55 protein-coding genes and 5 pseudogenes (1 of these 60 running past the window's edge) are annotated in these 57,671 nt (G+C 42.2%); 30 read left to right on the top strand and 30 right to left on the bottom strand.

Translation table 11 applies throughout. The annotated features are described in order from the left end of the window. From ACWYVB_RS00300 to rmf, 8 genes are all read left to right on the top strand, one after another. A protein-coding gene (locus ACWYVB_RS00300; RefSeq protein WP_457527500.1) for an NAD-glutamate dehydrogenase crosses the window boundary here: on the top strand, nt 1–4,091 show its 3' portion. 751 nt of this gene lie to the left of the window's left edge; 4,091 of the gene's 4,842 nt are visible here — the last part of the coding sequence; its start codon lies off the left edge, out of view; the stop codon is at nt 4,089–4,091. A gap of 314 nt (nt 4,092–4,405) precedes the next feature. After that, nucleotides 4,406–5,416, top strand: coding sequence for a quinone-dependent dihydroorotate dehydrogenase (gene pyrD / locus ACWYVB_RS00295; protein ID WP_006743218.1), 1,011 nt, complete (start codon nt 4,406–4,408; stop codon nt 5,414–5,416). A gap of 168 nt (nt 5,417–5,584) precedes the next feature. Beyond that, nucleotides 5,585–6,127, top strand: coding sequence for a cell division protein ZapC (locus tag ACWYVB_RS00290; RefSeq protein ID WP_005396505.1), 543 nt, complete (start codon nt 5,585–5,587; stop codon nt 6,125–6,127). Between the two features lie 488 nt (nt 6,128–6,615). Beyond that, on the top strand, nt 6,616–8,736 hold the full coding sequence (gene rlmKL, locus ACWYVB_RS00285; RefSeq protein ID WP_005396504.1) for a bifunctional 23S rRNA (guanine(2069)-N(7))-methyltransferase RlmK/23S rRNA (guanine(2445)-N(2))-methyltransferase RlmL: 2,121 nt from the start codon (nt 6,616–6,618) through the stop codon (nt 8,734–8,736). 21 nt (nt 8,737–8,757) lie between these two features. Beyond that, nucleotides 8,758–9,000, top strand: a complete 243-nt coding sequence (locus tag ACWYVB_RS00280) for a glutaredoxin family protein (protein ID WP_074190119.1) — start codon at nt 8,758–8,760, stop codon at nt 8,998–9,000. Beyond that, nucleotides 8,978–10,897 carry an ABC transporter ATP-binding protein gene (locus ACWYVB_RS00275; protein ID WP_047010355.1) on the top strand — a complete coding sequence of 640 codons (1,920 nt, stop codon included), beginning with the start codon at nt 8,978–8,980 and terminating at the stop codon, nt 10,895–10,897. The genes ACWYVB_RS00280 and ACWYVB_RS00275 overlap by 23 nt, the downstream gene beginning before the upstream one ends. A gap of 7 nt (nt 10,898–10,904) precedes the next feature. Continuing rightward, nucleotides 10,905–12,638: a DUF3466 family protein gene (locus ACWYVB_RS00270; RefSeq protein WP_457527496.1), complete on the top strand. Its 1,734-nt coding sequence runs from the start codon at nt 10,905–10,907 to the stop codon at nt 12,636–12,638. A 181-nt stretch (nt 12,639–12,819) separates the two neighbouring features. Next, complete coding sequence (rmf, locus tag ACWYVB_RS00265; RefSeq protein ID WP_005377453.1) at nt 12,820–12,993, top strand: ribosome modulation factor; 174 nt, start codon at nt 12,820–12,822, stop codon at nt 12,991–12,993. 120 nt (nt 12,994–13,113) lie between these two features. Here rmf and fabA read toward each other — a convergent pair whose 3' ends face one another. Beyond that, nucleotides 13,114–13,632, bottom strand: a complete 519-nt coding sequence (gene fabA, locus ACWYVB_RS00260) for a bifunctional 3-hydroxydecanoyl-ACP dehydratase/trans-2-decenoyl-ACP isomerase (protein WP_005396499.1) — start codon at nt 13,630–13,632, stop codon at nt 13,114–13,116. A 70-nt stretch (nt 13,633–13,702) separates the two neighbouring features. Next, a complete protein-coding gene (locus ACWYVB_RS00255; RefSeq protein ID WP_367000520.1) occupies nt 13,703–15,343 on the bottom strand; it encodes a Lon protease family protein in 1,641 nt (546 codons plus the stop codon). Nucleotides 15,344–15,553: 210 nt separating this feature from the next. Between ACWYVB_RS00255 and matP the strand changes: the two genes are divergently transcribed. From matP to ACWYVB_RS00230, 5 genes and pseudogenes are all read left to right on the top strand, one after another. Further along, on the top strand, nt 15,554–16,003 hold the full coding sequence (gene matP, locus ACWYVB_RS00250) for a macrodomain Ter protein MatP (protein WP_005396497.1): 450 nt from the start codon (nt 15,554–15,556) through the stop codon (nt 16,001–16,003). 15 nt (nt 16,004–16,018) lie between these two features. Next, nucleotides 16,019–16,330, top strand: coding sequence for a DUF3634 family protein (locus ACWYVB_RS00245; protein WP_005396496.1), 312 nt, complete (start codon nt 16,019–16,021; stop codon nt 16,328–16,330). Between the two features lie 114 nt (nt 16,331–16,444). Further along, complete coding sequence (locus ACWYVB_RS00240) at nt 16,445–16,768, top strand: hypothetical protein (RefSeq protein ID WP_031780560.1); 324 nt, start codon at nt 16,445–16,447, stop codon at nt 16,766–16,768. A 130-nt stretch (nt 16,769–16,898) separates the two neighbouring features. Then, nucleotides 16,899–17,102: pseudogene (locus tag ACWYVB_RS00235) on the top strand (DUF3693 domain-containing protein); the annotation flags it as partial. Beyond that, nucleotides 17,044–17,328: pseudogene (locus ACWYVB_RS00230) on the top strand (regulator); the annotation flags it as partial. The pseudogenes ACWYVB_RS00235 and ACWYVB_RS00230, both read left to right, overlap by 59 nt. Before the next feature lie 436 nt (nt 17,329–17,764). Here the strand turns inward: ACWYVB_RS00230 and ACWYVB_RS00225 are convergent. The 4 genes from ACWYVB_RS00225 to ACWYVB_RS00210 all read right to left on the bottom strand — a co-directional run bounded on the left by ACWYVB_RS00225 (nt 17,765) and on the right by ACWYVB_RS00210 (nt 20,299). Then, on the bottom strand, nt 17,765–18,340 hold the full coding sequence (locus ACWYVB_RS00225; protein ID WP_268979612.1) for a hypothetical protein: 576 nt from the start codon (nt 18,338–18,340) through the stop codon (nt 17,765–17,767). Between the two features lie 124 nt (nt 18,341–18,464). Further along, nucleotides 18,465–18,923, bottom strand: coding sequence for an AHH domain-containing protein (locus tag ACWYVB_RS00220; protein WP_457527491.1), 459 nt, complete (start codon nt 18,921–18,923; stop codon nt 18,465–18,467). A 744-nt stretch (nt 18,924–19,667) separates the two neighbouring features. Next, on the bottom strand, nt 19,668–20,027 hold the full coding sequence (locus tag ACWYVB_RS00215; RefSeq protein ID WP_457527489.1) for a hypothetical protein: 360 nt from the start codon (nt 20,025–20,027) through the stop codon (nt 19,668–19,670). Further along, a complete protein-coding gene (locus tag ACWYVB_RS00210) occupies nt 20,027–20,299 on the bottom strand; it encodes a hypothetical protein (protein WP_395196597.1) in 273 nt (90 codons plus the stop codon). Before ACWYVB_RS00210 ends, ACWYVB_RS00215 begins: the two co-directional genes overlap by 1 nt. 200 nt (nt 20,300–20,499) lie before the next feature. Between ACWYVB_RS00210 and ACWYVB_RS00205 the strand changes: the two are divergent. Next, a pseudogene (locus ACWYVB_RS00205) lies at nt 20,500–20,810 on the top strand (DUF3693 domain-containing protein). A 174-nt stretch (nt 20,811–20,984) separates the two neighbouring features. Here ACWYVB_RS00205 and ACWYVB_RS00200 read toward each other — a convergent pair. The 3 genes from ACWYVB_RS00200 to ACWYVB_RS00190 all read right to left on the bottom strand — a co-directional run bounded on the left by ACWYVB_RS00200 (nt 20,985) and on the right by ACWYVB_RS00190 (nt 24,347). Next, nucleotides 20,985–22,706 carry an ATP-binding protein gene (locus tag ACWYVB_RS00200; RefSeq protein WP_457527487.1) on the bottom strand — a complete coding sequence of 574 codons (1,722 nt, stop codon included), beginning with the start codon at nt 22,704–22,706 and terminating at the stop codon, nt 20,985–20,987. Then, a complete protein-coding gene (locus ACWYVB_RS00195; protein ID WP_048626396.1) occupies nt 22,696–23,877 on the bottom strand; it encodes an FIST signal transduction protein in 1,182 nt (393 codons plus the stop codon). Before ACWYVB_RS00195 ends, ACWYVB_RS00200 begins: the two co-directional genes overlap by 11 nt. Before the next feature lie 113 nt (nt 23,878–23,990). After that, a complete protein-coding gene (locus ACWYVB_RS00190; RefSeq protein ID WP_104974100.1) occupies nt 23,991–24,347 on the bottom strand; it encodes a hypothetical protein in 357 nt (118 codons plus the stop codon). Nucleotides 24,348–24,604: 257 nt separating this feature from the next. On the opposite strand from ACWYVB_RS00190, the gene ccoN reads away from it, so the two are divergent. The 10 genes from ccoN to uspE all read left to right on the top strand — a co-directional run bounded on the left by ccoN (nt 24,605) and on the right by uspE (nt 33,606). Further along, nucleotides 24,605–26,032 carry a cytochrome-c oxidase, cbb3-type subunit I gene (gene ccoN / locus ACWYVB_RS00185; RefSeq protein ID WP_005396488.1) on the top strand — a complete coding sequence of 476 codons (1,428 nt, stop codon included), beginning with the start codon at nt 24,605–24,607 and terminating at the stop codon, nt 26,030–26,032. 12 nt (nt 26,033–26,044) lie between these two features. Continuing rightward, complete coding sequence (gene ccoO, locus ACWYVB_RS00180; RefSeq protein WP_005377475.1) at nt 26,045–26,665, top strand: cytochrome-c oxidase, cbb3-type subunit II; 621 nt, start codon at nt 26,045–26,047, stop codon at nt 26,663–26,665. Between the two features lie 9 nt (nt 26,666–26,674). Further along, entirely contained in the window at nt 26,675–26,848 is a 174-nt protein-coding gene (locus tag ACWYVB_RS00175) for a cbb3-type cytochrome oxidase subunit 3 (RefSeq protein WP_005377485.1), read from the top strand. Beyond that, nucleotides 26,848–27,822, top strand: coding sequence for a cytochrome-c oxidase, cbb3-type subunit III (gene ccoP / locus ACWYVB_RS00170; protein WP_005396485.1), 975 nt, complete (start codon nt 26,848–26,850; stop codon nt 27,820–27,822). The genes ACWYVB_RS00175 and ccoP overlap by 1 nt, the downstream gene beginning before the upstream one ends. A gap of 105 nt (nt 27,823–27,927) precedes the next feature. Then, the gene (locus ACWYVB_RS00165; protein WP_046875302.1) at nt 27,928–28,404 is read left to right on the top strand and encodes a FixH family protein; all 477 of its coding nucleotides are present in this window, start codon (nt 27,928–27,930) and stop codon (nt 28,402–28,404) included. A gap of 4 nt (nt 28,405–28,408) precedes the next feature. Then, nucleotides 28,409–30,772, top strand: a complete 2,364-nt coding sequence (locus ACWYVB_RS00160; RefSeq protein ID WP_457527483.1) for a heavy metal translocating P-type ATPase — start codon at nt 28,409–28,411, stop codon at nt 30,770–30,772. A 15-nt stretch (nt 30,773–30,787) separates the two neighbouring features. Beyond that, nucleotides 30,788–30,952: a cbb3-type cytochrome oxidase assembly protein CcoS gene (gene ccoS, locus ACWYVB_RS00155; RefSeq protein WP_012841826.1), complete on the top strand. Its 165-nt coding sequence runs from the start codon at nt 30,788–30,790 to the stop codon at nt 30,950–30,952. An 8-nt stretch (nt 30,953–30,960) separates the two neighbouring features. Then, on the top strand, nt 30,961–31,641 hold the full coding sequence (locus ACWYVB_RS00150; RefSeq protein WP_256952144.1) for a sulfite exporter TauE/SafE family protein: 681 nt from the start codon (nt 30,961–30,963) through the stop codon (nt 31,639–31,641). A 90-nt stretch (nt 31,642–31,731) separates the two neighbouring features. Beyond that, nucleotides 31,732–32,478: an FNR family transcription factor gene (locus tag ACWYVB_RS00145; RefSeq protein WP_005377497.1), complete on the top strand. Its 747-nt coding sequence runs from the start codon at nt 31,732–31,734 to the stop codon at nt 32,476–32,478. Between the two features lie 180 nt (nt 32,479–32,658). Next, nucleotides 32,659–33,606 carry a universal stress protein UspE gene (gene uspE, locus ACWYVB_RS00140; RefSeq protein ID WP_053807422.1) on the top strand — a complete coding sequence of 316 codons (948 nt, stop codon included), beginning with the start codon at nt 32,659–32,661 and terminating at the stop codon, nt 33,604–33,606. A 137-nt stretch (nt 33,607–33,743) separates the two neighbouring features. Here uspE and ttcA read toward each other — a convergent pair whose 3' ends face one another. The 4 genes from ttcA to ACWYVB_RS00120 form a co-directional block, all read right to left on the bottom strand. Then, nucleotides 33,744–34,637, bottom strand: a complete 894-nt coding sequence (gene ttcA, locus ACWYVB_RS00135) for a tRNA 2-thiocytidine(32) synthetase TtcA (RefSeq protein WP_005377502.1) — start codon at nt 34,635–34,637, stop codon at nt 33,744–33,746. Nucleotides 34,638–34,836: 199 nt separating this feature from the next. Beyond that, nucleotides 34,837–35,499: a DUF2987 domain-containing protein gene (locus ACWYVB_RS00130; protein WP_074190133.1), complete on the bottom strand. Its 663-nt coding sequence runs from the start codon at nt 35,497–35,499 to the stop codon at nt 34,837–34,839. 13 nt (nt 35,500–35,512) lie between these two features. Continuing rightward, nucleotides 35,513–36,349, bottom strand: coding sequence for a glucosaminidase domain-containing protein (locus ACWYVB_RS00125; protein ID WP_031780554.1), 837 nt, complete (start codon nt 36,347–36,349; stop codon nt 35,513–35,515). After that, entirely contained in the window at nt 36,342–37,139 is a 798-nt protein-coding gene (locus ACWYVB_RS00120; RefSeq protein ID WP_012841829.1) for a DUF2189 domain-containing protein, read from the bottom strand. Before ACWYVB_RS00120 ends, ACWYVB_RS00125 begins: the two co-directional genes overlap by 8 nt. A 401-nt stretch (nt 37,140–37,540) precedes the next feature. Here ACWYVB_RS00120 and potA point away from each other — a divergent pair, with 401 nt between their 5' ends. The 5 genes from potA to ACWYVB_RS00095 all read left to right on the top strand — a co-directional run bounded on the left by potA (nt 37,541) and on the right by ACWYVB_RS00095 (nt 42,690). Then, entirely contained in the window at nt 37,541–38,656 is a 1,116-nt protein-coding gene (potA, locus tag ACWYVB_RS00115; protein WP_005396475.1) for a spermidine/putrescine ABC transporter ATP-binding protein PotA, read from the top strand. After that, nucleotides 38,637–39,497 (top strand): spermidine/putrescine ABC transporter permease PotB, encoded by an 861-nt coding sequence (gene potB, locus ACWYVB_RS00110; RefSeq protein ID WP_012841831.1) that lies wholly within the window; start codon nt 38,637–38,639, stop codon nt 39,495–39,497. The genes potA and potB overlap by 20 nt, the downstream gene beginning before the upstream one ends. Further along, complete coding sequence (gene potC / locus ACWYVB_RS00105) at nt 39,497–40,267, top strand: spermidine/putrescine ABC transporter permease PotC (protein ID WP_457527477.1); 771 nt, start codon at nt 39,497–39,499, stop codon at nt 40,265–40,267. The genes potB and potC overlap by 1 nt, the downstream gene beginning before the upstream one ends. A 106-nt stretch (nt 40,268–40,373) precedes the next feature. Further along, on the top strand, nt 40,374–41,405 hold the full coding sequence (locus ACWYVB_RS00100) for an extracellular solute-binding protein (RefSeq protein WP_012841832.1): 1,032 nt from the start codon (nt 40,374–40,376) through the stop codon (nt 41,403–41,405). A 247-nt stretch (nt 41,406–41,652) separates the two neighbouring features. After that, nucleotides 41,653–42,690, top strand: coding sequence for an extracellular solute-binding protein (locus ACWYVB_RS00095; protein WP_005396470.1), 1,038 nt, complete (start codon nt 41,653–41,655; stop codon nt 42,688–42,690). Between the two features lie 90 nt (nt 42,691–42,780). On the opposite strand, the gene cobB is transcribed toward ACWYVB_RS00095, so the two are convergent. Further along, nucleotides 42,781–43,512: a Sir2 family NAD+-dependent deacetylase gene (gene cobB / locus ACWYVB_RS00090; RefSeq protein WP_053807417.1), complete on the bottom strand. Its 732-nt coding sequence runs from the start codon at nt 43,510–43,512 to the stop codon at nt 42,781–42,783. Nucleotides 43,513–43,630: 118 nt separating this feature from the next. Here cobB and ACWYVB_RS00085 point away from each other — a divergent pair, with 118 nt between their 5' ends. Continuing rightward, the gene (locus tag ACWYVB_RS00085) at nt 43,631–43,804 is read left to right on the top strand and encodes a hypothetical protein (protein ID WP_012841833.1); all 174 of its coding nucleotides are present in this window, start codon (nt 43,631–43,633) and stop codon (nt 43,802–43,804) included. A gap of 32 nt (nt 43,805–43,836) precedes the next feature. Here the strand turns inward: ACWYVB_RS00085 and ACWYVB_RS00080 are convergent, their stop codons facing one another. The 16 genes and pseudogenes from ACWYVB_RS00080 to ACWYVB_RS00005 all read right to left on the bottom strand — a co-directional run. After that, nucleotides 43,837–45,057, bottom strand: a complete 1,221-nt coding sequence (locus ACWYVB_RS00080) for an ammonium transporter (protein ID WP_457527474.1) — start codon at nt 45,055–45,057, stop codon at nt 43,837–43,839. A 338-nt stretch (nt 45,058–45,395) separates the two neighbouring features. After that, nucleotides 45,396–45,506, bottom strand: a pseudogene (locus ACWYVB_RS00075) (immunity 49 family protein); the annotation flags it as partial. A gap of 9 nt (nt 45,507–45,515) precedes the next feature. Next, a complete protein-coding gene (locus ACWYVB_RS00070) occupies nt 45,516–46,094 on the bottom strand; it encodes an ankyrin repeat domain-containing protein (RefSeq protein WP_256952149.1) in 579 nt (192 codons plus the stop codon). A 626-nt stretch (nt 46,095–46,720) separates the two neighbouring features. Continuing rightward, entirely contained in the window at nt 46,721–47,620 is a 900-nt protein-coding gene (locus ACWYVB_RS00065; protein WP_395196600.1) for an immunity 49 family protein, read from the bottom strand. A 161-nt stretch (nt 47,621–47,781) separates the two neighbouring features. After that, nucleotides 47,782–48,225 (bottom strand): SMI1/KNR4 family protein, encoded by a 444-nt coding sequence (locus ACWYVB_RS00060; protein WP_046875291.1) that lies wholly within the window; start codon nt 48,223–48,225, stop codon nt 47,782–47,784. A gap of 309 nt (nt 48,226–48,534) precedes the next feature. Continuing rightward, entirely contained in the window at nt 48,535–49,089 is a 555-nt protein-coding gene (locus ACWYVB_RS00055) for an imm11 family protein (RefSeq protein ID WP_046875290.1), read from the bottom strand. A gap of 758 nt (nt 49,090–49,847) precedes the next feature. After that, complete coding sequence (locus ACWYVB_RS00050) at nt 49,848–50,750, bottom strand: immunity 49 family protein (protein ID WP_457527471.1); 903 nt, start codon at nt 50,748–50,750, stop codon at nt 49,848–49,850. Between the two features lie 168 nt (nt 50,751–50,918). Continuing rightward, a pseudogene (locus ACWYVB_RS00045) lies at nt 50,919–51,521 on the bottom strand (immunity 49 family protein); the annotation flags it as partial. Nucleotides 51,522–51,663: 142 nt separating this feature from the next. Continuing rightward, a complete protein-coding gene (locus ACWYVB_RS00040) occupies nt 51,664–52,566 on the bottom strand; it encodes an immunity 49 family protein (protein ID WP_182034055.1) in 903 nt (300 codons plus the stop codon). Between the two features lie 168 nt (nt 52,567–52,734). Further along, nucleotides 52,735–53,616 (bottom strand): immunity 49 family protein, encoded by an 882-nt coding sequence (locus ACWYVB_RS00035; protein ID WP_104969450.1) that lies wholly within the window; start codon nt 53,614–53,616, stop codon nt 52,735–52,737. Nucleotides 53,617–53,632: 16 nt separating this feature from the next. Beyond that, a complete protein-coding gene (locus tag ACWYVB_RS00030) occupies nt 53,633–53,950 on the bottom strand; it encodes a hypothetical protein (protein ID WP_373925394.1) in 318 nt (105 codons plus the stop codon). 24 nt (nt 53,951–53,974) lie between these two features. After that, nucleotides 53,975–54,259, bottom strand: coding sequence for a hypothetical protein (locus tag ACWYVB_RS00025; protein ID WP_338328690.1), 285 nt, complete (start codon nt 54,257–54,259; stop codon nt 53,975–53,977). Nucleotides 54,260–54,392: 133 nt separating this feature from the next. Further along, nucleotides 54,393–55,295, bottom strand: coding sequence for an immunity 49 family protein (locus ACWYVB_RS00020; protein ID WP_457527468.1), 903 nt, complete (start codon nt 55,293–55,295; stop codon nt 54,393–54,395). 180 nt (nt 55,296–55,475) lie between these two features. Next, nucleotides 55,476–56,375, bottom strand: a complete 900-nt coding sequence (locus ACWYVB_RS00015) for an immunity 49 family protein (RefSeq protein ID WP_457527467.1) — start codon at nt 56,373–56,375, stop codon at nt 55,476–55,478. Further along, nucleotides 56,376–57,278, bottom strand: a complete 903-nt coding sequence (locus ACWYVB_RS00010) for an immunity 49 family protein (RefSeq protein ID WP_457527465.1) — start codon at nt 57,276–57,278, stop codon at nt 56,376–56,378. Then, nucleotides 57,279–57,671: hypothetical protein (locus tag ACWYVB_RS00005; protein ID WP_457527463.1), on the bottom strand; the 393-nt coding region annotated here is incomplete at its 5' end.

Below are 57,671 nucleotides of genomic sequence, written 5' to 3'. Positions count from 1 at the left end.
CTAAAGAAAAAGGACTTGGTCTATTTGCTGATGACAAGCGTGTGCGTAGCGTCAAGCTATCTGAGCTTTCAGATTCAGCGCGGTTAGAAGCGAAAAAGCCATACGCTCTGATCATCACAAAAGGTAACAAAGCATCTCGTATTCACCGTCCAGCTTATACTGATTACATCGGTATTAAGAAGTTTGATGAAAACGGTAAAGTAATAGGTGAGCATCGCTTTACTGGTCTATATACCTCTGCCGTGTATAACCAAGCGGTACAAAGCATCCCTCTGATCCGTGAAAAAGTGGACCGTATCCTTGAAGCGAGCGGATATCGTCACGGATCGTATTCATACAAAGCATTGCACAATATCTTAGAAAACTACCCACGCGATGAACTACTTCAAGCAAATGAAGAAGAGCTGCTTGAGGTGGGTATGGGTGTTGTACAAATGCAAGATCGTGACCTACTGCGTTTATTTGTTCGTAAGGACCCATTTGGTCGTTTCTTTAGCTGCATGGTTTATGTCACTAAAGATCGTTACAACACAGAGTTACGTCGTCAAACTCAACGCATTCTTAAGCAGTACTTTGGTTGCGAGCAAGAGGTGGAATTTACAACGTTCTTCTCAGAAAGCCCACTAGCGAGAACACATTACATTGTTCGTGTAGACAATAACAACATTGACGTAGACGTGAAAAAGATCGAGCAAAACCTAATGGAAGTTTCTACCTCTTGGGATGACAGACTAAAAGAATCCATCATTGCTAACTTTGGTGAAAGCAAAGGCCTTCCTCTTTCAAAAGAATACATGAGTGCGTTCCCTCGCTCATATAAAGAGGACATGATGCCAGGTTCTGCGGTTGCGGATATTGAACGCTTAGAAGCGTTAAGTGATGATAATAAACTTGGCATGTTGTTCTACCGACCTCAAGAAGAGGGGGCGGATTCAAAAGCTGTTCGCTTGAAGTTATACCACCGCGATGAGCCAATCCATCTTTCTGACGTAATGCCAATGCTTGAAAACCTTGGCTTACGAGTGATCGGTGAATCACCGTATGAGATCGAGAAAAATAACGGACAGACATTCTGGATCCTTGATTTCTCTATGCTGCATAAGAGCGAGAAAACGGTTGATCTTCGTGAGGCTCGTGATCGTTTCCAACAAGCATTTGCCGCAATTTGGGCGGGCAACCTTGAAAGTGATGGTTTTAACCGATTGGTACTAGGTGCGTCGCTATCTGGGCGTGAGATTTCCATTCTTCGTGCTTATGCTCGATACATGCGCCAAGTCGGTTTCCCATTCAGTCAACAATACATCGAAGACACGCTAAGCCACTACCCAGACTTAGCAACAGGTCTAGTCAAGCTGTTCACCAAGCGATTCGATCCGAAACACAAAGGCAGTGAAAAAGGCCAAAACGATCTGATTAAAAAGCTAACAGAGCAGTTGGATCGTGTAGAGAGCTTGGATGATGATCGTATTATTCGTCGTTACATAGACATGATCATGGCAACACTTCGTACTAACTACTATCAGCTAGACGAAAGCAAGCAATCTAAGCCTTGGTTATCTTTGAAAATGAAACCGAGCGAAATTCCAGAGATTCCGCAGCCTGTACCAGCGTTCGAGATCTTTGTGTACGCACCAGATATTGAGGGTGTTCACCTTCGTGGCGGAAAAGTGGCTCGTGGTGGTTTACGTTGGTCAGACCGTCAAGAAGATTTCCGTACAGAGATTCTTGGTCTCGTAAAAGCTCAGCAAGTTAAGAACACCGTTATCGTACCTGTGGGTGCAAAAGGCGGCTTTGTTTGTAAACGCCAGCCATCTCTCACAACCCGTGATGAGATCTTTGCTGAAGGCCAACGTTGTTACAAACGATTTATTCGTGCGCTACTTGATGTATCGGATAACATCATTGAAGGTGAAGTTGTGCCACCACAGAACGTTGTGCGCCATGACGAAGATGACCCATACCTAGTAGTGGCGGCAGATAAAGGCACAGCAACATTCTCAGACCTAGCGAACTCTGTTTCTGCAGAGTACAACTTCTGGTTAGGTGACGCATTCGCTTCAGGTGGTTCTAATGGTTACGACCACAAAGCGATGGGTATCACTGCAAAAGGTGGTTGGGAATCTGTTAAGCGTCACTTCCGTGAAATGGGCATCAACTGCCAGACCACTGACTTTACCGCAATCGGTGTAGGTGATATGGCAGGTGACGTGTTCGGTAACGGTATGCTGTTATCGAAGCACATTCGATTGCAAGCTGCCTTTAACCACATGCACATCTTTATTGATCCAAATCCAGATTCAACCACCAGCTGGGAAGAACGTAACCGCTTGTTTAATCTGCCAAGATCAAGCTGGGAAGATTACAATAAAGATTTGATCTCTCAAGGTGGTGGCATCTTCTCTCGTCGTTCAAAATCGATCCAGTTGACACCAGAAATTCAGAAAATGTTAGGTACTAAGAAAGCATCTTTAGCGCCTAATGATCTGATTAAGATGATCTTGAAAATGAAAGTCGATCTGCTTTGGAATGGTGGTATCGGCACTTACGTTAAAGCCTCGACAGAAACTCATACGGATGTTGGTGACCGCGCTAACGACATGCTGCGCATTGACGGCCGTGACTTAAGAGCAAAAGTAGTTGGCGAAGGCGGTAACTTGGGTATGACTCAGCTTGGTCGTATTGAATACGCACTGACTGGCGGCCGAGTGAACACAGACTTCGTTGATAACGTGGGTGGCGTTGACTGTTCGGATAATGAAGTCAACATCAAGATCTTCCTTAATGGACTGGTTTCAAATGGCGATCTTACGGTTAAGCAACGTAACCAAATTCTAGAGTCTATGGAAGACGAAGTGGGTGAAATTGTATTAGATGATGCTTACCGTCAGTCGGAGTCGATCTCCGTGACTGAACAGCAAGGTGTTGGCATTGTTAAGGAACAAATTCGATTCATCCATACCATGGAAAAAGCAGGGTACTTGGATCGTGCTCTCGAATACATCCCTGATGATGAAACGCTAATCGAGCGTGAAAAACAGGGACTAGGTCTGACTCGCCCTGAGCTATCAGTGTTAGTTGCCTACGGTAAAATGGTACTTAAACAGCAACTTGTTACGGATGAAATCGCGAATGACGAATTCCATGCGAAACAGCTTGTTGAGTACTTCCCAAGTGCGTTACGACGTAACTATAAAGATCAGATGGTTAATCACCCACTGCGAGCTGAAATTATCGCTACAGCATTGGCTAACCAGATGGTTAATGAAATGGGCTGTAATTTCGTCACTCGTTTGCAAGAAGAAACCGGTGCAAGTGTTGTCGATATTGCTAACGCATACAGTGCGGCTCGTGAAATTTTCGATCTAGAAACAATTCTTAAGCAGACTCGTGAACTCGATAATATCGCCACAGCTCAAGCTCAGTACGAAATCATGTTTTATGTTCGTCGAGCACTACGTCGAATTGCACGTTGGTTGCTTCGCAACCGCAGTGGTAAATGCACAGTTGGTGAGCTGATTGCTATCTACAAGCAAGATGTCAATATTATCACTGAAACCTTAGACACTATGCTGGTTGAGTCTGAAGTAGAAGAACACAATGAACTTGCTCAAGGGTGGATTGAGAAAGGGGTAGAAGAGAAACTTGCACATCAAGTCGCTCGTTTATCCAGCTTGCAATCTGCACTGGATATCTCATCAGTGGCGAGTGAAACAGGTAAAACGGTTGAGCAAGCATCGAAGCTCTACTTTAACTTAGGTGACCGTTTGTCGTTACACTGGTTCTTGAAGCAAATTAACAGCCAAGCCGTTGATAATAACTGGCAGGCACTGGCAAGAGCTGCATTCCGAGAAGATCTGGACTGGCAACAACGTCAACTTACGGCTCAGGTATTAAATTGCGGCTGTGCAACGGAAGAGCTAGACGTGATGAAAGCGTTAGAAGATTGGATGGAAACTAACGAGCAATCACTGCACCGTTGGGAAAGCATCTTGAATGAGTTCAAAGTTGGCTCTGTCCACGAATTTGCTAAGTTTTCTGTAGCACTTCGAGAATTAGTACTCTTGAATCTCAACTGTTCGTCGAAAGAGTAGATGAGTTAGTCAAATTGTAAGTAAAAGCCTCGTTATTTAGCGAGGCTTTTTTGTTGCTCATCTTTTCTATTATAGCGCCGAGTGAGTTACAGCGTAACGGCGAGGGGAAGTTAAAATAGGCTGAAATCGATTGCTTTAGGGTGGTTAGTTATAAATTTTATTGTTGAAATCTTACTCTAATTGTTTGTTTTATATTTGAAAATATTAGAAAGATATAGGTTTTTACTTAATACATTCATTTTCATTGAATTACGATGAAAAACAGTAAATAATATTGTCCCGTTTATACGGGGCTTTTTTCTTTCGGAGGCACAATGCTTTACCGTCTAGCCAGAACTGGCTTTTTCCAACTCGATGCCGAGAAGGCACACGATCTTGCAATCAAGAACTTCCAACGCTTTAACGGCACACCACTTGATCTCTTCTACCGCCAACAATTACCAACTCGTCCAGTTGAGTGTATGGGACTAACATTCCGTAACCCAGTAGGTCTTGCGGCTGGCTTAGATAAAAACGGTGAATGCATTGAAGCATTTGATGCCATGGGCTTTGGCTTTGTCGAAGTTGGCACAGTAACACCTCGTCCGCAACCAGGGAATGATAAACCACGCTTATTTCGCTTAGTCGAAGCTGAAGGTATCATCAATCGCATGGGCTTTAACAACCTAGGCGTTGATAATTTGGTCGAGAATGTAAAGCAAGCAAAATTCAACTGTGTTCTCGGAATTAATATTGGTAAAAACAAAGACACACCAATTGAGAAAGGGGCAGAGGACTACCTGATTTGTATGGAGAAAGTGTATGAGTACGCAGGCTACATTGCGGTTAATATCTCATCACCAAACACTCCGGGTCTTCGTTCACTTCAATATGGTGAAGCGCTTGATGAACTACTTTCTGAATTAAAAGCGAAACAAGCGGAACTTTCAGAGAAATACAACAAATACGTCCCGCTAGCATTAAAAATTGCGCCTGATTTGAGTGACGAAGAAATCTGCCAAATCTGCGATTCTTTATTGAAAAACAATATAGATGGTGTGATCGCGACTAACACAACTCTGGATCGCACGATCGTAGAAGGAATGAAACACGCCAATGAGGCAGGTGGTTTAAGTGGTCGCCCTGTGCAATCACGCTCTACGGAAGTCGTACGTAAGCTTCATGAAGAGCTAGGAGACAAACTTCCAATTATCGGTGTTGGTGGTGTGGATTCCTATGTTGCAGCCAAAGAAAAGCTGATGGCAGGCGCTAAACTTGTTCAAGTCTACACCGGCTTTATTTACCACGGCCCAGGCCTAGTACGTGATATTGTTAAGAATCTTTAACATACACATCAAAAACCACTGAAAAATCAGTAGCTATTACATAAAAAAGAGGACTTTGTTTCCTCTTTTTTTTTATCCGTTCGTTTGTAAAATTTAAAAATCACGAGTAGGTAATTAAGCGTCTTACCTCTTTACCACTGATTTAACTAGTCAAGAGAGAACGGAATAATGCTTAAACCCAGCGACAAATGGAATTGGTATTTTGACGAGCAAAAAGCTTGCTTAATGCTGGATCTGGGGGAGGAAATGATTTTCCAAACCAATTTATCCCGAAAATTGTTGGTTAACTGTGCCTTCTCAAACAATGAATTTACCGTTGATGACGCCAGTGCATTCCAAACGTTTAATGAACGTATTCGATGCCTCGACATCAGTGAATACCGCCAAGCTGAGTTAACACTGTATTGTGTTGCGGCAAAGCGCTTTCATAAACCTGTACAGCCTAAAAGCTGGTTCTTTGACGCACAGTCCTCAGGTTACGAGCCTGAAGAAGGGGACATGGTCTTTCTAACAAACCAATATTCTGATGGCATGTTCATCGTGTTAGAACCAGGCGAGACGTCGAGCTTATGTGCTTATGTTAACCAAGAAGCGTTTGTGCTTGATGGCAATAAGGCGCTTCAGTTTGGGCAGCCGATTAAAGTAATGCATGACCGCATGGCTTGTGCAAATCACCTCTTTGCAATAACCCCTATGGCAATGGTGGGGTAAACCTGTTTAATTTTTTCTTTATTTCGTTCCTTTGTTTGCATTAGTCGACCTCGTTAGGTCGATTTTTTTTGTCCTTTCCTTTGATACTAGATCCCCATCAGCCATGAAACTGTATGTTTTCTATGCATGCAAACATGAAGCTGGTCACTTTTATTTTACTTATTTCAATCTGATGACTCCCTTAACTAGGCAACCTAGCGCTTAAAATGACCCTATTTATTCCCCTATAAGGCAAAAATGTAAGTAACTTACATCAATAACCATTGCCTGGTATATACCAAAATTCATGTAAATAAGTATTCACTTCTTTCCAAGGGAACAAAATTTCGTTCGTGAATAAAAAATACTCAAATTGAAGATGTTGAAAGTTTCAGATCATTTTGTTGGTGATGATTTGAACTAACAGGTGGGGAAATTCCTTTAAAAACGAGGCATTGATCGTAAAGTCAGGTATAATTGAAGCCATTTTTTATCAGCGAAAGAACACTATGAATCAATATCTCGCGGTAACTTCAAATGGCATGGAAAATTTGCTTGTTGAAGAACTGACTAAACTAGGCATTGAAAATGCGAAACCAGTACAGGCAGGCGTAAAATTTAAAGCGACAAACGAACAGGTTTATCGCTGTTGTTTGTGGAGCCGTTTAGCGTCTCGATTTGTACGTGTTTTATCTGAGTTCACGTGTAACAACGACATGGACTTGTATTTATCTACATCTGCTATTAACTGGGTTAACCAATTTCATAGCTCTAAACGTTTTGTTGTGGACTTTAACGGCACAAACCGTGAGATCAGAAATAGCCAATACGGTGCGATGAAAGTCAAAGATGGCATCGTAGATTGCTTTGAAAATAAAGGTTTGCCGCGTCCCAACATCAGTAAAGAACGCCCAGATGTTCGTATTCACGTTCGTTTGCATAAAGATAAAGCGTTGCTTGGGATCGATATGGTAGGCAGTGGTTTGCATCAGCGTGGCTACCGACCAGAATCGGGTCGTGCCCCGTTACGTGAAACGCTTGCTTCTGCGATTATCATGCGTTGTGGCTGGGATGGGCATCAACCATTACTCGATCCAATGTGCGGTTCTGGTACTTTGCTTATTGAAGCTGCGATGATGGCTGCCAACATGGCTCCTGGCGTTAAGCGAAAGCAATGGGGTTTCGAAGTGTTGGAAGACTTTGAACCAGAGACTTGGGCAGAGATTAAATCAGAGGCTAATGTTCAAGCTAGACGAGGTGTCAAGAAAGTTGACGCTAAGTTTTTTGGCTTCGATAACGACCCTAAAGTATTAAAAGTTGCTCAAGAAAACGCGCGCAGAGCAGGCGTTGAAGAATTGATTGAGTTCGCACAAGGTGATGCTGCAACCATTACTCGTCCTGCAGGATTCGAACACGGTGTTATCGTTTCAAACCCACCTTACGGTGAACGTCTAGGAACTGAGCCGGGGCTAATTGCGCTCTACACCGCATTTGGTGGACAGCTAAAATCTGAGTTTGGTGGATGTAAAGCCTCTATCTTCTCGAGTTCAGACGAGCTGCTGAGCTGTCTTCGTATGCGTGCTGATAAACAATTTAAATTGAATAATGGTGCGTTACCTTGTCACCAAAAGAACTACAGTATTGCGGAGCGCAGTGCTGATGAGGTGAAGGGTGCTGATACTAATGTTCAAATCGCACCAGACTTTTCAAATCGTTTAAAGAAAAACATTGGCAAGATTGGCAAGTGGGCTCGTAAAGAGAAGCTTGATTGCTACCGAATCTATGACGCTGATCTTCCTGAATACAATGTGGCAATAGACGTATACGGCGATCAAATCGTAATTCAAGAGTATGCTGCGCCAAAAAACATTCCAGAAGAAAAAGCAAAACGTCGCCTAACGGATATCATTCGTGCAACGATTCAGGTGACAGGTGTAGAGGCGAACAAAGTTGTACTGAAAGTTCGTGAGAAGCAGAAAGGTCGAAGCCAGTACCAAAAATTAGGTCAGGTATCAGAGACGCTTGAAGTAAACGAGTACGGTGTGAAGCTGATCGTAAACCTTCATGACTATCTAGACACTGGCTTGTTCTTGGATCATAAGATCACTCGTCGTCGCTTAGGTGAAATGGCGCAAGGTAAAGATTTCTTAAACTTGTTTGCATATACTGGGAGTGCGACGGTTCACGCAGCGGTTGGTGGCGCTCGTTCCACAACGACTATTGATATGTCAAATACCTACTTGAACTGGGCGAAAGACAATATGCAGCTTAACGGCTGTGTAGGACGTCAGCATCGCTATGAACAAGCAGACTGTTTGCAATGGCTAGAAAACGCGAAAGGTGAGTACGACTTGATCTTTATTGATCCACCTACGTTCTCTAACTCTAAGCGTATGGAAACATCATTCGACGTACAACGTGACCACATTAAACTGATGAAGAATCTTAAACGTTTACTAAGAAGTGAAGGCACTATCGTATTCTCGAATAACAAGCGCCACTTCAAGATGGATGAAGAGTCGCTGGCTGAACTTGGTTTGAAGGCTCAGAATATTTCTTCTCAAACGTTACCATTAGATTTTGCGCGTAATAAACAGATTCATAACTGTTGGCTAGTAACGCACGCGTAGTATAAACAAAAGGATTAATACGTGCTGATATTGTATAGCACGGAGGGATGCCATCTTTGTGAGATGGCATTTGCTCTAGTAGACCAAATTGGTTTGGCCGAGCAAACAGATATCATTGATATTGCGTTCGATGATGCACTGTTTTCTCGTTACGGCGTCACAATACCCGTATTAAAGTATCAAGATTCTGAGTTGAACTGGCCGTTTGACTTAGAACAACTCACACATTGGTTGGATAATAATGGCATTACTTACCATTCATAACGCACAACTTGCATTTGGTGACCACCCATTGCTGGACAAAGCGGAGTTCGCTCTTCAAGAAAACGAACGCGTTTGTTTAGTGGGTCGCAACGGAGCAGGTAAGTCCACGTTAATGAAAGTGCTTGCCGGCGACATTTTGTTGGACGACGGCAAGATTCAAATCACTCAAGACGTCGTTGTTTCTCGACTTGAACAAGATCCACCGCGTAATCAAGAGGGTACGGTTTACGAATACGTATCTGGCGGTTTGGCTGAAATCGGCGAACAACTGAAGATCTATCACGATCTTCTCGATCTTGTTGCTCAAGATCCGAGTGAGAAAAACATCAACCGTTTAGCCAAGGTTCAAGAGCAGCTTGACCATTCTAATGCTTGGCGTTTTGATGACCGTGTTAAGAACGTACTTGGTGCTTTAAAACTAAGTCCAGAAACTAAACTGACCGATTTATCCGGTGGTTGGCAACGTAAAGCCGCTTTAGCTCGCGCGCTGGTTTGTGACCCTGATGTATTACTTCTTGATGAGCCAACAAACCATCTTGATGTAACAACTATCGAATGGTTAGAGAACTTCTTAAAAGACTTCAAAGGCTCGATCATCTTTATTTCTCACGACCGTGCGTTCATCAAATCAATGGCAACACGCATTGTTGATTTAGATCGCGGGCAATTAGCTTCTTTCCCTGGTGATTACGACAACTACCTAGAAGAAAAAGAAGAGATGCTCCGCGTTGAAGAAATGCAGAATGCTGAATTCGACAAAAAGCTTGCTCAAGAGGAAGTTTGGATTCGGCAGGGCATTAAAGCACGCCGAACTCGAAATGAAGGTCGTGTACGCGCATTGAAGAAACTTCGTGAAGAGCGTCGCGATCGCCGGGATGTCCAAGGCAAAGTTAACCTTAATATCGATGATGCTTCACGTTCAGGGAAAATTGTATTTGAAGCAGAAAACATATCTTTTGCTTACGAAGGCAAGACAATCGTCGACAACTTTAGCTTTAACATTATGCGCGGTGACCGTATTGCACTTATCGGACCAAATGGCTGCGGTAAGAGTACGGTACTTAAATTGCTATTAGGGCAATTGGAAGCGCAGTCTGGTCGTTTACACTGCGGAACAAAATTAGAAGTCGCGTACTTTGATCAGTACCGAGAGATTTTGGATCCAGAAAAGACAGTGATCGATAACTTAGCGGATGGGAAACAAGAAGTAATGGTTGGGGGACGTCAGCGTCATGCGCTGAGTTATCTTCAAGACTTCTTATTTGCACCTAAGCGCGCAAGAACCCCGGTTAAGGCGCTCTCTGGTGGTGAGAAAAACCGATTACTGCTAGCTCGTATCTTGTTGAAACCAAACAACTTACTTATTCTTGATGAACCAACCAACGATTTGGATATCGAAACGTTGGAACTTTTAGAAGAAATGCTTGCCAACTATCAGGGCACATTGCTTTTAGTTAGCCACGACCGAGAGTTTGTTGATAATACCGTTACCACAAGCTGGATCTTCGAAGGAAACGGAGTGATTGAAGAGTTTGTTGGTGGTTATCACGATGCAAGACAGCAGCGTGAACAGGCATTGGCGGTTCGTCAAGCGGTTGAAAAGCCAGCGAAAAAAGAGAAAGTGGTTGAGGAAACTCCCAAAACAACTCAACCTAAGAACAACTCGAAGAAGTTATCGTATAAGCTGCAAAGAGAATTAGAAGCTCTACCAGCTAAACTAGAACAATTAGAGTCGGATATCGAGGGCCTTCAGGAGCAAGTGAACGATCCAGAGTTCTTTGCTAAACCTGTAGAGCAAACTCAGCCGGTATTGGAACAGCTTGCTGCACTAGAGCAGGAGTTGGAAATCGCATTCGAGAGATGGGAAGAACTCGAAGCAATGCAACAGGATAGTTAAGAATTCAATGAATTGTAGTAATAAATTCAAATTGACCGCCATTGCAATGATGGTTGGTACCACAATGAACGCACAGGCGGCATTGTATCAAGTGGTTGAGGTTTCACCTCAGGATCATGGTTCAAACGGTGACTACCAAACGGCTTACGGGGTTGCAATTCAACAGGGCGATGCAGGTACAGATCCTTCAACAGATTCACCTTTCGCTTTAGGCTGTTTTGATTCTGCGGCAAACTGTACGCCGGAAAAGTTTAAGCTTGCGATGGAAACTCGCACAACACCTATTTCAGCGACACAAGCCGTGGATGGAAATAGCTATCGTGAGGAAATTCCATTTGGATTGGACGCAGGCTTTTATTACATCCAAGAACTCAAAGATTTTGAACGTTACTGTTATAACCAGCTTCGCTATTCTACTTGTGACTCTTGGGCTTCTGTAAACTGGACCCCATGGAACAAAGAGCGTAGTAAAGACTTTACTTCTAATGCGTTAGCATTTGTAGAAGGCGATTCTGCTGCTTATAAAAATGAATATAACAATGTTATCAATCAGCTTACCGAAGATGGTGCCGCTGTCGGTAATCAAAGTAAAGTCAACAGTGAAAACAAGTCGACACTGGAAACAAGAAATACAGTCGTAGCACCTATTGAACCAAATTTTGTTACAGGTGATAACGACGCAAGCGTTGTGCAAAGCCACGCTTGGAAAACCGATGGCACTTTTACCGTTGGTAGTGTATCTCGAACAGCAAGCAATACCAATGGCGCTCACCACACATCGAAAGCAGCTATTTGGGATCAAAGTGGAACCGTCAGTGAGTTGGCTTGGCCAAGTGGCACATCTAAAGATGGAGAAAGACTGGCTCAAGGAAGCATGCGTGACCTTGTCACAGAGGGAACAACGGTTTACGGCGTGGGTTACAACACATACAGTGATGATAACTATCTGAATGCTACTGTTTTTGTCGGAACCCTAGAGGCAGAAGGTAGCGTTGAAAACGCAACTTGGAAAAACAAAGTTGTTGTAGGAGCGAGACAGCGTGAGGGCGATGATACGGTTCATACAAACTCACGATTAACCGATGTTAACTCAAATTTTGTTGCTATTGGTGAAGCAAAACGTTCGGGCGGATACTTAATGCCAACGGGCTCTGCTCCGAATCGTCTCTTTATCGTAAATGATGTTCGTAAGGATTCTATTAACGCTTTTTACCCAAGTACCGGAATTTTCTTCAGCGGTGCGGGCGGTAAGATGGGCGGGATCAACTCTTACAATGAAATTGTCGGACAACTTGATGCGGAAACGACGCGTGAAGACGATGGTAAGCCACGTCGTAAGCGCGGTTTTATCTACCCATATAGTGTAGGTGGTGAGACTAGTGAACGTGCTTCAACACTATTTAATGGAAAAGCTTGGTTCCTAGATAGTTTGACTAATGGCGGTGACTACTCTGAACAAAACAACCAGTTCCGTATTCTTGACGCAACCGATATCAACGATGCAGGTGTGATTTCTGGTACCGCGATGAAATGTGCTGGCGGTTACAGTACAACAGCAAACAATGCGACATGTAGTTCTGATGAGCAAATCGTAGCTGTAAAATTGGTGCCTATTGCAGGTGCGACTGAGAAGGACATTGTGTCTCGAAGCGTTGACTCAACGACAACAGAGCGTCAAGGTGCAGGCCTTGGTTGGTTAGCTTTGACCATGCTTGGATTGTTTGGGTTCCGTAGAAAATAGTCAAAAATCGTCAGTAATTTTTAAATCAAGCAGAGGCTCACACATTTGAGCCTCTGCTTTTTTTATGCCTTGAGAAATCACTCAACTTGATCGATTCTTATAAGTGGAGTCATAAAAACTCCATCAAAGTTTCACAATAACAGCTGTACGTTAGTAAATGGACCTGTATGAGGAATTAACTATGAAGAGACAAAAGCGTGATCGCCTAGAACGAGCTCAATCTCAAGGCTATAAAGCTGGGTTGAATGGAAGGTCTCAAGAGGCTTGCCCATATCAACAAGTTGATGCTCGGTCGTATTGGTTAGGTGGTTGGCGTGATGCCAGAGATGAAAGACAATCTGGTCTCTACAAATAAACTCTCCACATACAAAAAGAAGGATTCGAAAGGGCTCTACGGAGCCTTTTCTACATTTATAGACTAGGCAAACAAAAAGGCCCCTAAATAGGAGCCTTTATAAATCGATTAAAGTCGTGATTAGAAGTTTGAAGTGTCTTGGAACAAACCAACTTTCAAATCTTTCGCAACGTAGATTTCTTTGCCATCTACGCATACACGACCGTCAGCCAAACCCATTACTAGTTTACGATTTACGACGCGTTTCATATGGATTTCGTAGGTTACTTTTTTCGCCGTCGGTAGGATTTGGCCTGTAAACTTCACTTCACCAACACCTAGAGCGCGACCTTTACCTTTACCGCCAACCCAGCCAAGGAAGAAGCCAACAAGTTGCCACATCGCGTCAAGGCCAAGGCAGCCAGGCATTACTGGATCACCAGGGAAGTGGCAATCAAAGAACCACAAATCTGGAGTAATATCCAATTCCGCCAAGATCAAACCTTTACCAAAATCGCCTTCTGTCTCAGACATTTTAGTAATACGATCCATCATTAGCATGTTTGGCGCAGGAAGCTGAGGGTAACCAGGCCCAAACAGTTCTCCTTGGCTAGAAGCAAGTAGATCGTCACGGTTATAAGAATCACGTTTGTTTTGCATTATCAATTACTCCAATTTTTGATAGCTGCATCTTAGTGAACACGTGTACGCTAAACAACTCCGATCAGTACTAGACAAACCAGTTTTTGATGCGCTGCACAATTCCTTCTGGATGCTCATGTCTTTCAAAGTTTTCAATACGTTCCGCTATTTTGCCAATAATGCTATCGTCTTCGCCTCTGAAAGGTTTATTCATAACAATCGGAATAGCTTCATCTACCGTAGAGACGGACCAAATATGGAACTCACCATTTTTAATGCTTTCTATTACATCTTTATGTAATGCAAGGTGTTTAAGGTTTGATTCCGGCATGACAACGCCTTGATTTCCCGTAAAACCCTGATGTTTACAAACCTGATAAAAACCTTCAATTTTCTCGTTCAAGCCACCGACTGCTTGCACTCGACCAAACTGATCGACGGCTCCTGTAACCGCAACTTGTTGATTAATTGGAGATTCAGATAACGCACTCACCAAGCAACAAAGTTCTGCGAGAGATGCGCTGTCACCGTCAACTTCACTATAAGACTGTTCAAATACGATCGAGGCAGAGTAAGGCAGAGGTTCATCTAATTTTAGAGCAGAGCTTAAGAAAGCTTGCATAATCATCATGCCTTTCGCATGTAGATTGCCGCCAAGTTCAGCTTTGCGCTCAACATCGGAAACATCGCCATCACCAAAGTGAATTACACACGATATTCTGGCAGGCTCACCATAGCTCACAGGGTGTCCAGCCATATCGATGACGGTTAGGCCATTGATTTGGCCAACTTGCTCCCCAGTTGTCTCAATGATGACTTGTCCATCTAAAATATCGTACACGGCACGCTGAGGAAGATAGGATTCGCGGTAATACTTGTCGTCAATCGCTTTATCTAATGACTCGTAATCTAATGTTTGGCCATCACTGAACTGGCTGGCAAGTGTTAGAAGTTGAGAATGCCACATTACACCTAACGGCAAATAATGTTGATCTTCAGTAAATCTCATACCAGCTAGCAACAGTCTTCTAAAGCCACATTCCGTTAAGTGAGGCAGCTGATATTGAGAACATATCCAGTTCACCAAACCAAAGTAATCTGTCAAATTCTGCTCTGACAAATGAATATCTTCTTCAACTTCGGTATACATGGCAAAGCCTGAACAAAAGTCCTCGTCGATATATTCTAGCTCTGCTAACTGACTTCTTTCCCCAGTTACAATCAGTTTTACATCATAAGCTTTAGATGGCGGTACTGAAGTAGGTAAGCGAGTAGGGCTTAGGTTCAGTGGCTCGATAAGGTTTTGTTGAATTGCAGACTTTATATTCGGCCAAAGTCCCGGGTTAGCCAGAATGAGATTAGCAGGTACAATCAAATAACCGTCGTCAGCTTGTGAAATCAAGCCTGGTTGGAAGGCAATATCACCACTTACATCAACACTGTAACGGTCAAATAAACGTTTGGCATCAAGTGATTCCGACAAAACAATCGCAGCGTTAGAATGACTCTGAAGAGCTTTACTGATGAACTCTCTATAGACAGAATTATCGACGCAGTTAATGAGTAGCACGCGTGTCAATCCCGACATTTTGGAAAAGCGAGATATCGTTGCCGACATCCTCGGTTGAAGATCAGTAAAAGACTTCTTTGGTAACGAAGGTGCAGACTTTAAAAGTGCTTCGTACTGCTCAAGTGAAGGTGTTACGTCTTGCCAATTAAGTTGGTTCATTAAAATTCATCGTAATTCAATCTTGCCGACATTATAACGAAATGGACTATAACACCCTAGCACCAATTTGGTTCGCTCACGGCATTCAACACTCAATGAACAATACTTAGACAAATGAGTGATCAACATCGATACTTCTAAGAGTTTTATTTGCCCAAGTAAATTATCTGGGTTACGCTGTCACTAGGTTATGTTTATGGGTCGGAATAAATGAAATATCAGCAGCTTGAGAATCTAGAGTGTGGGTGGAAATGGAAGTATCTCATCAAGAAATGGAAAGATGGTGAAGCGATTACCCGACATATTGATACAAGTGAAGCAGATGCCGCGGTTGCAGAGCTAAAACGCCTTGAACATGAGCCTACACTTGTCTTGGCTTGGATAGAAAACCACATGTCAGAAGAGTTAGACAATAAACTCAAGCAGGCTATCCGAGCGAAACGGAAACGCCACTTTAATGCAGAGCAAGTCCATACAAAGAAAAAATCCATTGATTTAGATTACCGAGTTTGGGAAAAGCTTTCTAGTAGAGCAAACGAGCTCGGTTGTACATTATCTGACGCAATTGAATATCTACTTTCTGAAGCATCGAGAAGTGAGAAAGCGAGTCAAAAAGTTACCTCAATCAAAGAGGATTTGAGTAAATTGCTATCTAGCTAGGATAGGGAGTGCCAAATGTTATATGTAATCTTAATTGCTGCCATCGTGATCTTTTGGTTGATCGCAGTTGATAGACCAGTGCTAAAAGTAAAGTTTGATAACGGCCATATCAGTAACGTAAAAGGGCATCTACCACCTTCTTTCAAACATAACTTACAAGATATTAGTGAACATAATCCGTTTAGTGGTGAAATGAAGGTATATAGCCAACGAACCGGCATGCGCTTGAGCTTCTCCAAGGACGTTCCCAAAAAAATCCAACAGCGGATTCGCAACGTTTTTCCGCATCAAGGTTTCAAAGCGAGCAAAGGCAAGAAGCGAGCTTAATTACATATCAGTTACTTAATCGTGTTAAATGGGACGCAATATAGCGTCCCATTTTCGTATCTATAGAAAAATTATTTATCATTGATTAATCAATAAGATAAACGGGCTTAAATTATGCGATACGTTGTAACTTTAATGTTCTTACTCTTCGTAAGCACTCCAGCTTTGTCTGACGACTCGGAAACGAACCCATTGGCTAAAAAGATTAAAACTAAGATTCAAAGGAAAGCGGACAATAAATTTGATGGCTACCAAGGTTATTGCGATGTCATGATAGAGATGGAACACAAAGGTAAAAAAGCAGTAATAAAAAGAGTAACCAGTAGTGGTGACAAAAAAGTTTGTCGGTATGTGAAATCCAACTTGAGGAAAGGAAAACGCTATCGTTATAAATATCCAGAAAAGTATATTCGGCTTCATATAGCCACAGGTTCGTGATTGCAATGTTGATTAGAAGCACCGGGCAGCAAGAGCGCAAAGCTTTCAGACTCGATGAACTAGATGAAAATGAAGTGGCTCTCGTGTAATTGGTTGGGAATGCAGGCTAGGTGAGATAAACCAATCAACTCGAAATGATAATCTGCAGATAAAATCAGTATGGGAAGGAATTGCAAAAAAGTTTAATGGGCTTGGATTATCAGGTATTTCAATGGCTTGCACTGGATTAGACTTAGTGATTTCAAGTCCACAGGAACCTCTATATCAGTGCGCATTGTTTAAAAACTGTGAGAACAGTCAAAGAATGGGACAAAGGGAAAACCATTCCTCCTAAGTGTAAACGGTTCATGAGAATGACAAAGGGAAAAGAACTAAGCCCATCTGACCAATGGGAACACTTTAAAATGCACTATGACAGATTGGAACTTCCGACAGGGCAGCTAGTTAGTGCTCAACAGGTTTTGACCGGAATTGCTTTGTTAGAGATAGGAGCGTTAACTGATTTGGAAGCTGCAGGGAAAGTGCTGAAATATGCTAGAGCGCTTAGAAAGATGATGTAATAAAAGGCTCCAATAGGAGCCAAGCTAGGTGTGTAGTAAGGCTTATAACGGCTCTATATTCACACTATTCCAATATTTAGAAAACCCCAGAGCTGTAACAGTAATTTTATCAAATCCTTCGGCATTATCGGATTCGACTAAGACGCTATTGCTTTTGATGAATGAATTAGTCACATATCTTTTCCCTCGTTCAGTTTCAGGGGTTAAATAGATATACGCGTAATCTACATCATTTTCTTTAACACAAAATCCAAGCATTCTAATGGGTTGCCCATTGAATTTTGTATCCTTAATTGTTAGAGGATATGTAAGTAATCATTATGCAAACATAAAAAATAGAACCATAAGTTTACATATACAAGCATTATTTCATATGATGCAAAAGGCTCCAAAGGAGCCTTTTGCGTGTAAATGTCTAACTAATAATTCTGATGAATCAATCTTCAAATACATCGAGTAGATTTGTATCGAACGAAAGTCCTTTTAGACTGTGCTCTCCACATAACGATATTAGTTTGTCATCACAATAAATTGACATACAACCTTCATCTTTTGATTTAAAGACATATTTATTTGAAAGATCGCTTTCTATAAATACTAGTTTCTCTAATAATCCTTGTTCTCCGTCAATGTCTTCAAATTTGATTTTCTGCTTGTCTTCTTCTCCAAAAGACATCACGTTGAACATGGTAAAACTTTCATCATCGATTGTAATCGGTAAGAACTCACCGTCAGAGTCAATTACATCTCGTACTACCTGATATGCATTTTCTCTCAAGACAAGGAATGTTCTCCATTTAGATATGTCTGGAATTGCTTCAGCAGATTTAAAGTGTTGAGTAAATGTTGTATTCTCATTTACCCAAACATCTCTCAAGCCTGTTGAGTCAACAGGATCTCTTCTAAGTCGCCTTAACAATTTAAGGTCATCTGAATCGAGAGCTCGCTTATAAGGGTCATGCTCTAAAACTTTAAATTCTCGGGGCTTATTTTTTAATTTGTATACAGTCATACAGTAGGTTTCCAGTTAGCATCTTTCTTCTCAAGAATTTTCTCAGGATGAGAGCCGTCTTGTATTTGCTTTTTCATTTTCAGCAGTGTGGACTTAAATACATTCTCACTATGCCTAATTCTTCCTAGCGTGCCAATCCAGTTCTGATAATTTGCACCATGTATTCGTGAGTGAGGTGAATCTTTGGAGTAGTGTAGTGATCTTTGTAAGCACTGGATCTAGGTAACCAAACACCATTAATTGCATCATTAATACCTATACCAAATTCGAACATTTGTAATTTTGCATCAATCATTGCAGTTACCTTACCGTTTCCCATCACAATATGATGTGCTGCGTGATTTGGGCTAGGTTGAGGTTCAGCTACGGCATAGAGGTTTCTAATTAGCGAATTCGTAGGATGATGTTTCTCTCTAGATAGTTGGCTTTCATCTTTAGCCTTGTTTTCTCGACGGTACTTCTTAAGGTCTTCATAGAGCTCGTCTTGTAAGCGAGCGTGGGCTTTAATTTTTGCTCTTTCGCGTTTCAAATATTTAATTGTTGCTTCAACCTCTTCAAGCTCGGATTTACTAGCATTGGTCAAGTTACTAACCTTTTTATAGTGTTTCAAAGCTTCGACTTGATAGTTATATAGCTAACTCTAATGCCGATGGATTTGTTGGCCTCGGTGGTTTCTTGAATACAGGTGAAACTCCTAGTGTAGTAGTACTCATATCTGCTCCTCAAAGTAAGAGATAAACAGTTGATCTAACACATAGAGTTAAAAGATTCAGGTTAAAATAATCACAATAAAACCTGAATCTAACTTTTAAGTAACAACAAATTTGTAAATTACATTTCACCTCTAACTCTACAGCGAGTAAGCATTATATGAGTTTTAATCGACTGAGGCTGGACTTTGTCTAGAGCTATTAATTAGGCTACTGAGAGTTGTTAACATCGGGTTGTTGAAGTTCGTAATTACTGGCCTGAGTGATAATATCTTTATCCATGTGTTGCTTTATGAACTGAGTTTTTAACCTGATGCGCAGTTGAGCTTTCTCAAGATCAGATAAGTCGAGGTCTTCTGTCTCTATTGACGTTATATCTCTAGCTAATATAGAAAGCCTTAGAAAAGCCAACCTTTGATCGTGTATATCAATTAGTCGCGATATAGCCTTAGAAACCGGCTTAGCGGATAACTCACTGAGTGTGAAGTAGTTAGATGGGTCAGCCTCATCGTAAGCAATCGTGTTTTCTAGGGCGATACGGTTAGACGTATTGCGGTCACGTTGACGGCTTAGAGAAAAATCCGAGCAGTAAACTTGCTTACGGCGTTGAACAAGTGCTAAATCACGCGCAACACATTCAACCTCGTAAGCACATTTACGGCGCAGTTGACGAACAAGCCCATGTGTCGAGCGAAGTCACCGTTACGGTGTAATGATTTCGGCAAGTCCAAACAAGGGTTAGAAGTAGGGCGCTCAATAAAATCTGACAGGTCGTGTGAGTAGATTGGCGAACTCATTGCAGATTTCACAGCCGACGGAATGAAATCCTCAGGCGTTGTGAATCTGTGGTCGACGTACTCAAAACGATGGTCGAATAAGTTGTCAGGAATGTGCTCACATGAAGCCCAAGAATGGACAGGAACAAAATCAATCCATTCTTGTTTACCTGATGCCAAATCAATAACAAGTTCACGCATTATTGAGCCTCAACCGTTTTTGAAATAAGGGCGCGTTTTGGTGCGTCTTCAACGTAAACACGAAGCTCATCAACTTCGTTTTGTGTAAGCTTGCCGTCAGACACGAACTCGTTAAGCATTGGAATAGCGGATGGCTCTTTTTCAATCCAGATACGCACTTGAGCGTAAGTGCTCGCAGGAGCATCGAAATTAGCGCGACCATAGAAAACAAACGCGATAGCTAGTAGCCCAGCTAACATACATAACAGTTCAAATGTTTTGTCGCGTTCCATAATCAACCACCTTGACTAGTTGAGAGAGCGACCGCCAAAGCCAAGCGCGAAAGCGTCAAGGGCAAACGCCCAGAGCTAAGGCGGTATGATACTAATTGAATAACCAAATTTGGTTAGTAGCGTAATCACCAAAATTGGTTAGCGCAAGACACCAAAAATGGTGATTGATAAGCTAAACTGACGGAAACGGAGGAAGCGGTATGTATCAGAACAAACTATTAGATGCCTACAAAAAGGCTCAAAGTTACGTACAAGACAAACAAATTGCAGCGGATATGAATGTGCCGCCGCAGAGAATCAGTGATTTCCGCAAAGGAAAGCGTTATATGACTGAGGTTGTCACGCTGATCGCAATGAAAACCCAGCGATAAAAAGCATGTGGGAAAGCATTGCAAAAAAGTATAACGGACTTGGATTATCAAGCATTTCAATGGTTTGTGCCGGATTGGCTTTAGTGATTGCAAGTCCACAGGAACCACTATTACAGTGCGCATTATATGTGTTATGTTAAATTGAATGTACTCGTACGCCAAATGTTGCCAATGATCACTCCTATTCCCCTGTGGATTTGAAATTTAAGGTCTCCATCATAACCATTAAACATAATGGCTATTTACCATAAAATACTTAATATAGATCTTAATAATCTATCGATTGTTAAGATCTATATTAATGCTTTTTCTACTTACAGAAATGGCTGTATAGCTTCAAAGATATCTTGTCTTCGAACTGGTTTGGAAATGAATCCATCCATACCTGCGTCAAGGCATTTATCTCTATCACTTTCTAGCGCATGAGCGGTTAATGCGATGATTGGAGTCTTGAAGCCTTTATCTCGGAGAAGCCTTGTTGCAGTAATCCCATCCATCACTGGCATCGAGACATCCATAAGAATCAGGTCGATTAAATCCTCATTTTCCTCTAAGAACGTTAATGCTTCTGCTCCATGACTTGCGATATGAACATTATGACCAAGCTTATTTAAAATGAGCTTTATTACAAACTGATTCGATTTGGTATCTTCTACTACGAGAAGATCCATCGCTTTTGTTGGTTGGTTGTTTTCTATTTTAACTGGACGATTTTGATTGCAACGAGTTAAAACGGGAATCTTAATAGTAAATGTTGAGCCGACATGCTCGTCACTTTTAACGATAATCTTGCCGCGCATCATTTCAACTAAATGCTTGGTTATTGCTAGCCCTAGTCCTGTGCCACCAAAGCGTCTCGTGATGGAACGGTCACCTTGATGAAATGCCGTAAATAGATGTTCTTGCTTGGCTTTAGATATACCAATTCCGGTGTCTGATATTGAAATTACAAGCTCGGTGTCTTGCTCAGATACTGAAACTTTTACTTCTCCTTCATCAGTAAACTTTATTGCATTCCCAATAAGATTAAACAGGATTTGAGATAATCGCGTAGAGTCAATCCAAAACTGTTTGTCGTTAGTTACCATGCAATTGAGTTTAAATTGAAGGCTCTTCTTCTTAGCTATTTGTTTTTGTTGAGAAATAACAAAAGTGACAGTGTCTCTTAAATTAACCCACTGCTCATTGAGTTGAAAGCGACCTGATTCAATTTTTGAGAGGTCAAGGATGTCGCTGATAATCGCGAGAAGCAACTCCGCTGAGCATTCCATTTGGCTCAGGGCATCGATTTGCTCTTCTGATAAGGTGGATTGTTTCAGAATATCGAGCATTCCAAGGACGGAATTTAGAGGGGTTCTAATTTCATGACTCATCATCGCTAAGAATTCTGACTTTGAGCGATTTGCAAGCTCTGCTTCTTCTCTTGCTTTAGCAAGCTGAGTTGTCCGCACTTCAACAATACGTTGTAACTTCTCTTTGGTCTCAATATCGATGACAGCTCTCTCTATTAAAGGCCGAAAGCGTCTTAAGGTTTCCTTATTTTCTATGCTAAAGTGCCCTTTCTTCGCACCAATGAGTAAGATGACTGTTTGTGTTACCTCTGAGCGTATGCCCGTTAGGACGACCGAGTTTACATGGCTTTTTATAAAGCTGTTTAGGTTAATAAATTCAGCAAGCCTATCTGGTTCGAACAGCAGAATACATTCGCCATTCAGCGCCCTCTCAGATGCGTTACCGTGTAACCAAGATATGTTATCAAATACACTATTTGTCGATATCAACGTTTTGAAGGGGTACCTCTCATCATCACGAGTTAGAACGATAAAATCATCAAAGTTGATGTACTTCTTAAGGACATTATTTAATCCCGTAAATATCTCGTGCCGGTTTTTTGCTTCACTCATCGCGGATATCGCTGAAAGAATAGCTTTATTCTCATCGGCGAGCAGTCGTTCTCTTTGCCTAGCCTGTTTTAGTTCGACTAACGCTTCTTGCAGCGCTTCCTGTTGGTATATGTCTAAGTATTTATCTTTCATAAGGTTTATGGAATATCGCTGATGAAATCATCAGGTTTCCATGTCCATTCTCACCACCAATAAATCTACCTTGCTCACCAAAAGTAAAAGGGCAAATAAAAGGTAACTGTTCTAGTTCTTGGTTAATTTGTTCACAAACGCTATTCATGTCTTGCATTAAGTGCAACATAGGACCTGCGCAAAAGATGTTTATCACCCCAATTTTTCGAGATTCTTCTAATTTTTGATTAAAGGCTGCATTTACAACTTTAGCAGCGCGTGCAACGAGGTGTTCTCTGCTTCCTTTCATTAAAGTGAGTTCATCACCCTCTTCTATTCGTGTAAATAGCTCAATTCCTCCATCTCGCGTCTCACGAATTGGATGGGACAATTTGTAATATGGACGCTCATAGAGGTGGCCAGCGACACGCCCTAGTGGATAAGCGCTCGAGTTTGTAAATAGCAGGTTGTTTTTGCCTACTTGGTTATCTTGATGGTTTGTCCACTTTCTATAAACATTGAGGGCTGGTTCGTCATCAATTTCTAGTAAGCACCTATCGTTAGTTTTGGTTGCAACCCCTTTAATATTGGTTGGAGTGTGCCCAGCACTAAAAGCAATATCTACAGGTTGTGAGGAGTAAAACAATGTCAGACTTAAACCTGCAGTTTGAGATCCTTGGGCGGTAATAACAGACCATTTTCCCGCGATATGATTATCAGCGGCTGAACCACCAATAATTGGGATCAGCGTACCAAACCTTTCATCTATAGATGCAATGATTGATTCCTCTTGCCCTGGAGTTGCATGAAGCAGTATTAAGTTTGGCACTTCTCCTACACGGTTAGCGTTCTCAAGAGCCATATCTAAGGCTCTAGTTACACTGTCACCTGAGTCATAGTTAGAAATACCAGTTCCATAAGCATGAGGGCCTGAATCATAAATTGCGAGCGCCGCAATCACTGGGCCCGTATGAAACCCCCGGTCTGTCATTACTGCTTGGCATGAACTAGCTCCATGAAAAGGCACTCCAGGAAAATGTTCAAGAAAAGCTTCTCGAATTAACTCGAAGTCGTACTCTTCCGTGTAGTAGCACATCACGTAAGACAAGTTCTGTTGTGTCAGCTCGGACCTAAGCGTTTCTATCGCTGAGTCTTCATCTTTAATATGAGTAAAAACTGATTGGCAATGCATACGATTTTATAATTGGGTATCACTCTGCTGTTATACCATTCCAACCAATTTTCTCTAGGTAAGAAGGTGAAAATTTCATTAAGAAGTTGCGATTATCTCGTGACAGATCGTATTTATAATTGAACTACAACAATGTTTTCGCCTTTTTTAAAGGTGATTTTTTTTGATTCAGGTATTGTGTCCCATTCTATTTTCTTATGTTCCCGATCGAGATTGATAAATTCGCCAGATTGATTTAGATCAATTTTTAGAGTGCTACTTTTCATCGTTTCGAGCGAAATTCCCGCCGAGTCACGATTAATTGTGATTATTTCACCTTCAATTGTTACATCACATCGTTCTTTTTGTGAACAGTCAATGCTAGTAACGCTCTCGTGTGTAAAGGTACGCCAGAAAAATGCGCCTATTAACACACTGAGCATGATTAAGATTTGTGCAAGTCGCGCCTTTGTTAACTTTTGTGCAGGCATAATTACTAATATCCTTGTTACAAACTTCAAACTTTTTAAATAAAAAATGATTTCCAGGGGGCCAGTAAGGTTACTACCCTGTCATTGAATTGTTAATTCAAGTATAGTGTCACGCTGAAAATGCCACTTTTTATTAAAGTCAGCAATGGAAATAAGGTGATGATAACACTTGAATTCTAGAGTTTACTTGGGTGGTGTTACGACGCAAGTCGTGTTGGAAGTAAAAGTGTAGTTAATTAGAAATTGGAAGCATGCAAATGAGCCAAGTAAAGCAGCTTGAACAAAACTACAACTATACAGTCGTTCGCCAATTTACCCTTGTGACCATTTTATGGGGCATAGTTGGTATGGCTGTTGGTGTTTTGATTGCCGCTCAATTAGTTTGGCCACAGCTAAACTTTGATACGCCGTGGTTGACGTACAGTCGCTTACGTCCACTGCATACTAATGCGGTAATTTTTGCGTTTGGTACAAGTGCTCTGTTCGCAACGTCTTATTATGTTGTACAGCGTACATGTCAAACACGTCTTTTTGGTGGCCCACTCGTTGCCTTCACCTTTTGGGGTTGGCAAGCAATCATCCTGGCAGCAGCCATTACTTTGCCTCTCGGTTTAACATCGGGTAAAGAGTATGCTGAGCTAGAATGGCCTATTGATATCGCAATTGCGCTAGTATGGGTATCATATGCGGTGGTGTTCTTCGGCACACTGGTGAAGCGAAACACGTCACATATTTATGTGGCAAACTGGTTCTTCGGTGCCTTTATTATCACAGTAGCAGTACTTCACATCGTGAACAGCATGGCTATTCCTGTGTCACTTGGTAAATCTTACTCGATTTACTCAGGCGCAGTGGATGCGATGGTTCAGTGGTGGTATGGACACAATGCGGTAGGTTTCCTACTCACCGCTGGTTTCCTAGGCATGATGTACTACTTCGTTCCTAAACAAGCTGAACGTCCTGTTTATTCTTACCGTCTATCTATCGTTCACTTCTGGGCGCTTATTTCTCTATATATTTGGGCAGGCCCTCACCACCTTCACTATACAGCGCTACCGGACTGGACTCAGTCTCTAGGTATGGTGATGTCGCTGGTTCTATTTGCTCCTTCTTGGGGTGGTATGATCAACGGTATTATGACGTTATCTGGTGCATGGCATAAGCTTCGTTATGACCCTATCCTACGTTTCCTAATCGTTTCTTTGTCGTTCTACGGTATGTCTACCTTTGAAGGTCCAATGATGTCGATTAAGACAGTTAACGCACTTTCTCACTACACAGACTGGACCATTGGTCACGTTCACTCTGGTGCGTTAGGTTGGGTTGCGATGGTTTCTATCGGCTCTGTATATCACTTAGTACCTCGCCTATTTGGCCAAGAGCGTATGTACTCGGTCGGTCTAGTGAATGTGCATTTCTGGCTAGCGACAATCGGTACCGTTCTTTACATCGTTGCGATGTGGATCTCTGGTGTAATGCAAGGTCTGATGTGGCGCGCGGTTAACTCTGACGGTACGCTAACTTACAGCTTTGTTGAGTCTGTAGAAGCGTCTTATCCGTTCTACTTTGTACGTTTCTTAGGTGGATTTATCTTCCTATCTGGTATGTTCCTAATGGCATACAACACGTACAAAACGGTAAGTGCACCAAAAGAAAGCCTAAAAGCTATCCCACATCCGGCATAAGGAGATTTAAGAATGAGTAATAATTCTAATAATCGCCACGAAATCTTAGAACGTAATGTCGGTTTGTTGGCTATTTTTATCGTGTTTGCTATCAGCTGGGGTGCTCTTGTAGAGATCACTCCTCTGATTTTCCAAAAGCAAACGACTGAACCTGTAGAGAATCTGCGTGCTTACACTCCTCTGGAGATGGAAGGTCGTGACATCTACATCCGTGAAGGTTGTAACGTTTGTCACAGCCAGATGGTTCGTCCTTTCCGCTCAGAGACTGAACGTTACGGTCACTACTCTGTTGCTGGTGAGAGTGTTTGGGAACACCCATTCCTTTGGGGCTCTAAGCGTACAGGTCCGGATTTAGCTCGTGTTGGTGGTCGTTATTCTGATGAATGGCACCGCGTTCACCTACTAGATCCTCGTGAGCTTGTGCCTGAGTCAAACATGCCAGGTTTCCCGTGGTTAGCTGAAAACGTTTTAGACGGTAAGCTAACTCAGAAGAAACTTGAGCTATTTCGTGATCAGTTCGGTGTCCCATACACTGATGAAGAGATCGCGAATTCGGCTAAAGAAGTAGAAGGTAAAACAGAGATGGATGCAATCATCGCTTACCTTCAGTCTCTTGGTCATGCAATGAAGTAAGGGGATCATATGGATTTCGGTACAATTCATAGTATTTATACCGTTGTACTCTTCGCTAGTTTTATCGGCATCGTATGGTGGGCATTTAGTAAAAAGCGTAAAGCACGCTTTGAAGAAGATGCCAACCTGGTGTTTGCTGACGAAGAACAAAAGACCCCTAATAACCAAGGAGTGAAGAAGTAATGACTACATTCTGGAGTCTCTGGATTATCGTGATTACTGTCGGTACGCTGGTAGGCTGTGCGATTCTCCTAACTTGGTGCGCTAAAGATAAAATGGGCGTCGAGGAAGGGGAAGACATGGGCCACGAGTACGATGGTATTCGCGAGCTAAACAACCCTCTACCAAAGTGGTGGACTTATCTGTTTGTAAGTACATTTGTGTTTGCAGCAGTTTATCTAGCCCTATTTCCAGGTCTAGGTAGCTTCAAGGGCTTTTTAAACTGGCAGAGTTCTGCTCAAACAGTACGTTCACTGGAAGAGTCAAAAGAAGCCATCGCTAAAGCACAAGAGAACAAGCAACTAAACCAATACGCAAAAGAACTGGATGACGCAGATGCATACTTCGGCGAAGCATTCCGTAAACTTGCGCACAATGATAGTGGTTTGCGCCCAATACCTGAAATTGCGCAAGATCCTGAAGCATTAAAAGTTGGCCAACGTTTGTTTTTGCAAAACTGTTCTCAATGTCACGGTTCTGATGCTCGTGGTCAGAAAGGTTTCCCTAACCTAACTGATGATGCATGGCTATACGGCGGTGAACCAGCTGCAATCGTAACAACCATCATGCATGGCCGTATTGGTCAAATGCCAGCATGGAAAGATGCGCTTGGTGAGCAAGGTGTGCAAGAAGTTGTAAGCTACACACTTAGCCTATCTGGTCGTAAAGTGAATGCTCGTGAAGCAGCGGCAGGTAAAGCACGTTTCGTCGTGTGTGCAGCTTGTCACGGTACTGATGGCAAGGGTAACCCTGCAGTCGGTGCACCTGATCTTACAGACCAAGATTGGCTATTTGGCGACTCTCGTGCAGCTGTAACCGAAACCGTAATGAACGGCCGCTCAGGTGTAATGCCCGCGTGGAAAGACATTTTGGGTGAAGATAAAGTTCAGCTCGTTGCCTCTTATGTCTGGAGCTTAAGTAACTCAGAGAGTAAGTAACTGAGATATTAAGTAACATAGCAATAACAGCCCCTTTCATAGGGGCTGTCTTTCCTTTAAATTTAACGCCTTACATTTTTTCATTTAGCTGTTGAGAACTTTTTTATGGTAAAGCCTTGGTATAAACAATTTTGGCCGTGGTTCCTAATCATCCTTCCTCTTACTGTCGTAGTTTGGACTGTGATTACTGTGGTCGTTTTCTCGAACAACTCTGTTTCTTTAGTCGCCGAGGATTACTATAAAAAAGGCAAAGGCATTAACATCGACATTAGTAAAATGAATGTCGCTCGTGACCTAGGTCTTAACGCAGAGATTTCTTCTGAAAATAACAATGTTGTGATTGTTTTCGCTAAAGGGAAGCTATCTCATTACCCTGCTCTAACGGCCACTTTCACTCATCGTACTCTTCCTGATCGTGACTTTACAAAGCTCGTAACGGCGGATGCATCTGGTAATTACCGCCTAACGGCAGAAGAATCTATTCAAGGTCCTTGGTTTATCGAACTACAACCACATGACCAACAATGGATGATCCAAGGTAAAGTTGAATTTCCTGCCTCGTCAACACCGTTAATGAAGTAAGCATATGTGTGAATCCTGTTATCACTGTGGTGAAGATGTACCAGCCAACACGGATTTTAAAGTTGATATACTCGGTGAATCCCGCAAGATGTGTTGTCCTGGCTGCGAGACGGTTGCTCAAACCATCGTAGACAGCGGCTTAGTATCCTACTATCAATATAGAACTGCGCCTGCGGAAAAAGCAGATTTAGTACCAGAGCAACTCCAAGCTTTAATTCATTATGATAATGAAGATGTACAATCAGAATTTGTGCGAAATCGTGAAAATGTCTCTGAAGTAACTCTTTCTTTAGAAGGCGTTTCATGTGCAGCTTGTGCGTGGTTAATCGAAAAGCAAGTCTCTAATACGGCTGGGTTAGTGTCTATCCGCGTGAATACAACCACTAACCGCGCGTTACTGGCCTGGGATAACACTCAAGTGCGATTAAGTGAGCTCCTATCTGTCATTCATAAACTGGGCTATAAAGCCGCACCATTTGAAGCTGATAGGCAAGAAGCCTCTTATCATCGAATGATGAAGCAATACTTATACAGATTAGGTATTGCTGGTTTAGCTACCATGCAAGTTATGATGCTAGCCGTCGCATTGTATCTAGAAGTTTTTGGTGACCTAGAACCGGAGTTTAAAAATTACTTTCGTTGGGTAAGTCTGATCTTTGCTACGCCAGTCCTACTCTACTCTGCTCTTCCGTTTTACTTAAATGCGTGGCGAAGCATCAAAGGCCGAACCCTCGGTATGGATGTGCCTGTCTCGATTGCACTTATTTTTGCCTATGTAGCCAGCTTAATAGCAACCGTTACAGAACAGGGCGAAGTCTTCTTCGAATCGATTTCAATGTTCACTTTCTTCCTATTAGTCGGACGATTTTTAGAGGTGCGAGCGCGTCGCAAAGCCGCAGCGGCGAGTGGTAACCTATTAAAGTTGATCCCAGCGATCGCCACGACGCTGGATGGCGAGCAAATACCAGTGAAAACTCTAAAAGTTGGAGATCGTATTCGAGTCCTTCCTGGTGAACATATCCCAGCTGACGGCAAAGTTATTTCGGGTCGTATTCATATTGATGAATCCATGCTAACAGGTGAATCCGTACACGTGGTGAAACGAGAAGGCGATGCGGTTTATGCAGGAACATTAAACGGTGATGAGTCATTTGAGCTAGAGGTCATGAGTTCTAAAGCTGACTCAATGATTTCCAATATCGTGCGTTTACAAGATGAAGCTCAACACTCCAAACCTAAAATCGCAGAAATTGCAGACGTTGTTGCTCGTTACTTTGTTGGAGCAATTCTTATTATTTCTGCTGGTACTTGGTTTTACTGGCATCAAACAAAACCAGATGATGCGTTTTGGATCATGCTATCCGTATTGGTAGCCACCTGTCCATGTGCCCTATCTCTTGCGACTCCAACTGCTCTAACTTGTGCTACCTCTCGTATGGGAAACTTTGGCATTTTGCTTCGTAAAGGTCATGTGTTCGAGACGCTATGTAAGATCAACCACTTAGTTGTAGATAAAACAGGTACTCTGACGAAAGGCGATATTGAGATCTGTGATACAAAAGTGTTGAGTGATCTTCCAAAAGAAGATTGTCTCTCTCTAGCCGCAGCATTAGAAGCTCATGCAAACCATCCTATCGCTCGCTCTTTTGCAAGTTACGCCAATGACGACTTTGTTGTGTATGAAGTGCAAAACGTGATTGGTTCAGGGATTGAGGGGATCTGGAATGGCAAAATCGTTAAGATAGGCAGTGCGGTTTTTGTTCAAGGCAAGGAAAGCGATGAAAGCCATGCGGTCTATCTTTCAGTTGATGGCGAGCATGTCGCTAGCTTTTACTACCGCGACCCTATCCGAAAAGAAAGCAAAGCCTTTGTTCAACGTTTTGCTGACGCTGGAATTAAGACAACGCTGCTAACAGGTGACTCTCTCTCAAACGCTCGACCTGTAGCGAAAGAAATTGGCATCGATCACGTCGTTGCGTCAGCAAAACCAGAAGACAAACTCGCGTACCTTAAGAGTCTTGATGAAGACAGTATCACAATGATGGTTGGCGATGGCATCAATGATGCACCTACTCTCGCCGGAGCTCATCTTTCAGTTGCAATGGGCGGTGGTACAGATGTCGCTAAAGCTTCTGCTGATATGACGTTACTTGGGGATAATCTCGAAAAGCTACTAGAGGCACGCTTGCTTGCACTGCGTACAAGAAAGATTATTCGAGAAAACTTGGCTTGGTCTTTGGGTTACAACCTGTTAATTTTGCCTTTAGCTGTCGCTGGTTTAGTGGCTCCCTACATTGCAGTAGTTGGCATGTCTGCAAGCTCAATTATCGTTGTATCTAACTCTTTGCGCCTGCTCAAAGAGAAATAAGTAGAGAAAGCAAACATGGAAAGTCTTTATATATTGATTCCTATCGCTATCGTTCTCGTTTGTGTTGCTGTTGCCGTTTTTCTTTGGGCAGTAAGAAGTGATCAGTTTGAAGATCTAGAACGACAAGGACATAACATTCTTCTTGATGAAGAAGACAAATCTAATAGTGATAAAAAATAGCAACCTTTATGACTCCTGACTTTATTGGTGCTTTGATGATCGGCCTCGTCGGGGCCGGTCATTGCATGGGAATGTGTGGTGGTATCGCGTCTCTGCTTACCATGGGCTCTTCTACTAAAAATAAAAGTACCCCTCTTATCCCTCTCTTCTATAACCTCGGACGATTGATCAGTTATGTCTTAATAGGTGCATTGGTGGGTGGGGCTATATCAGGTTTATCTGAGCTAAGTGGATTAACGCATTCTCTTGCTTGGTTAAGGCTGATTGCTGCACTGTTCATGATTCTGGTTGCGCTTTATATTGCTAGATGGTGGCAAGGTTTACTGTTAATAGAAAAGTTAGGACAGCACATTTGGCGCTTTATCTCACCTGCTGGTAAGCGTTTGTTGCCATTAAAGCACCCTCTTCATGCTTTACCATTTGGCTTCATTTGGGGCTGGTTACCATGCGGCTTGGTTTATTCTGCGCTAACTTGGTCGGCGGTTTCAGGCAGCGCAATAAACGGTGGCCTTATTATGCTCGCGTTTGGCCTCGGAACACTTCCGGCAATGCTGATTATTGGATATGGTGCCAACCATTTTCAGAAATTACAAAAATCGTTAATATTTAGAAATATTTCAGCATTAATCCTTATTGGGTATGGTTCGTACACTGCTGTAGGAGCCATGGAGTTACTCGGTTTCATATAACGTTAAACTCTATTGAGGTGACATTTTTGCTACCCTTTAGGATTAAGCGATGCTAAAATATTGATGTATATCAAATAGTGAAAGGTTGTTATGATTTCTGAAAAACCTGCAACAAAGCGTATCCAATCAGGCGGTTGCGCCATTCATTGCCAAGATTGTAGCATTAGTCAGCTGTGTATCCCGTTCACTCTGAATGAGGCAGAACTTGATCAGCTTGACCAAATCATCGAACGTAAGAAGCCTATCCAAAAAGGACAAGAGCTTTTTAAGGCTGGTGACGAGCTAAAATCTCTGTACGCTATCCGCTCTGGTACCATCAAGAGCTATACGATCACAGAGCAAGGTGATGAGCAAATCACAGCGTTTCACTTGGCCGGAGACCTAGTTGGTTTCGATGCCATTACAGGTGACTCCCACCCTAGCTTTGCTCAAGCGCTTGAAACGTCGATGGTATGTGAAATCCCATACGAAATTTTAGACGACCTATCAGGTAAAATGCCTAAGCTTCGCCAGCAAATTATGCGTTTGATGAGTAACGAAATTAAAGGTGATCAGGAAATGATTTTGCTTCTTTCTAAAAAGAATGCAGAAGAACGTCTAGCGGCTTTCCTATACAACCTATCAACTCGTTTTTCTCAACGTGGCTTCAGCCCTAGAGAGTTTCGTTTAACGATGACTCGTGGTGATATTGGTAACTATCTTGGTCTTACAGTGGAAACAATCAGTCGCTTGTTGGGTCGTTTCCAGAAATCCGAGATCCTAAGTGTAAAAGGTAAATATATCACTATCTTAGACCACGATGCATTGATGGAACTTGCTGGTGTAACTAAAGAATAATACACCCCAATTATTGATGTAGCTCGAAAATGAGCTACATCATATTTCTCATAAATTCCTTTCGAAAGTCCTCAAAAAGTTACCCAAACTAAGCTACAGTAAAAATGTACGGTAAGTACTCCAAAATACTGATTTAATTTATATTCAGTATCTGGTTTTGCAATAGAAGTGGGCTTAGTTATGAGTATATACAGTAAGATCCTTGTTGTAGCTGACATCAATAATGATGAGCAGCCCGCACTTGCAAGAGCTGTTCAATTAGCTCAAAAAAGTGTATCTAGAAGCCGAATCACTTTCTTTTTATCCATTTACGATTTCTCTTATGACATGACGTCAATGCTATCAGTGGATGAAAGAGATGCTATGCGTCGAGGTGTTATCCATCAACGTGAGCAGTGGATGCGTAAAATTGCTCAACCTTATCTAAACGATGGCTTCGACTTTGATGTATGTGTCGTCTGGCACAACCGTCCTTACGAAGCAATTATCGCTGAGGTCTATGCAGGCAGCCATGACCTAGTCATTAAAGGCACACGTAAGCACGACGTGTTAGAATCTGTGATTTTCACTCCGACCGATTGGCACTTGTTACGTAAATGCCCTATCCCAGTACTTCTGATTAAAAATGCAGATTGGCCAGAACAAGCAAGCATTCTTGCCTCGGTGCACGTAGGCTCTGAAAATCCAACTCATATTGATCTCAACGATGCCATGGTCGAGCGACTAAAAGAAGTCACCACCCGACTGGATGCCAAACCATACCTTGTTAATGCGTATCCCGTTACACCGGCGAACATTACCATTGAACTTCCTGAGTTTGATCCAACGACTTATACCGATGCCGTTCGAGGTCATCACTTAACTGCGATGAAAGCATTACGCCAAAAACACGGCCTTGATGAAGAGCAAACGATTGTTGAGCAAGGCTTACCTGAAGATGTCATTCCAGCAGCAGCAGAGCGCTTGAATGCTGCAATGGTTATTTTAGGCACCACAGGGCGAACCGGGCTTTCTGCTGTCTTTATTGGTAATACAGCTGAGCACGTGATCGATAAAATAAATTGCGATGTATTGGCTCTAAAACCAAAAGGCTACATTAGCCCTCTCGATCCAAATACAGCAACCTAATCTCTCTTTAGCATTGCTATATTGAGCGCTTTCAAACAGACGCTAATAGATCCCCCTAATAAAGGGGGATTTTTGTTTGGGGACAGTTAAAGCGTTGAATACAAAAAAGGAGGTCTAATTGACCTCCTTTTTACGAGTTAGATGTTCGTAACATCGATGAACATTGATTCATCAATATTCGTCGAAGAAACGACAGCCTCATTAAATTCATACTCTTCGCGGTTACCTTCGCGATCTAGCGGTAAGTTAACAAAGTCGAACAATTCGCGGTCTGCTAGTTGGCTTGGGCTTACGTTTTGAATTGATTTAAAAATCGCTTCCACACGCCCTGGCGTCTTCTTATCCCATTCAATCAACATTGCTTTTATAGATTGACGCTGAAGGTTCTCTTGAGAGCCACAAAGGTTACACGGAATAATTGGGAAATCCTTGTGTTCAGCGTATTTGATCAGATCTTTTTCACGACAGTAAGTTAATGGACGAATTACCACGTTACGACCATCATCAGAGCGTAGTTTTGGTGGCATCGCTTTAAGGCGAGAGCCGTGGAACATATTCAAGAACATTGTTTCGACAATGTCATCCATGTGATGACCTAGCGCAAGCTTAGTTGCACCAATCTTCTCTGCAAATGAGTACAGCGTACCACGTCGCAGGCGCGAACACAGACCACAAGTGGTTTTGCCTTCTGGCACCTTCTCTTTTACGACGGAATAAGTGTCCTTATCGACAATATAGTAAGGGATATTCAGTGTTTCGAAATACTCTGGCAGAATGTGCTCAGGGAAGCCCGGTTGTTTTTGGTCTAGGTTTACCGCAACCACTTCAAATTTGATTGGCGCAGCTTTCTGAAGATTCAACAGGATATCAAGCATCGCGAATGAATCTTTACCACCGCTAATACATGCCATCACAACATCGCCTTCTTCAATCATGTTGTAATCAGTAATGGCATTTCCAACATGTCTTCTCAGGCGTTTCTGAAGCTTGTTGAATTCTAGGGTTTCTTTTCTTGTATCTATTTGGTTCATTGCGGGCTCTCACATCGCCGATAAATCGACTAGGACTTCCTAACATGGGTTTCTTTGGGGCGTGGATTATACGAGCTTTTTACGCAGGATTAAATGCTTGTCTTATTGAGTCTTTAAGAAAAGAGTGTGAAAGATACTTTAGTTACGGTCACAAATGAAAAAAGAGCCGCAATTGCAGCCCTTTCTAAACTCTCAGTGTTCACTTCTTTGCGTTAGGCAGATAAGGTAGCACTCGCATCGTCGGTTCTGGTAGTGTCATTGTGCCACCTTGCCCTATTTCACTTAGTGCGACTTGTATCTTGCCATTGACAATTGGCTTTTCGGTTCCGTTTGAGAAAATCACTTTATCATTCAGTTGATTTGCAAACTCCATCGTCACACCTTGAACTTCAGGTGTAAACCAACCCGCAAACATACCGCCTAAATCTTCCAACATCGTCTGCATTTGAGGTAGAAGAGGCTTAAGTTGCTCGTAAGAAACGTTACCCTGTAATGGTTCTTTGGCCATCACGACAAGTGAGTAATCGCAGCGAGTATCTTTTGGAGTATCGACAAAAACCAACGGATTCGCTGACTTTAAGTTTTTATCGACTGGCAGAGGCAACTCTTGTGAAGCAGGGATAACAAACTCTTCATAGTGCTCTTCTTTTTCCATCCAAGCTTTTTCTATTGTACAAATTTGCTTAGTTTTTGCGTCCACAAAGAAGACGCCAACTTTCACGTCGTCATGCCCTTCTTTATTGTTGTTTTTGAGTTGGGTGTATAACTTTGAGTATGTGAACATGTACTCTTGAGCTTGGGTTATTGGCGATACAAGAATTAGCGCCGCACTTCCCAATAGACTTAGGCTTAACTTTTTCATTTTATCCGTTATTTTATTGTGTCCAGTAGGCGTTATTATGACGAATCATAGCGCGAAGATCGTGTACATAAGCAATGCCACGTTCAGAATATGCTAGCAATCCATGAGTTAACTCTGACGCCGTTGCGACCGATAACAGGTCTTTGTTCTTTTCGGCTAGAGAAGCTCTGATTTCACGTAGTTCAGCATACGCTGGGTTTCGATTAACATTCATAAAGTAGCCATGAACCGACTGCTGTACAGAATCGAATTTTTCAACTTCATGAGCTTTGCCTGCGCCACGTTGCGCAGGAACAATTCCACAACCCTTTTTATAACACCATTGGCCGAACAAGTTGTTAGCTTGAGTGGCAAAACGAGAAGTGCCCCACGCAGATTCATTTGCTGCTTGAGTTAGAACCAGCGCTTCTGGTAAGACATTCACTCGCACAAGCATTTCACCCAACCACGCGTGATCGACTTTGTTGTCGCTCAAAGGCAAAGAATACAGAGCCGCTAGTCGCTGAGCGTACTCTTCTTGCTCTTGAGTGATTTGTCCCACCTTTAAAGAAGTAAGAAACGCTCGTTCATGGCGAATTCGTTGATTCTCAAGTGCTATTTTAGGCCTTAAAAAATCAAAAAACGCCGCTTTTTTCTCTTTGGTGTCTTTTATTGCGTTGAAGTCAGGGATATCACCAATGTGTGGCAAATGAGACAAATCGACATGCTTAATTGTCCCGGACAGCACATCAGGATTCTCAACATATTTAAACTGTTGCTCGTAGTGTAAATACGGTCCAATAGAAATGAAAGTGGCGGCTATACAGGTAGCCGCCACTCGTAAACTTATTGATTTTAAAGAATTAGGCATCAAACACCTGTGAGTTACCATCGTGGTCATTGTCGTTTTTCTGTGTTGCAACGATCTTGAGCTTAATTCCAAACATTTCGCGGTAGAGTATGCCTTTCAAATGAAAGAAGAATGGCAACACAAAAATCAAGCCAATACCGTAGAACATCGCTGCGACAATAAACATCAACATCACGCCTAAGTAAAGCCCTGCGACGACAAAAATCTTCTTGTTAATAGCGCGAAGTGATAACAGTAGCGCCTGCATTGGTGGCACTCTTTTTTCACAAATCAATAAGATAGAGTGACTAAACGCTAAAGAAAGATACAGGGACAGTAGAGGGAAGATCATACCAACTACGCCTTGCAGCATTAGGCTCATCAGCGTTGCTAGGATCACGGGAATAGTAAACTGTAGCCCTTTGCCTACATGGCGCAACTTAGTCTTTAGGCCCGCGATATGGCTCATGGCCATCAAGCTGATCCCTGCATAAATTGGGGCGCTGATCACCTCATAACTAAAGTTCGCGACATAAATAGAAGACACAATATCGTTAGTGAATGATTCTGGATTCTCAAATGCATCAAGAATAACGGTCAGATCACCCAGCTGTAGTTGTAACGCGATATAGAAAATACCTAACTGGACAAAAAGCAATACAATAATAGCGGGAGAAAAGGATAAAAAGTGCTGGATGGTTGCTCGCCAAGCTTCATTGAAAACAGCCCCAGCTTTAAGCTCGTAGTTGCCAGACAAAGCTCGCTCTACACTCCCCCCAAGATTGAAATCTTTCTCAAAATCGTCGTTCATAGTTTATCCAAGATTAACTTGTAAAATTTTCACTGGAATTCCAGTCAATTAATGTGGCCGTTATTATAAAGAAATCTTTCCACATCTAACATCACAACTCACGTACTATCCTTGCAATCTCAACTGTATGGTTGATAATTAACCACTCTCAAAGTTATGAAATTGAAAACAATTATTGAACAGAGCTTAGTGCTATCAAACTGTGTTTAAATGCCAATTAATCTTATAAAAACAGTATGGTAAGGAATGATGACTTTTGCCTGCAAAATTTTTTCTGTTTCAAGATAAGAAAATGCTTTAATTTCACAATTTTGGTGATTATGATGCGCGCCTCAAAAGTGAATGGCTAGTGTCACATCAGCTGGGATTATCCCAGCTTGAACGTGGGGGAAATACAGACGTTGAACGCAAAACCGCAAGCAGGAAAGCCAGTTATTCGTTTATCTGGTATTAGTAAAAGTTTCGATGGTAAGGAAATCATCGGTAATTTAAATCTGGATGTTAATCATGGTGAGTTTCTGACGATTCTTGGGCCTTCTGGTTGTGGTAAAACGACAGTTTTACGAATGATCGCTGGTTTTGAAGCGGCGGATAACGGTCAAATCATTTTGGATGACCAAGATGTAACACAGGTTCCTGCTGAGCAGAGACACGTCAACACGGTATTTCAAAGCTACGCACTGTTTCCACACATGACCGTTTTTGACAATGTCGCTTTTGGTCTTCGTATGCAGAAAACGCCTGCAGCAGAGATTGAACCAAGAGTAATGGAAGCATTACGCATGGTTCGTCTAGAAAAAATGGCACAGCGTAAACCGCACCAACTTTCTGGTGGCCAGCAACAGCGTATCGCAATTGCTCGTGCAGTTGTTAATAAACCAAAAGTACTTCTGCTCGATGAATCGCTATCGGCGCTGGACTACAAGTTGCGTAAACAAATGCAGATCGAGTTGAAGCAGCTTCAGCGTCAACTTGGTATTACCTTTATCTTTGTAACACACGATCAGGAAGAAGCCCTATCGATGTCAGACCGCATTATCGTGATGCGTGATGGCGTTATCGAACAAGATGGCTCTCCGCGTGAGATTTACGAAGAGCCTAAGAACCTGTTTGTTGCTCGCTTTATTGGTGAGATCAACGTATTCAATGCAACCATGCTAGAGCGCATCGATGACAAACGCATCCGCGCAGAAATTGAAGGTGTTGAATCCGTCGTTTACTACGATAAGGAAGCACAGAAAGGCGACAAACTACAAGTACTACTTCGCCCTGAAGACTTACGTATCGAAGAAATCAAAGAGTCTGAAGAAAAAGGCATTGTAGGTCACGTGACTGAGCGTACTTATAAAGGTATGACGTTAGATTCTGTTATCCAATTGGATTCAGGTATGCGTGTAATGGTAAGCGAATTCTTTAACGAAGATGATCCTGATGTGGACCACTCACTTGGCCAGAAAGTCGCTATCACTTGGGTTGAGAGCTGGGAGGTAGTACTCAATGATAAGCAAGAAGATTAATCTTCAGAACGCGATCATTGCCTTAATCGTAGGCTGGCTAACACTGTTTGTGTTGGTACCAAACGTGATGATTATTGGTACCAGTTTCTTAACGCGTGATGAAGCAAACTTAATCGAAATGACATTCACTTTCGACAACTACTTGCGTCTGCTGGACCCACTGTATGCGAAAGTGCTGATGCACTCGTTCTACATGGCAATTGTGGCAACGTTGTTGTGTTTAGTCATTGGATACCCGTTTGCTTATATCGTAGCGAAAATGCCTGAAAAATGGCGTCCGTTTATGCTGTTTTTGGTGATCGTACCATTTTGGACGAACTCTTTGATTCGAACTTACGGACTGAAGATTGTTCTCGGTACACAGGGCATTTTGAACAAGTCGCTGATGGCAATGGAAATCATCGACAAGCCGTTGCGTATTATGTATACCGAAACGGCTGTAATGATTGGTCTTGTATACATCCTACTTCCTTTCATGATTCTGCCGCTTTACTCGGCAATCGAGAAGTTGGACAACACTTACATCGAGGCAGCAAAAGACCTCGGTGCGAACAAGCTCCAAACCATTACTAAAGTAATTCTACCTCTGACAATGCCTGGCATTATCGGTGGCTGTTTGTTGGTTCTACTACCTGCGCTGGGTATGTTCTACATCTCAGATCTTCTAGGCGGTGCGAAGAACCTACTGATTGGTAACGTAATTAAGAGCCAAGTATTGAACGCTCGTGATTGGCCATTTGGTGCTGCGACCAGTATCGCCCTCACCTTCGCAATGGCGGTCATGCTTTACGCTTACTACCGAGCAGGAAAATTATTGAATAAGAAAGTGGAGCTAGACTAATGGGACGCACAGTTAGATTTAGCTTTATGGTGTTGGTTTATGCATTTTTGTATCTACCAATCGTTGTACTAATCGTAAATTCATTTAACGCCAATAAATTTGGTATGAAATGGGGTGGTTTCACCACAAAATGGTATGAAACCCTAGTCAACAACGACAGCCTAATGCAGGCTGCATGGCACTCATTGAACGTGGCGGTATTTTCTGCAACAGCGGCTACTATTATTGGTAGCTTAACAGCTGTTGCCCTATTCCGTTACTCGTTCAAAGGCAAAGGTGCTGTAAACGGCATGCTGTTTGTCGTAATGATGTCTCCAGATATTGTCATGGCGATTTCATTACTTGCTCTGTTCCTAGTATTAGGCGCACAGCTGGGCTTCTTTACTCTATTGATTGCCCACATCACCTTCTGTTTGCCATTTGTGGTGGTAACCGTATACAGCCGCTTAAATGGCTTCGATGTGAAGATGTTGGAAGCAGCAAAAGATCTTGGTGCAAGTGAATGGGTTATCTTAAAGCAGATCATCCTTCCTCTTGCAAAACCAGCAGTTGCGGCAGGCTGGCTGCTTAGCTTTACCCTGTCTCTGGACGACGTAATTATTAGTTCGTTCGTAACAGGTCCAACGTATGAAATCCTACCATTGAAAATTTACTCGATGGTTAAGGTGGGTATTTCACCGGAAGTGAATGCTCTTGCAACGGTCATGTTGGTGGTTTCTTTAATTCTTGTCGTAATTTCTCAGTTGCTCGCAAGAGAAAAAGTAAAGTAAAATCCACATCCGTTAACATCACGAAACAGAATGGTTACATGCCATTCTGTTTTTCTATCTACCGTCCAAAATGATTTGGACAACGTTTGGTTTGGAGCTAACGTCAATGAAAAAATGGGCTACTCTATTAGCTGGTAGTGCATGTGCGCTTTCTCTGTTCTCAGGTTCAGCAGCAGCGGACGATAAAGAATTGGTATTTATGAACTGGGGGCCTTACATCAACAGTAATATCCTAGAGCAATTTACCAAAGAAACTGGTATCAAAGTGATCTACTCGACTTACGAGTCGAATGAAACTTTGTACGCAAAGCTAAAAACTCATAACCAAGGTTATGATCTAGTGGTACCTTCAACGTACTTCGTAGCAAAAATGCGCGATGAAGGTATGCTACAAAAGATCGATAAGACTAAGCTGAAAAACTTCGGCAACCTAGATAAGAACTATCTAGACAAGCCTTACGATCCAAATAACGACTACTCTATTCCACACGTTGTTGCGATTACAGGTCTAGCGGTTAACGCAGATATGTACGATCCAAACGACTTCCAAAGCTGGGCAGACCTATGGAAGCCTGAGCTTGAAGGTCAAGTAATGCTGATGGACGACACTCGTGAAGTCTTCCACATCGCACTTCGTAAACTCGGCTATTCAGGTAACTCAAAAGACCCTAAACAAATCGATGAAGCGTACGCTGAGCTACAAAAGTTGATGCCAAACGTTCTAGTTTTCAACTCTGACAACCCAGGCGCACCTTACATGTCTGGTGAAGTGGGCGTTGGTATGCTTTGGAACGGCAGCGCTGCAGCTGCTCAAAATGAAGGCCTAAACCTTAAACTCGTATTTCCTAAAGAAGGCGGTATCGGTTGGGTTGACAACTTCGCTATCTCTTCCGGTGCGAAGAACGTAGAAGCAGCTCACAAGATGATCGACTTCCTACTACGTCCAGAAATCGCAGAGCAAATCTCACGTGATACTGGTTACTTAACAGCGGTAGAGGAATCGAACGCTAAGTTTAAAGATGTTGCACCGCTATTTCCTTCTCAAGAAGATCTTGATCGAGTGGAATGGCAAGATGCGGTTGGTGATCTAACCGTTAAGTACGAAGATTACTTCTTAAAGCTGAAAGCGGGACAGTAATCGAGCTTGTGTAACAAGTCATCGACTAAAAGAAAATAGGCAGCAATACGCTGCCTATTTTTGTAATTGACTGATATAATTATGCGTTGCTAGGTTTATCTGGCTCGATGTCTAGTTTTATCTTCTCACAAAGCGGAGATACAGCCCTCGAGCTAAATAAACAGATTTGTGCTTACTGCGATTTGGATCAACTTGATAACTCCAGCTAGTATTGACTTGTCCAATCGCGAAACAAAACGGAAAACAAATGAAAAGTAAATTCTACGCAAGCGCTCTATGTGCAGCGACGCTCATCGCTACCCCTGCAATGGCTGCTGATCAAGAACTATATTTCTACAACTGGTCGGAATACATTCCAAACGAAGTTCTTGAAGACTTTACAAAAGAAACTGGAATCAAAGTTATTTACTCTACATATGAATCTAACGAGAGTATGTACGCAAAACTTAAAACCCAAGGTTCTGGTTACGACTTGGTAGTACCGTCTACCTATTTCGTCTCTAAAATGCGTAAAGAAAGCATGCTGCAACAGATCGACAAAGAGAAATTGTCTCATTTTGCCGATCTTGATACCAACTTCCTTAACAAGCCGTTCGATCCGAACAACAACTACTCTATCCCTTACATTTGGGGTGCGACAGGTATTGGTATCAATGCTGACATGCTAGACAAATCATCAGTTACTAAGTGGGATGATTTTTGGGATAGCAAGTGGGAAGGTCAACTAATGTTGATGGATGATTCTCGCGAAGTATTCCACATTGCATTGACTAAGCTTGGTTACTCACCAAACACGACTAACCCAGAAGAAATCAAAGCCGCTTACGAAGAACTGAAAAAGCTAATGCCAAACGTATTAGTATTTAACTCAGACTTTCCTGCAAACCCTTACCTAGCGGGTGAAGTTTCACTTGGTATGCTTTGGAATGGTTCTGCTTACATGGCTCGTCAAGAAGGCGCGAACATCGACATCATCTGGCCAGAAAAAGGAACGATCTTCTGGATGGACAGCCTGGCAATTCCAGCTGGCGCGAAGAACGTTGATGCGGCTCATAAGATGATTGACTTCTTACTGCGCCCAGAAAACGCAGCTAAGATCGCACTAGAGATTGGTTACCCTACTCCAGTGAAAACGGCACATGAACTGCTACCGAAAGAATTTGCTAACGATCCAAGCATCTTCCCACCACAAGAAGTGATGGACAGCGGTACTTGGCAAGATGAAGTTGGCGAAGCGAGCGTAATGTACGATGAGTACTTCCAAAAACTAAAAGTGAACAACTAATTCGCTAGTTTTAAAGATATGAAAAAGCGGCTCATGAGCCGCTTTTTTTGTTCTTAATGACAAGACAAAAGCTCTCCTCTGTAAGAATTATTACGCTCTTTCTTTTCCTTCTAGAGCCAGTATCTCGTCAACTAATTTTGGAACCTCGACGCTTGCTTTTCCGTAGCGTTTTTCCTCAAATTCACTTTCTACCGCACTAGGCTCGAGGTTAATTTCAATGGTATGTGCGCCATGCATTTTTGCATCATGAACAAAACCTGCTGCGGGATATACGACGCCAGAAGTTCCGATAGAAATAAATAAATCTGCTTCTTCTAAAGCCGCGTAGATATCCCCCATTCGCAGTGGCATTTCACCAAACCAAACAATATGTGGTCGCATTTGTGAAGGGATCTGACAGCAGTGACAAAGCTCACCAGTCTTAATGTCCTCACTATGTTCTATAACCTGGTTTGATTCACTGCATCTCGCTTTTAAAAGCTCACCGTGCATGTGAATGACGTTATGGCTGCCACCTCTTTCGTGAAGGTTGTCTATATTTTGAGTGATGACGGTCACTTTACCTTCTAACTCAGCTTCTAGACGACCCAATGCTTCATGCGCTGCATTAGGCTGTATAGCATTGTCTTGAAGTTTCTTGCGGCGTTGGTTGTAAAAATCTTGAACAAGGTCCGGATCGCGAGCAAACCCTTCAGGTGTTGCTACATCTTCAATACGGTGATTCTCCCAAAGGCCATCTTGCGCACGAAATGTTTGAATACCAGATTCGGCCGAGATACCTGCACCAGTAAGTACTACAATATTTCTATAAGGGAAATTCATAACTCATCCTTGCTGTTTTTTCATTAGCTTAACACTGAAAGAATAGCAACAGTAGTAATATGGATTAGACCATGGTCGTAATGGTCACTATTAGAATTACAATTTAAGAGGAACAGCAATGAGACAAGTATCTCTAGCGCTTATATTACTTACGACTTTAGCAGGTTGCCAACTAACCAATGTTGAAGGCGAAGTGGACGACGTAAAAGTAAGAGTCAGCACCAATGACGATAACCATCGTGGTAATGGAGATTTCTGTCCCCCTGGCCAAGCAAAAAAAGGCAATTGCTAAAAGAGCGGCTTTACGCCGCTCCCACATTGGCCTCAATCCTCGTTGGTAGAAGATATTTTATGAATGGCTAGGTCAGCGCCATTGAATTCGTCTTCTTCCGAAAGCCTTAGTCCCATACTGGCATTGATCGCGCCGTAGACTGCAAGCGCCCCAATCACTGCGATAGAAATGCCCAAAAGCGTTCCTAGAAGCTGAACGATAATGCTCACGCCACCTAGCCCACCCAACGCGCTTTGACCAAAGATCCCCGCAGCAATACCACCCCAAGCGCCACATAAACCGTGTAAAGGCCAAACCCCTAGCACATCATCAATCTTGGTTTTGTTTTGTAGGTAGGTAAAAAGATAAACAAATAGCACGCCAGCAATCGCACCTGTCGCTAAAGCACCGATAGGATGCATTAAGTCTGAACCCGCACATACAGCAACCAAGCCAGCCAGTGGGCCATTATGAATAAAGCCGGGGTCATTCTTACCAGCCAACAATGACGCGACAATGCCTCCGACCATTGCCATCAATGAGTTCATAGCCACCAAGCCACTTATGCCTGACACGGTTTGAGCTGACATGACGTTGAAGCCAAACCACCCCACACATAAGATCCAAGCTCCCAAAGCCAAAAACGGAATATTCGAAGGTGCAAAGTTGGTATGCTTTCCTGCTCGAACTCTGCCTTTTCTCATGCCCAAAAACACAACGGCAACCAGCGCTATCCAGCCGCCAACACCATGTACAACGACTGAACCTGCAAAATCGTGGAAGCCATAACCAAATGTATTTTCAAACCAAGCTTGAACACCAAAGTTTCCGTTCCAGATCATTCCCTCAAATAACGGGTATACGATGCCGACAGTGAAAAATGTTGCGATTAGAATCGGATAAAAACGAGCTCGCTCTGCGATACCACCAGAAACAATAGCAGGAATCGCTGCAGCGAAGGTCAGCAAGAAAAAGAACTTCACCAACTCGTAACCATTGCCTTGAGATAACGTCTCTGCATCAGCAAAGAAGGTGCCGCCATAAGCGACCCAGTATCCAATGAAAAAATACGCAATGGCGGAAATCCCGAAATCGGCCAAGATTTTAACTAAAGCATTAACTTGGTTCTTTTGGCGCACGGTTCCTACTTCAAGAAAAGCAAAACCAGCATGCATCAAAAAAACCATGATTGCGCCAAGTAGTAAGAAAAGTGTGTCGGAACTTTGCGTGAGAGTTTGTACAGCGCCGTGTACCTGATTGGCAGTTACACTCATTATGATTGTCTCCGTTGATCTGTAGCGCACTTATCCTGTGCATCAAAGTTAGGCTCATCACCAATTTGGTGAACTTAATTTATAGAGCGTCTAACAGAGCAATTCTCATTCCATAATTTACATTTCTAACACTTACACTTTAATTTATTGTTTTGTATGAACTTTAATAAAATTATGCATTCTTGAAATGGTGCTTAACACGCTAATAAATGCACCAATGTGGTTTTAGTGCACCAACATAATGCGCACCATATAGCTCAACAAGCAGCAAGCTCCCCACCTCAAACGTAAAAGCCACCCCATGAGAGATGGCTTATATATTGATTTGCTAAAGGAGTTTATCGAATGATCTTCCCTGCTTTTACTTCTTCTAGCCAACGCCCCTCGACGAGATAAGGAGGAAGCCAATTGGTTTCAACAGATAGACGGTTGCCTTTGTCGTACCATATTAACTTCTACTAAGCGTGCCTATTGTGCTCTTTAATCATTTCTGCGATTTCCTTGCGTCCCCACTCATAAGCAAACGCTATAGCATCCATGTCTTTCATAGATTTACCAGTATATTTAACCGTTGTATCTATACCAGCTTTTAGTAATAACTCCACAATATTTTTATGACCAGCATGGATCGCAGCAAACAATGGGTTGCGGTCTGGTTCAGATATATCCATCACTGCATTTCTTTCTAGAAAATAGGTAAGTAAGTCTAAATGACCTTCATATGCAGCTGTATTTAAGGGAGTTACACCTGAAGGCCCCCCCTTGATATTTACATCAATACCTAGATTCACCAGAAGCTCTACAATTTTATCTTGCCCTTGCTCCGTTGCAATATGCAACCAAGAACCCAGAGGCGTAATTAGATGAAGTAATTTGTCATCTCCTGAGAGAATTTTTTCAACCTCACTCACGTCACCGGATCTAATCGCGGCCATTACATCTTTTGCGCTGTATTCACAGGCCATCTTTATCTCCTCAGCTGCGGTTTTAACCAGTAATTTTAAAGCATTAACTATATCACCGCGTTTACCCAACATTTATCTGTCACTTTGAGAATATCAACAACCTGCCGCAACGCATAAATATCATACTGACCTTCAATCCGATTTGGAGCCCACACTAAGTTCTCGTGGTCAAATATTGGATCAATGCCATATTTCCTCAAAAGAATTTGGCCCTCAGTAACGAGAGCTTGTTGCTCAGCCCCAAGCCCTTCTTAAAGAGTATGTGGATCCGGCATGTCTTTAGGACGAGGCCCCACGACAGACCTTAAATATGCTCCAAAATCAAAGGTTTCATCAGAGTTCTTCGTCTCCAATAACAATCCTTGTAAAATTCGCAAACTGTTACTTTGCTCCAAAGATGTTTTCGTCCTTGATTTTCTGCGATAGCGTGTGCGTTAACAAAATCCTCTATCTTGAAGACATAATGGACTTAGGCCTACTATCCTCTGAACAATTGATATAGCGATAAAAATAATTTTGTTCTTCTCGCAATCAATATGGTTTAAATCGTGCACATATCGAATATGATTTTTAACTTTGGGTTGCAGATAATGCCACCAATGATAGGTCGTTCAACAAACAACAACCTCCCCACCTTAAACGTAAAAGCCACCTCAAGATAGAGATGGCTTATATGCTGAATTGCTAACTAAAGGAGTTTATCGAGAGATCTTCCCGGCTTTTACATCTCCTAACCAACGTCCTTCGACGAGATAGGGAGGAAGCCAACCAGTTTCAACAGAGAAACGGTTGCCTTTGTCGTACGACATACATGCCATGCCAAGCAGAGGGAAATTAATGAACGTGCGGATCCCTATTCTATCTGGTCCTAATTCTCTAAGATGATAATTCTCTTGGAACTGTAGGTTTTTAACGAGCACTTCCTCAAAATCATAACCAATGTCGGTGGTAAGCGCTGCGAAGGTTTCTAGGATCCCCATCGCAATTTCCAACGCCCAATTATCCCCTTGAGCTACCGCTGCGTCCATTGCTGCAACCAGCTTATCAGGATAATCTGATGTGCGGTTATGGAACGACTGAATGACATCTACTAACATGTAAGACAGCTCACCCGCTTTGGTAGAGCTCTGTCTCATCAAAGAAATCGAAAAGTTCGCTAACACATCCATGCTAGCTTTGTCACGAACGATGACAGAGGTAAAATACGCATCTAGCCACATTGAGGGGCAAATGAAGCCTGTTTTTAAAATACCTTCGCCTTTCCATGTCACTTCTGGATAATCAGGTAATTTAATGCTTTGAGGCTCGCTTGGTTTGATGGCCAGTTGATGGTAAAAAGCACGCATCAATGATGATTCATATAGACATAGCGTGCCGATTCTCTCATCATCGTCTAATGGAGGTAACCATGTATACAGACGGAGCTGATAAGAAATACCATCGCCCAAGTAAACCAAGTTTTCTCTTTTTATAGATATGCGCCTTTTCCTTTTGTCTAAATTCTCTTTTATTTCTTCTCGATAAGCTTCTATTTCAAAATCACTTAGTTCAGCATGAGCTACTCGTTCAACCTTTTTTACCTTTGAGTTATCAACCACTTCTGAACTCTCCTATATCTATATCAAACTCTTTTGCTTTGAACTTGGAAACCTTACCGCTAGAGGATATTTCTGCTTGTGTATGTAAAATTTCAGTTGGTGCCTCATAAATCATATCAAAGTAGCCGGGCTTCGAAATTGAGGCTCTTTGTAACAACAGTTCAAAGGCTGAGCATATATTCCAAAAATGCCTCAAATGTTGTCCATGATTGGGCTTCTTTACCAAACAATTCATCTATGAAAAGGGCTACTTGCCCCGATCTTTCTGATTCATTTGAAAATAAAAAGTAGTAGCCACCTCCGGCATAGCGCTCTAATACGCAACCGCTTTGTGGTATTTTCTCAAAATCACTCGGTATCTCATCCTCGCGAAGTTCAAGAGTGCGCTCAACTGCAAGATAGTCCTCATCTTCAGAGTATCCATAAATCGTATGACCAAACCACTCAACGTAACCATATTTTCTTAGAAAAACTTTATATGGCTCCGGAAAGGATAATCCTAGCTGATTTTCCATTTCATGAATTGATACGTCATTCAACTCTCCAAAGCACTCAAACCCTTCTTTTTCGGTGAATTGATCGAGCATTACGTCTAAGTTTCTCATATTTAAAACTCTATTTTTGATATGTGTTTTTGCCTTCATCGTACCAGTGCAATCGCTTATTGTACTTCTGATGAGGCTTGGAATTCATTACCCTGAAGTTATTGAACGAGTTATCCCCTCTCCGAAATAAAAGAGGTCTTATGGTGAATGATTAAATCCGTCGAGAAGTCTTCCTGATTTAATCATTTTGAACAATTGCTTTGAAGTAAAACGCTTCGCTGCCCCTTTTGTAATCGCGTAACAACGAACCCCTCACCATAAACTTATAAGCCACCTCGTAAGAGATGGCTAAAAAATACCCAAGGAGCTCTAAAAAGGACGCCATTCACTTTCTGACTTAAATACCACTCCTGAAAAATCTTTGTTCTCGATTAATTCAGCCAGTTTTTCATCGACACATAATAACCACTCGATAGCATCCAGTTGAAATATAGTTTTCTGCATTTCAATATCTTTCTTAAGGACAACTCGATCAATTGAATCAACCTCTCCATCAAACTCACTAAATATTGAATGATTTCTATCCAGTAAATCGCAAATCGCAAGAACATTTAAAAAATAGTATTCACCAAAACTTTTACCTTGGTAATTAACCTCAATCGGTAGGAATTCAACTTCACTCGTTTGTGTGTGCTTAGAAATTAAATCAGATAACCGTCGACTCACGATTAATAAAGGACCACTAAGAAAACTATCCGCAGGCTTGTCATCTGATATGACATCAATAGTAACTTTTGGCCATTTGTCTCCTAGGGCAACGCCTCCCGTCAGATTCAATCCTATTAATACACTAGACTGCGTTACTTTGCCTTGAGTCAGATCGGAATCTCTATCTACCTTGTTGGTCCAAATTTTAAGTGTCATTACTACTTCCTACTTTTCCATTGCGGATCATCCAATTGCGATCGAGCTTCATTCTTTTCCAGAGCATTCCTAATGTTACTTTCTGTTTTTCCAATTTCATCTACAAAAATCATATCATCGATCAAACCACGACAATACTTAGTTTACAACGCTCTCATTTCTCGTCGAACTAAAGCATCTGAGAACCTTGGTGCCTTGCACTTAGATGTCTACCCACGTGTAAGGGAAGGCCTATTTCGACAGATGTTTTAATATTAGTTGGAAGTGGAATCCCATTTGCACCTCTGTTAATGTTGTAATCAAGTTCGGTAGCTCTATGCATGACCGGATATTCCTGAGCAATATTGATACTAATTTGGTGATTTCCAGCATGGTTTTCAGGTAACCCGCCAACTATTTCGTTATTTAACTTGAGCCCATAACCTCTGCTTAAAGAACCGCCATAATAATTCGCAACACTCCCCCCTTTGAGTTTTATTTAAGGGGATGATTTGGACAATTTCCTCTATACCTACAACATATTGAACTTTGCGTTTACTACCATCTGAATGATTGATATAACGATGAAAGGTAACTTCGTTCTTCTCGCAATCAATATGGTCTAAATCGTATTCATATCGAATATAATTTTTAACTTTGGGTTGCAGATAATGCCACCAATGATAGGTCGTTCAACAAACAACAACCTCCCCACCTTAAACGTAAAAGCCACCTCAAGATAGAGATGGCTTATATGCTGAATTGCTAACTAAAGGGTGTTATCGAGTGATCTTCCCTGCTTTTACATCTTCTAACCAATGTCCTTTGACGAGATAAGGAGGAAGCCAACTGGTTTCGATAGATAGACGGTTGCCTTTGTCATACCACATACATGCCATACCAAGCAGAGGGAAAGATATGAAGGTTTCTATAGAAATTAAGCCCTCTGGCTTATCGAGCCTCATTTGGTATTGCTCTTGGAACTGTAGGTTCTTAATGAGTACTCCTTCAAAGTCATAACCGATGTCAGTTGTCAGGGCCGCAAAAGTTTCCAAAATACCCATGGCGATTTCTAATGCCCAATCATCACCCTGATAAACTGCCGCGTCCATCGCGGCCACCAGTTTATCAGGGTAGTCCGACGTGCGGTTATGGAACGACTGAATGACATCTACTAGCATATAAGACAGCTCACCCGCTTTGGTAGAGCTCTGTCTCATCAAAGAAATCGGAAAGTTCGCCAATACATCCATGCTAGGTTTATCACGCACAATCACCGAAGTAAAATAAGCATCAAGCCACATTGAAGGACAAATAAAGCCTGTTTTAAAAATACCTTCACCATCCCATGTCACTTCTGGATAGCCGAGTATCTGGATACTTAATTCTTCATTGGGATTCATAGCAAGTTGATGATAACAGGCTCCCATTAAAGAAGTTTCGTAAAGACGTAATGTACAAATTTGTTCGTCTTCATGCGTAGTTTGAAACCAGGTATACCAGCGAACCTGGTCGATGGCAAAATCACCAAGACTAACCAAGTTTTCTCGCCTGACCTTAAGACCTTCTTTTCTGTTATCTAAAACCCTGTTTATAAAATTTTTTTTACTCACAATGGCTTGTGTGTCAAGTTCAGGATTTGCTTTGCGCTCTACAATCTTGATCGATTCTTTACTTTGCATTTTGACTTAATCCTTTTGAATCAATTTTAAACTCTACTACTTCTACTACTACGTCTGAGGGCTTCAAGCTATTCGAGTAAAAGGGCTTAGGTATCTTTAAAAAGGACACATAATGCCAAGTGTAACGCAACAAAACGTCAGAAATGATGACCTAGCTCCCTTTGAATCTTAGCGAATTATATTTCCGGCTTTTACATCCTCTAACCAACACCCTTCGACGAGATAAGGAGGAAGCCAACCAGTTTCAATAGATAAACGGTTGCCTTTGTCGTACCACATACATGCCATGCCAAGCAGAGGGAAGTTGATAAAAGTTCTGATGCCTATCCTATCTGGTCCTAATTCTCTAAGATGATATTTCTCTTGAAACTGTAGGTTTTTAACGAGCACTTCCTCAAAATCATAACCAATGTCAGTAGTGAGCGCTGCGAAGGTTTCTAGGATCCCCATCGCAATTTCCGACGCCCAGTTATTCCCTTGAGCTACCGCTGCGTCCATTGCTGCAACCAGCTTATCAGGATAATCCGATGTGCGGTTGTGGAACGACTGAATGACGTCTACTAGCATATAAGACAGCTCACCCGCTTTGGTAGAGCTCTGTCTCATCAAAGAAATAGGAAAGTTCGCCAATACGTCCATGCTAGGTTTATCACGAACGATGACAGAGGTAAAATAGGCATCTAACCACATTGAAGGACAAATGAAGCCTGTTTTTAAAATACCTTCGCCTTTCCATGTTACTTCAGGATAGTCGAGGATCTTTATGGTTAATTTATCATTGGGATGAAGCAGCTCAGCATTAGGACGTTTACTCCGAACAAAGTCATCCGCGGCTAACTCACCAATTTTTGCAGATTGCTGATTAATCTTGGCGATTTGAACGTTATTATACTGAATTGCTAACTAAAGGGTTTTATCGTGTGATCTTCCCTGCTTTTACTTCTTCTAACCAACGTCCTTCGACGAGATAGGGAGGAAGCCAACTGGTTTCAATAGATAGACGGTTGCCTTTGTCGTACCACATACAAGCCATGCCAAGCAGAGGGAAAGAGATGAAGGTTTCTATAGAAATTAAGTCCTCTGGCTTATCGAGCCTCATTTGGTATTGCTCTTGGAACTGTAGGTTTTTAACTACTACTTCTTCAAAGTCATAACCGATGTCAGTTGTCAGGGCAGCAAAAGTTTCCAAAATACCCATGGCGATTTCTAACGCCCAGTCATTACCCTGAGCAACTGCCGCGTCCATCGCGGCCACCAGTTTATCAGGGTAGTCCGATGTGCGGTTATGGAACGACTGAATAACATCTACTAACATATAAGACAGCTCACCCACTTTGGTAGAGCTCTGTCTCATCAGAGAAATCGGAAAGTTAGCCAATACGTCCATACTTGGCCTGTCACGCACAATTGCCGATATAAAATAAGTATCCAGCCACATTGAAGGACAAATGAAGCCCATTTCTAAGATACCTTCACCATCCCATGTTACTTCTGGATAACCGAGTATCTGAACAGTTAATGGATCATTAGGAAACATAGCCAGCCGATGATAACAAGCCCCCATTAATGAAGTTTCATAAAGACGTAATGTACAAATTTGTTCGTCTTCATGTGAGGTTTGAAACCATGTATACCAGCGAACCTGGTCAATGGCAAAATCACCAAAACTAACCAAGTTTTCTCGCCTGATTTTAAGACCTTCTTTTCGCTGTTCTAATATCTTATTGATGAATTCTTTCTCAGAATAAACTCCACTTTCACTCAGCTCAGGATCTGCTTTGCGTTCTACAATTTTGATTGTTCCTTTACTTTGCATTTTAACGTAGTCCTTTGGAATCAATTTTAAACTCTGCTACTTCTACTCTTAAGTCTGAGGGCTTCAAGCTATTCGAGTAAAAGGGCTTATGTATCTTTAAAAAGGACACATAATGCCAAGTGTAACGCAACAAAACGTCAGAAATGATGACCTAGTTCCCTTTGAAGCTTAGCGAATTATATTTCCGGCTTTTACATCCTCTAACCAACACCCTTCGACGAGATAGGGAGGAAGCCAACCAGTTTCGACAGATAAACGGTTGCCTTTGTCGTACCACATACAAGCCATGCCAAGCAGAGGGAAGTTAATAAAAGTGCGGATGCCTATCCTATCTGGTCCTAATTCTCGAAGATGATATTTTTCTTGGAATTGTAGGTTTTTGACTAGCACTTCCTCAAAGTCATAACCAATGTTAGTAGTGAGTGCTGCGAAGGTTTCTAGGATCCCCATCGCAATTTCCGACGCCCAGTTATCCCCTTGAGTTACCGCTGCGTCCATTGCTGCAACCAGCTTATCAGGATAACCCGATGTGCGATTGTGGAACGACTGAATGACGTCTACTAGCATATAAGACAGCTCACCCGCTTTGGTAGAGCTCTGTCTCATCAAAGAAATCGGAAAGTTCGCCAATACGTCCAAGCTAGGTTTATCACGAACGATGACAGAGGTAAAATACGCATCTAGCCACATTGAAGGACAAATGAAACCTGTTTTTAAAATACCTTCGCCTTTCCAAGTTATTTCAGGATGATCAGGTACCTTAACCGTCAAAGGGCTTTCAGGTTTTTGAGCTAGTCGATGATAGCTAGCTTGCATTATCGAGGCTTCAAATAGACGCAGCGTTCCTATTCGGTCATTTAGTTCAGACACTGGAAACAAAGTATATAACCTAACTTGCTCCCAAACCCCGTCTGTTAGATATATCAAGTTTTCGCGCTTTATTGTGATACGATGTTTTCTTTTCTCTAAGTTTTTTTCTATTTGTTTTGTATAGTAATTAAGTTCCTCAGTATTCAACTCGTAGGCTGCTTTTCTATTTATCTTTTTCATACTAACTTTACTTCCCTTAACCTAATTCTTCGAGGCTAATATCAAACTCTTTTGCATTCACTTTAGATACGCCATCTGAAGCATCAATTTCTGCTAGGGTATGTAAACACCTGTCTAGAATATCATCTTGCACTGCTGATGTAATTTCGTCTGCAGCAGCTCTTTCTGTTGTACCAGCTTTTTGTTCAGACATTAATTTAACGATTTCCGCCGCATATTTGCTTGTCCCTTGCTGATATGCTTCATTGCCAATTTTACGACTGCCGAGCGGCCTGCTGCCACCCTTAGCCTCGACGATGATGATTTCTTCAGTATCATCTGAGAGGTACACCATATTGAAATCACCTGGTTTCGATCCCTAAGTTGCAAGGTCTTTGGGGTGGCTCAACTTAGCATTAGGGCGTATATTCCGAATAAAGTCATCCGCGACCAACTCACCAATTTTTGCAGACTGCTGGTTAATATTACCAATTTGAGCGTGATACCCCTCTTCGCCAGCTCGAACGTCCATTGCCTCTTGACGCTCTTTCAAGCATTCATCAATTTTTGCTTTGTTTCTTTCTGTTAGCTCATCATCACTCGTATTGAGTTCAGACTTTTTTATACTATGCCAGCATTGGCTACCCCAAACCTGTTGGGTCAATCCACTGGATATGGTGGACTACATATTGGTAATGCCACCAATGATGGAGCGTTCAACAAACAACAAGCTCCCCACCTCAAACATAAAAGCCACCCCATAAGAGATGGCTTATATATTGATTTGCTAAAGGAGTTTATCGAGTGATCTTCCCTGCTTTTACATCTTCTAGCCAACGCCCCTCGACGAGATAAGGAGGAAGCCAACCGGTTTTAATAGATAAACGGTTGCCTTTGTCGTACCACATACAGGCCATGCCAAGAAGAGGGAAAGATATGAAAGTTTCTATAGAAATCAAGTCCTCTGGTTTATCAAGCCCCATTTGGTATTGCTCTTGGAACTGTAGGTTCTTAACTAATACCTCTTCAAAGTCATAACCGATGTCAGTTGTCAGGGCAGCAAAAGTTTCCAAAATACCCATGGCGATTTCTAACGCCCAATCATCACCCTGAGCAACTGCCGCGTCCATCGCGGCCACCAGTTTATCAGGATAGTCCGATGTGCGATTATGAAACGACTGGATGACATCTACTAACATGTAAGACATCTCACCCGCTTTAGTAGAGCTCTGTCTCATCAAAGAAATCGGAAAGTTCGCCAATGCGTCTAAACTTGGCCAGTCACGCACAATTGCCGATATGAAATACATATCAATCCATCTATTAGGATTTATGCACCCCGTTTTTAAAATGCCTTCACCATCCCACTTTACTTCAGGATAGTCGAGAATCTTGATAGTTAATTCTTCATTGGGATTCATAGCAAGTTGATGATAACAGGCTCCCATTAAAGAAGTTTCATAAAGGCGTAATGTACAAATTTGTTCGTCTTCATGAGAGGCTTGAAACCAGGTATACCAGCGAACCTGGTCAATGGCAAAATCACCAAGACTAACCAAGTTTTCTCGCCTGACTTTAAGGCCTTCTTTTCTGTTATCTAAAACCCTGTTTATAAATTTTTTCCGATTCACAATGGCTTGTGTGTCAAGTTCAGGATTTGCTTTTCGCTCTAAAAATTTGACCGATTCTTTACTTTGCATTTTGACTTAATCCTTTTGAATCAATTTTAAACTCTGCTACTTCTACTTCTACTACTACTACTACGTCTGAGGGCTTCAAGCTATTCGAGTAAAAGAGCCTAGGTATCTTTAAAAAGGACACATAATGCCAAGTGTAACACAACAAAACGTCAGAAATGATCGCCTAGTTCCTTTTGAATCTTAGCGAATTATATTTCCGGCTTTTACATCCTCTAACCAACACCCTTCGACGAGATAGGGAGGAAGCCAACCAGTTTCAACAGATAGACGGTTGCCTTTGTCGTACCACATGCAAGCCATGCCAAGCAGAGGGAAATTAATAAACGTGCGGATCCCTATTCTATCTGGTCCTAATTCTCGAAGATGATATTTCTCTTGAAACTGTAGGTTTTTAACGAGCACTTCCTCAAAATCATAACCAATGTTAGTAGTGAGCGCTGCGAAGGTTTCTAGGATCCCCATCGCAATTTCCAACGCCCAGCTATCTCCTTGAGCTACCGCTGCGTCCATTGCTGCAACCAGCTTATCAGGATAATCCGATGTGCGGTTGTGGAACGACCGAATTACGTCTACTAGCATATAAGACAGCTCACCCGCTTTGGTAGAGCTCTGTCTCATCAAAGAAATCGGAAAGTTTGCCAATACATCCATACTGGGTTTGTCACGGACGATGACAGAGGTAAAATAAGCATCTAGCCACATTGAGGGACAAATGAAGCCTGTTTTTAAAATACCTTCACCTTTCCAGGTTACTACTGGATAATCAGGTAGTTGAATACGTTGGGGCTCACTTGGTTTGATGGCAAGTTGATGATAGAAGGCACGCATTAATGATGCTTCATAAAGACAGAGTGTTCCTATTTTTTCAGTTTCTATTGCAGATGGAAAGCAAGTATACCACCTCACTTGTTCTGAAGCATCGTCGCTAAGAGCAACTAAATTCTCTCTACGGATTACAATTAGCTCTTTGCGCTCATCTAAATCCTCATTGATATACATTTGGTAGTCAGCGACATCATTTAGTGTTAGATGAGGTTCCGCCTTTCTCTCTACGTGATTTTTCTTATTGTTCTCAGGCATTTATTTCACTCCTAATCCTACGTTAAATTCTTTTACATCTTCTAGCCAACGTCCTTCAACGAGATATGGAGGAAGCCAACCGGTTTCAACAGATAAACGATGACCTTTGTCGTACCACATACAAGCCATGCCAAGCAGAGGGAAAGAGATGAAGGTTTCGATTGAAATCAATTTTTTAGGAGCATCCAAGCGCATTTGATATTGCTCCTGGAACTGCAGGTTCTTAATGAGTACCTCTTCAAAGTCATAACCAATATCAGTTGTCAGGGCGGCAAAGGTTTCTAAAATGCCCATGGCGATTTCTAATGCCCAGTCATCACCCTGAGCAATTGCAGCGTCCATTGCTGCAACTAGCTTATCAGGGTAATCCGATGTGCGGTTGTGGAATGCCTGAATTACATCCACTAACATGTAAGAAAGCTCACCTGCCTTAGTGGCGCTTTGCTTCATTAGAGAAATCGGAAAGTTCGCCAACAGGTCCATACCGGGTTTGTCACGCACAATCACCGAAGTGAAATAAGCATCAAGCCATCGGTTAGGGTGTAAACACCCCGTTTTTAAAATACCTTCACCTTTCCAGATTACTTCCGGGTATCCAGGTAATTGAATACTTTGAGGCTCGTCAGGTCTCATGGCGAGCTGATGATAAAAGGCACGCATTAATGATGCTTCATACAGACATAGTGTACCGGTTTGTTCGTTTTCGATTGAATGTGGAAGCCATGTATACCACCTCACCTGCTCAAACGCTTCATCGCTTAAAGCAACTAAGTTCTCTCTGCGAACATTGATTACGTCTTTACGCATATCAAGGTCTCGATTAATATCAGAGCTGTAACCTTGGACTAACTCTGGGGTCAGTTTCGGATTAGCATTTCGCTCAATTCTAACTTTTCTAGACATTTATAACTCCCCTAAATCTATTTTAAATTCTTTGCCTTTAACCTTTGAAACCTGTCCCGCGTCATAGATTGCCGTTTGAGTATGAATGTACCTAATAGGTCGCCCTCTCTTTAACGCTAGTTTTATTTCCGTTGCCGCTTCCCACTCTGTTGTACCTCGCTTATTCTTAGACATCTCACCAATAATTGCTGCTGCATATTCAGTTGTCCCTTGCTGATATGCCATATTTCCAATTTTTCTACTACCCAAAGGACTGCTCCCCCCTTTGGCCTCAACAATGATAATTTCACCTGGTGGTGGCTCTTCCACCTCGTAAACCATATCAAAGTCGCCCGGCTTCGAAATTGAGGTTCCAATATCTTTGGGATGAAGCAGCTTAGCATTAGGACGTTT

It is taken from the genome of Vibrio sp. JZG10 (assembly GCF_054064075.1).
This window is presented reverse-complemented; position numbering and strand designations above follow the sequence as displayed.

What these genes read in the sequence shown, in the direction of transcription:
- pyrD (WP_006743218.1), top strand. Translation starts at nt 4,406, where the DNA reads ATGCTTTACCGTCTAGCCAGAACTGGCTTTTTCCAACTCGATGCCGAG.
- ACWYVB_RS00215 (WP_457527489.1), bottom strand. Translation starts at nt 20,027, where the DNA reads ATGCGTGAACTTGTTATTGATTTGGCATCAGGTAAACAAGAATGGATT.
- ACWYVB_RS00200 (WP_457527487.1), bottom strand. Translation starts at nt 22,706, where the DNA reads ATGAAAGATAAATACTTAGACATATACCAACAGGAAGCGCTGCAAGAA.
- ACWYVB_RS00040 (WP_182034055.1), bottom strand. Translation starts at nt 52,566, where the DNA reads ATGCAAAGTAAAGGAACAATCAAAATTGTAGAACGCAAAGCAGATCCT.
- cobB (WP_053807417.1), bottom strand. Translation starts at nt 43,512, where the DNA reads ATGAATTTCCCTTATAGAAATATTGTAGTACTTACTGGTGCAGGTATC.
- ACWYVB_RS00270 (WP_457527496.1), top strand. Translation starts at nt 10,905, where the DNA reads ATGAATTGTAGTAATAAATTCAAATTGACCGCCATTGCAATGATGGTT.
- ACWYVB_RS00290 (WP_005396505.1), top strand. Translation starts at nt 5,585, where the DNA reads ATGCTTAAACCCAGCGACAAATGGAATTGGTATTTTGACGAGCAAAAA.
- ccoS (WP_012841826.1), top strand. Translation starts at nt 30,788, where the DNA reads ATGGAAAGTCTTTATATATTGATTCCTATCGCTATCGTTCTCGTTTGT.
- ACWYVB_RS00020 (WP_457527468.1), bottom strand. Translation starts at nt 55,295, where the DNA reads ATGCAAAGTAAAGAATCGGTCAAATTTTTAGAGCGAAAAGCAAATCCT.
- fabA (WP_005396499.1), bottom strand. Translation starts at nt 13,632, where the DNA reads ATGCAAAACAAACGTGATTCTTATAACCGTGACGATCTACTTGCTTCT.
- ACWYVB_RS00245 (WP_005396496.1), top strand. Translation starts at nt 16,019, where the DNA reads ATGTTATATGTAATCTTAATTGCTGCCATCGTGATCTTTTGGTTGATC.
- ACWYVB_RS00070 (WP_256952149.1), bottom strand. Translation starts at nt 46,094, where the DNA reads ATGTTGGGTAAACGCGGTGATATAGTTAATGCTTTAAAATTACTGGTT.
- ACWYVB_RS00125 (WP_031780554.1), bottom strand. Translation starts at nt 36,349, where the DNA reads ATGCCTAATTCTTTAAAATCAATAAGTTTACGAGTGGCGGCTACCTGT.
- ACWYVB_RS00050 (WP_457527471.1), bottom strand. Translation starts at nt 50,750, where the DNA reads ATGCAAAGTAAAGAATCGATCAAGATTGTAGAGCGCAAAGCAAATCCT.
- ACWYVB_RS00165 (WP_046875302.1), top strand. Translation starts at nt 27,928, where the DNA reads ATGGTAAAGCCTTGGTATAAACAATTTTGGCCGTGGTTCCTAATCATC.
- ACWYVB_RS00080 (WP_457527474.1), bottom strand. Translation starts at nt 45,057, where the DNA reads ATGAGTGTAACTGCCAATCAGGTACACGGCGCTGTACAAACTCTCACG.
- ACWYVB_RS00030 (WP_373925394.1), bottom strand. Translation starts at nt 53,950, where the DNA reads ATGGTGTACCTCTCAGATGATACTGAAGAAATCATCATCGTCGAGGCT.
- ACWYVB_RS00130 (WP_074190133.1), bottom strand. Translation starts at nt 35,499, where the DNA reads ATGAAAAAGTTAAGCCTAAGTCTATTGGGAAGTGCGGCGCTAATTCTT.
- ACWYVB_RS00160 (WP_457527483.1), top strand. Translation starts at nt 28,409, where the DNA reads ATGTGTGAATCCTGTTATCACTGTGGTGAAGATGTACCAGCCAACACG.
- potC (WP_457527477.1), top strand. Translation starts at nt 39,497, where the DNA reads ATGGGACGCACAGTTAGATTTAGCTTTATGGTGTTGGTTTATGCATTT.
- ACWYVB_RS00085 (WP_012841833.1), top strand. Translation starts at nt 43,631, where the DNA reads ATGAGACAAGTATCTCTAGCGCTTATATTACTTACGACTTTAGCAGGT.
- ACWYVB_RS00210 (WP_395196597.1), bottom strand. Translation starts at nt 20,299, where the DNA reads ATGGAACGCGACAAAACATTTGAACTGTTATGTATGTTAGCTGGGCTA.
- ACWYVB_RS00145 (WP_005377497.1), top strand. Translation starts at nt 31,732, where the DNA reads ATGATTTCTGAAAAACCTGCAACAAAGCGTATCCAATCAGGCGGTTGC.
- ACWYVB_RS00225 (WP_268979612.1), bottom strand. Translation starts at nt 18,340, where the DNA reads ATGACTGTATACAAATTAAAAAATAAGCCCCGAGAATTTAAAGTTTTA.
- uspE (WP_053807422.1), top strand. Translation starts at nt 32,659, where the DNA reads ATGAGTATATACAGTAAGATCCTTGTTGTAGCTGACATCAATAATGAT.
- ACWYVB_RS00100 (WP_012841832.1), top strand. Translation starts at nt 40,374, where the DNA reads ATGAAAAAATGGGCTACTCTATTAGCTGGTAGTGCATGTGCGCTTTCT.
- rmf (WP_005377453.1), top strand. Translation starts at nt 12,820, where the DNA reads ATGAAGAGACAAAAGCGTGATCGCCTAGAACGAGCTCAATCTCAAGGC.
- ACWYVB_RS00275 (WP_047010355.1), top strand. Translation starts at nt 8,978, where the DNA reads ATGGCATTACTTACCATTCATAACGCACAACTTGCATTTGGTGACCAC.
- ACWYVB_RS00195 (WP_048626396.1), bottom strand. Translation starts at nt 23,877, where the DNA reads ATGCATTGCCAATCAGTTTTTACTCATATTAAAGATGAAGACTCAGCG.
- ACWYVB_RS00035 (WP_104969450.1), bottom strand. Translation starts at nt 53,616, where the DNA reads ATGAAAAAGATAAATAGAAAAGCAGCCTACGAGTTGAATACTGAGGAA.
- ACWYVB_RS00010 (WP_457527465.1), bottom strand. Translation starts at nt 57,278, where the DNA reads ATGTCTAGAAAAGTTAGAATTGAGCGAAATGCTAATCCGAAACTGACC.
- matP (WP_005396497.1), top strand. Translation starts at nt 15,554, where the DNA reads ATGAAATATCAGCAGCTTGAGAATCTAGAGTGTGGGTGGAAATGGAAG.
- ccoP (WP_005396485.1), top strand. Translation starts at nt 26,848, where the DNA reads ATGACTACATTCTGGAGTCTCTGGATTATCGTGATTACTGTCGGTACG.
- ACWYVB_RS00175 (WP_005377485.1), top strand. Translation starts at nt 26,675, where the DNA reads ATGGATTTCGGTACAATTCATAGTATTTATACCGTTGTACTCTTCGCT.
- ACWYVB_RS00120 (WP_012841829.1), bottom strand. Translation starts at nt 37,139, where the DNA reads ATGAACGACGATTTTGAGAAAGATTTCAATCTTGGGGGGAGTGTAGAG.
- ACWYVB_RS00015 (WP_457527467.1), bottom strand. Translation starts at nt 56,375, where the DNA reads ATGCCTGAGAACAATAAGAAAAATCACGTAGAGAGAAAGGCGGAACCT.
- ACWYVB_RS00255 (WP_367000520.1), bottom strand. Translation starts at nt 15,343, where the DNA reads ATGAACCAACTTAATTGGCAAGACGTAACACCTTCACTTGAGCAGTAC.
- ACWYVB_RS00190 (WP_104974100.1), bottom strand. Translation starts at nt 24,347, where the DNA reads ATGCCTGCACAAAAGTTAACAAAGGCGCGACTTGCACAAATCTTAATC.
- rlmKL (WP_005396504.1), top strand. Translation starts at nt 6,616, where the DNA reads ATGAATCAATATCTCGCGGTAACTTCAAATGGCATGGAAAATTTGCTT.
- ACWYVB_RS00240 (WP_031780560.1), top strand. Translation starts at nt 16,445, where the DNA reads ATGCGATACGTTGTAACTTTAATGTTCTTACTCTTCGTAAGCACTCCA.
- ACWYVB_RS00060 (WP_046875291.1), bottom strand. Translation starts at nt 48,225, where the DNA reads ATGAGAAACTTAGACGTAATGCTCGATCAATTCACCGAAAAAGAAGGG.
- ccoN (WP_005396488.1), top strand. Translation starts at nt 24,605, where the DNA reads ATGAGCCAAGTAAAGCAGCTTGAACAAAACTACAACTATACAGTCGTT.
- ttcA (WP_005377502.1), bottom strand. Translation starts at nt 34,637, where the DNA reads ATGAACCAAATAGATACAAGAAAAGAAACCCTAGAATTCAACAAGCTT.
- ccoO (WP_005377475.1), top strand. Translation starts at nt 26,045, where the DNA reads ATGAGTAATAATTCTAATAATCGCCACGAAATCTTAGAACGTAATGTC.
- ACWYVB_RS00055 (WP_046875290.1), bottom strand. Translation starts at nt 49,089, where the DNA reads ATGACACTTAAAATTTGGACCAACAAGGTAGATAGAGATTCCGATCTG.
- ACWYVB_RS00150 (WP_256952144.1), top strand. Translation starts at nt 30,961, where the DNA reads ATGACTCCTGACTTTATTGGTGCTTTGATGATCGGCCTCGTCGGGGCC.
- potB (WP_012841831.1), top strand. Translation starts at nt 38,637, where the DNA reads ATGATAAGCAAGAAGATTAATCTTCAGAACGCGATCATTGCCTTAATC.
- ACWYVB_RS00095 (WP_005396470.1), top strand. Translation starts at nt 41,653, where the DNA reads ATGAAAAGTAAATTCTACGCAAGCGCTCTATGTGCAGCGACGCTCATC.